At 32.5% G+C, this 57,671-nt stretch carries 62 protein-coding genes and 2 tRNA genes (1 of these 64 running past the window's edge); 13 read left to right on the forward strand and 51 right to left on the reverse strand.

Annotation, left to right across the window (positions count from 1 at the left end; all coding sequences use genetic code 11):
• Positions 1-151: 151 nt before the first annotated feature.
• From IJ258_RS10600 to IJ258_RS10615, 4 genes are read right to left on the reverse strand one after another with little or no spacing between them, the layout of a single operon-like run.
• Positions 152-1,933, reverse strand: a complete 1,782-nt coding sequence (locus IJ258_RS10600; protein WP_292806696.1) for a DNA-directed DNA polymerase — start codon at positions 1,931-1,933, stop codon at positions 152-154.
• Positions 1,934-2,956: an AI-2E family transporter gene (locus IJ258_RS10605; protein ID WP_292806698.1), complete on the reverse strand. Its 1,023-nt coding sequence runs from the start codon at positions 2,954-2,956 to the stop codon at positions 1,934-1,936.
• 15 nt (positions 2,957-2,971) lie between these two features.
• A complete protein-coding gene (locus IJ258_RS10610; RefSeq protein WP_292806700.1) occupies positions 2,972-3,769 on the reverse strand; it encodes a dihydroorotate dehydrogenase electron transfer subunit in 798 nt (265 codons plus the stop codon).
• Complete coding sequence (locus IJ258_RS10615) at positions 3,762-4,667, reverse strand: dihydroorotate dehydrogenase (RefSeq protein WP_292806702.1); 906 nt, start codon at positions 4,665-4,667, stop codon at positions 3,762-3,764. The genes IJ258_RS10610 and IJ258_RS10615 overlap by 8 nt, the downstream gene beginning before the upstream one ends.
• Before the next feature lie 250 nt (positions 4,668-4,917).
• On the opposite strand from IJ258_RS10615, the gene pgsA reads away from it, so the two are divergent.
• Positions 4,918-5,553 carry a CDP-diacylglycerol--glycerol-3-phosphate 3-phosphatidyltransferase gene (gene pgsA, locus IJ258_RS10620; protein ID WP_292806704.1) on the forward strand — a complete coding sequence of 212 codons (636 nt, stop codon included), beginning with the start codon at positions 4,918-4,920 and terminating at the stop codon, positions 5,551-5,553.
• A gap of 3 nt (positions 5,554-5,556) precedes the next feature.
• Here the strand turns inward: pgsA and IJ258_RS10625 are convergent, their stop codons facing one another.
• Entirely contained in the window at positions 5,557-6,219 is a 663-nt protein-coding gene (locus tag IJ258_RS10625) for a PHP domain-containing protein (RefSeq protein ID WP_292806706.1), read from the reverse strand.
• A 16-nt stretch (positions 6,220-6,235) separates the two neighbouring features.
• Positions 6,236-6,769 carry a glycosyl transferase gene (locus IJ258_RS10630; protein WP_292806708.1) on the reverse strand — a complete coding sequence of 178 codons (534 nt, stop codon included), beginning with the start codon at positions 6,767-6,769 and terminating at the stop codon, positions 6,236-6,238.
• A gap of 74 nt (positions 6,770-6,843) precedes the next feature.
• On the opposite strand from IJ258_RS10630, the gene IJ258_RS10635 reads away from it, so the two are divergent.
• Positions 6,844-7,995 carry an NOP5/NOP56 family protein gene (locus IJ258_RS10635; protein WP_292806709.1) on the forward strand — a complete coding sequence of 384 codons (1,152 nt, stop codon included), beginning with the start codon at positions 6,844-6,846 and terminating at the stop codon, positions 7,993-7,995.
• Positions 7,996-7,998: 3 nt separating this feature from the next.
• Positions 7,999-8,640 carry a fibrillarin-like rRNA/tRNA 2'-O-methyltransferase gene (locus IJ258_RS10640; protein WP_292806711.1) on the forward strand — a complete coding sequence of 214 codons (642 nt, stop codon included), beginning with the start codon at positions 7,999-8,001 and terminating at the stop codon, positions 8,638-8,640.
• A 641-nt stretch (positions 8,641-9,281) separates the two neighbouring features.
• On the opposite strand, the gene IJ258_RS10645 is transcribed toward IJ258_RS10640, so the two are convergent.
• The 10 genes from IJ258_RS10645 to IJ258_RS10690 form a co-directional block, all read right to left on the reverse strand.
• Positions 9,282-9,905, reverse strand: coding sequence for a phosphopantothenoylcysteine decarboxylase (locus IJ258_RS10645; protein ID WP_366514582.1), 624 nt, complete (start codon positions 9,903-9,905; stop codon positions 9,282-9,284).
• Positions 9,906-9,930: 25 nt separating this feature from the next.
• Positions 9,931-10,443: a flavoprotein gene (locus IJ258_RS10650; RefSeq protein ID WP_292806713.1), complete on the reverse strand. Its 513-nt coding sequence runs from the start codon at positions 10,441-10,443 to the stop codon at positions 9,931-9,933.
• Between the two features lie 9 nt (positions 10,444-10,452).
• A complete protein-coding gene (locus IJ258_RS10655; protein WP_292806715.1) occupies positions 10,453-10,995 on the reverse strand; it encodes a PsbP-related protein in 543 nt (180 codons plus the stop codon).
• Between the two features lie 21 nt (positions 10,996-11,016).
• Positions 11,017-11,817, reverse strand: coding sequence for an endoglucanase (locus IJ258_RS10660; protein ID WP_292806716.1), 801 nt, complete (start codon positions 11,815-11,817; stop codon positions 11,017-11,019).
• Between the two features lie 61 nt (positions 11,818-11,878).
• Positions 11,879-12,676 (reverse strand): prephenate dehydratase, encoded by a 798-nt coding sequence (gene pheA, locus IJ258_RS10665; RefSeq protein WP_394355659.1) that lies wholly within the window; start codon positions 12,674-12,676, stop codon positions 11,879-11,881.
• Between the two features lie 43 nt (positions 12,677-12,719).
• The gene (locus tag IJ258_RS10670; protein WP_292806717.1) at positions 12,720-13,520 is read right to left on the reverse strand and encodes a CBS domain-containing protein; all 801 of its coding nucleotides are present in this window, start codon (positions 13,518-13,520) and stop codon (positions 12,720-12,722) included.
• Positions 13,521-13,542: 22 nt separating this feature from the next.
• Positions 13,543-14,478 (reverse strand): CBS domain-containing protein, encoded by a 936-nt coding sequence (locus IJ258_RS10675; RefSeq protein ID WP_292806719.1) that lies wholly within the window; start codon positions 14,476-14,478, stop codon positions 13,543-13,545.
• A 65-nt stretch (positions 14,479-14,543) separates the two neighbouring features.
• Positions 14,544-15,242, reverse strand: a complete 699-nt coding sequence (locus tag IJ258_RS10680) for a 7-carboxy-7-deazaguanine synthase QueE (protein WP_366514583.1) — start codon at positions 15,240-15,242, stop codon at positions 14,544-14,546.
• Positions 15,242-15,757, reverse strand: coding sequence for a 6-pyruvoyl tetrahydropterin synthase family protein (locus IJ258_RS10685; protein ID WP_292806723.1), 516 nt, complete (start codon positions 15,755-15,757; stop codon positions 15,242-15,244). Before IJ258_RS10685 ends, IJ258_RS10680 begins: the two co-directional genes overlap by 1 nt.
• Positions 15,754-16,347: a DUF366 family protein gene (locus IJ258_RS10690; RefSeq protein WP_292806725.1), complete on the reverse strand. Its 594-nt coding sequence runs from the start codon at positions 16,345-16,347 to the stop codon at positions 15,754-15,756. The genes IJ258_RS10685 and IJ258_RS10690 overlap by 4 nt, the downstream gene beginning before the upstream one ends.
• Before the next feature lie 70 nt (positions 16,348-16,417).
• On the opposite strand from IJ258_RS10690, the gene IJ258_RS10695 reads away from it, so the two are divergent.
• The 3 genes from IJ258_RS10695 to cas4 all read left to right on the forward strand — a co-directional run bounded on the left by IJ258_RS10695 (position 16,418) and on the right by cas4 (position 20,145).
• Positions 16,418-17,491: a DNA polymerase subunit beta gene (locus IJ258_RS10695; protein WP_292806726.1), complete on the forward strand. Its 1,074-nt coding sequence runs from the start codon at positions 16,418-16,420 to the stop codon at positions 17,489-17,491.
• A gap of 241 nt (positions 17,492-17,732) precedes the next feature.
• Positions 17,733-19,211 carry a sodium-dependent transporter gene (locus IJ258_RS10700; RefSeq protein ID WP_292806728.1) on the forward strand — a complete coding sequence of 493 codons (1,479 nt, stop codon included), beginning with the start codon at positions 17,733-17,735 and terminating at the stop codon, positions 19,209-19,211.
• Positions 19,212-19,347: 136 nt separating this feature from the next.
• On the forward strand, positions 19,348-20,145 hold the full coding sequence (gene cas4 / locus IJ258_RS10705; RefSeq protein ID WP_292806731.1) for a CRISPR-associated protein Cas4: 798 nt from the start codon (positions 19,348-19,350) through the stop codon (positions 20,143-20,145).
• Positions 20,146-20,190: 45 nt separating this feature from the next.
• On the opposite strand, the gene IJ258_RS10710 is transcribed toward cas4, so the two are convergent.
• The 17 genes from IJ258_RS10710 to IJ258_RS10790 are packed head-to-tail and all read right to left on the reverse strand — an operon-like array spanning position 20,191 to position 30,044.
• Entirely contained in the window at positions 20,191-20,850 is a 660-nt protein-coding gene (locus IJ258_RS10710; protein ID WP_292806733.1) for a DUF5612 domain-containing protein, read from the reverse strand.
• Positions 20,843-21,106 carry an energy-converting hydrogenase B subunit P gene (locus IJ258_RS10715; RefSeq protein ID WP_292806735.1) on the reverse strand — a complete coding sequence of 88 codons (264 nt, stop codon included), beginning with the start codon at positions 21,104-21,106 and terminating at the stop codon, positions 20,843-20,845. The genes IJ258_RS10710 and IJ258_RS10715 overlap by 8 nt, the downstream gene beginning before the upstream one ends.
• A gap of 12 nt (positions 21,107-21,118) precedes the next feature.
• A complete protein-coding gene (locus tag IJ258_RS10720) occupies positions 21,119-22,117 on the reverse strand; it encodes a respiratory chain complex I subunit 1 family protein (RefSeq protein WP_292806737.1) in 999 nt (332 codons plus the stop codon).
• A gap of 4 nt (positions 22,118-22,121) precedes the next feature.
• Positions 22,122-23,249 (reverse strand): nickel-dependent hydrogenase large subunit, encoded by a 1,128-nt coding sequence (locus IJ258_RS10725; protein WP_292806739.1) that lies wholly within the window; start codon positions 23,247-23,249, stop codon positions 22,122-22,124.
• A gap of 11 nt (positions 23,250-23,260) precedes the next feature.
• Entirely contained in the window at positions 23,261-23,707 is a 447-nt protein-coding gene (locus IJ258_RS10730; protein ID WP_292806741.1) for an NADH-quinone oxidoreductase subunit B family protein, read from the reverse strand.
• Complete coding sequence (locus IJ258_RS10735) at positions 23,708-24,199, reverse strand: 4Fe-4S binding protein (protein WP_292806742.1); 492 nt, start codon at positions 24,197-24,199, stop codon at positions 23,708-23,710.
• Positions 24,200-25,609 carry a 4Fe-4S binding protein gene (locus IJ258_RS10740; protein WP_292806744.1) on the reverse strand — a complete coding sequence of 470 codons (1,410 nt, stop codon included), beginning with the start codon at positions 25,607-25,609 and terminating at the stop codon, positions 24,200-24,202.
• Between the two features lie 12 nt (positions 25,610-25,621).
• Positions 25,622-25,870: an energy-converting hydrogenase B subunit J gene (locus IJ258_RS10745; RefSeq protein ID WP_292806746.1), complete on the reverse strand. Its 249-nt coding sequence runs from the start codon at positions 25,868-25,870 to the stop codon at positions 25,622-25,624.
• Positions 25,870-26,346, reverse strand: a complete 477-nt coding sequence (locus IJ258_RS10750; protein WP_292806748.1) for an MnhB domain-containing protein — start codon at positions 26,344-26,346, stop codon at positions 25,870-25,872. Before IJ258_RS10750 ends, IJ258_RS10745 begins: the two co-directional genes overlap by 1 nt.
• Complete coding sequence (locus IJ258_RS10755) at positions 26,343-26,621, reverse strand: hydrogen gas-evolving membrane-bound hydrogenase subunit E (RefSeq protein ID WP_292806750.1); 279 nt, start codon at positions 26,619-26,621, stop codon at positions 26,343-26,345. The genes IJ258_RS10750 and IJ258_RS10755 overlap by 4 nt, the downstream gene beginning before the upstream one ends.
• Positions 26,614-26,949 (reverse strand): hydrogenase, encoded by a 336-nt coding sequence (locus IJ258_RS10760; protein WP_292806752.1) that lies wholly within the window; start codon positions 26,947-26,949, stop codon positions 26,614-26,616. The genes IJ258_RS10755 and IJ258_RS10760 overlap by 8 nt, the downstream gene beginning before the upstream one ends.
• On the reverse strand, positions 26,946-28,400 hold the full coding sequence (gene ehbF / locus IJ258_RS10765; RefSeq protein WP_292806754.1) for an energy conserving hydrogenase EhbF: 1,455 nt from the start codon (positions 28,398-28,400) through the stop codon (positions 26,946-26,948). Before ehbF ends, IJ258_RS10760 begins: the two co-directional genes overlap by 4 nt.
• Positions 28,393-28,779 (reverse strand): cation:proton antiporter subunit C, encoded by a 387-nt coding sequence (locus tag IJ258_RS10770; RefSeq protein ID WP_292806756.1) that lies wholly within the window; start codon positions 28,777-28,779, stop codon positions 28,393-28,395. Before IJ258_RS10770 ends, ehbF begins: the two co-directional genes overlap by 8 nt.
• On the reverse strand, positions 28,779-29,021 hold the full coding sequence (locus IJ258_RS10775; RefSeq protein WP_292806758.1) for a DUF4040 domain-containing protein: 243 nt from the start codon (positions 29,019-29,021) through the stop codon (positions 28,779-28,781). Before IJ258_RS10775 ends, IJ258_RS10770 begins: the two co-directional genes overlap by 1 nt.
• Complete coding sequence (locus IJ258_RS10780; RefSeq protein ID WP_292806760.1) at positions 29,014-29,436, reverse strand: cation:proton antiporter; 423 nt, start codon at positions 29,434-29,436, stop codon at positions 29,014-29,016. Before IJ258_RS10780 ends, IJ258_RS10775 begins: the two co-directional genes overlap by 8 nt.
• On the reverse strand, positions 29,433-29,699 hold the full coding sequence (locus IJ258_RS10785; RefSeq protein ID WP_292806762.1) for a monovalent cation/H+ antiporter complex subunit F: 267 nt from the start codon (positions 29,697-29,699) through the stop codon (positions 29,433-29,435). Before IJ258_RS10785 ends, IJ258_RS10780 begins: the two co-directional genes overlap by 4 nt.
• Positions 29,700-29,729: 30 nt before the next feature.
• On the reverse strand, positions 29,730-30,044 hold the full coding sequence (locus tag IJ258_RS10790) for a Na+/H+ antiporter subunit E (RefSeq protein ID WP_292806764.1): 315 nt from the start codon (positions 30,042-30,044) through the stop codon (positions 29,730-29,732).
• Between the two features lie 293 nt (positions 30,045-30,337).
• On the opposite strand from IJ258_RS10790, the gene IJ258_RS10795 reads away from it, so the two are divergent.
• Positions 30,338-31,300, forward strand: coding sequence for an arsenic resistance protein (locus IJ258_RS10795; RefSeq protein WP_292806766.1), 963 nt, complete (start codon positions 30,338-30,340; stop codon positions 31,298-31,300).
• Here the strand turns inward: IJ258_RS10795 and IJ258_RS10800 are convergent.
• Both IJ258_RS10800 and IJ258_RS10805 read right to left on the reverse strand, forming a co-directional pair.
• A complete protein-coding gene (locus IJ258_RS10800; RefSeq protein WP_292806768.1) occupies positions 31,297-32,004 on the reverse strand; it encodes a metal-dependent hydrolase in 708 nt (235 codons plus the stop codon). The genes IJ258_RS10795 and IJ258_RS10800 overlap by 4 nt on opposite strands.
• A 70-nt stretch (positions 32,005-32,074) precedes the next feature.
• Positions 32,075-32,815 carry a succinylglutamate desuccinylase/aspartoacylase family protein gene (locus tag IJ258_RS10805; protein WP_292806770.1) on the reverse strand — a complete coding sequence of 247 codons (741 nt, stop codon included), beginning with the start codon at positions 32,813-32,815 and terminating at the stop codon, positions 32,075-32,077.
• Positions 32,816-32,859: 44 nt separating this feature from the next.
• Between IJ258_RS10805 and IJ258_RS10810 the strand changes: the two genes are divergently transcribed.
• Positions 32,860-34,782: an IGHMBP2 family helicase gene (locus IJ258_RS10810; protein WP_366514584.1), complete on the forward strand. Its 1,923-nt coding sequence runs from the start codon at positions 32,860-32,862 to the stop codon at positions 34,780-34,782.
• Between the two features lie 240 nt (positions 34,783-35,022).
• A complete protein-coding gene (locus tag IJ258_RS10815; protein WP_292806774.1) occupies positions 35,023-36,201 on the forward strand; it encodes an argininosuccinate synthase in 1,179 nt (392 codons plus the stop codon).
• Positions 36,202-36,216: 15 nt separating this feature from the next.
• Here IJ258_RS10815 and IJ258_RS10820 read toward each other — a convergent pair whose 3' ends face one another.
• Together IJ258_RS10820 and IJ258_RS10825 are read right to left on the reverse strand one after the other, a co-directional pair.
• Positions 36,217-37,860 (reverse strand): helicase C-terminal domain-containing protein, encoded by a 1,644-nt coding sequence (locus tag IJ258_RS10820; RefSeq protein ID WP_292806776.1) that lies wholly within the window; start codon positions 37,858-37,860, stop codon positions 36,217-36,219.
• A 47-nt stretch (positions 37,861-37,907) separates the two neighbouring features.
• Positions 37,908-38,702 (reverse strand): hypothetical protein, encoded by a 795-nt coding sequence (locus tag IJ258_RS10825; RefSeq protein ID WP_292806778.1) that lies wholly within the window; start codon positions 38,700-38,702, stop codon positions 37,908-37,910.
• Positions 38,703-38,899: 197 nt separating this feature from the next.
• On the opposite strand from IJ258_RS10825, the gene IJ258_RS10830 reads away from it, so the two are divergent.
• Positions 38,900-39,628, forward strand: a complete 729-nt coding sequence (locus IJ258_RS10830; protein WP_292806780.1) for an NAD-dependent protein deacylase — start codon at positions 38,900-38,902, stop codon at positions 39,626-39,628.
• Here IJ258_RS10830 and sfsA read toward each other — a convergent pair.
• Positions 39,575-40,288 carry a DNA/RNA nuclease SfsA gene (gene sfsA / locus IJ258_RS10835; protein WP_292806782.1) on the reverse strand — a complete coding sequence of 238 codons (714 nt, stop codon included), beginning with the start codon at positions 40,286-40,288 and terminating at the stop codon, positions 39,575-39,577. The two genes, IJ258_RS10830 and sfsA, sit on opposite strands and share 54 nt — an antisense overlap.
• The gene (locus IJ258_RS10840) at positions 40,275-41,816 is read right to left on the reverse strand and encodes an NAD(P)H-hydrate dehydratase (RefSeq protein WP_366514581.1); all 1,542 of its coding nucleotides are present in this window, start codon (positions 41,814-41,816) and stop codon (positions 40,275-40,277) included. The genes sfsA and IJ258_RS10840 overlap by 14 nt, the downstream gene beginning before the upstream one ends.
• Before the next feature lie 71 nt (positions 41,817-41,887).
• Between IJ258_RS10840 and IJ258_RS10845 the strand changes: the two genes are divergently transcribed.
• Complete coding sequence (locus tag IJ258_RS10845) at positions 41,888-43,018, forward strand: NAD-binding protein (RefSeq protein ID WP_292806784.1); 1,131 nt, start codon at positions 41,888-41,890, stop codon at positions 43,016-43,018.
• A 31-nt stretch (positions 43,019-43,049) separates the two neighbouring features.
• Here IJ258_RS10845 and IJ258_RS10850 read toward each other — a convergent pair whose 3' ends face one another.
• The 8 genes from IJ258_RS10850 to IJ258_RS10885 all read right to left on the reverse strand — a co-directional run bounded on the left by IJ258_RS10850 (position 43,050) and on the right by IJ258_RS10885 (position 54,097).
• Positions 43,050-44,471, reverse strand: a complete 1,422-nt coding sequence (locus IJ258_RS10850) for a hypothetical protein (protein ID WP_292806786.1) — start codon at positions 44,469-44,471, stop codon at positions 43,050-43,052.
• A 60-nt stretch (positions 44,472-44,531) separates the two neighbouring features.
• Positions 44,532-46,316 carry an Ig-like domain-containing protein gene (locus tag IJ258_RS10855; RefSeq protein ID WP_292806788.1) on the reverse strand — a complete coding sequence of 595 codons (1,785 nt, stop codon included), beginning with the start codon at positions 46,314-46,316 and terminating at the stop codon, positions 44,532-44,534.
• A 54-nt stretch (positions 46,317-46,370) separates the two neighbouring features.
• On the reverse strand, positions 46,371-48,299 hold the full coding sequence (locus IJ258_RS10860) for a right-handed parallel beta-helix repeat-containing protein (RefSeq protein WP_292806790.1): 1,929 nt from the start codon (positions 48,297-48,299) through the stop codon (positions 46,371-46,373).
• Between the two features lie 156 nt (positions 48,300-48,455).
• The gene (locus tag IJ258_RS10865) at positions 48,456-50,285 is read right to left on the reverse strand and encodes an Ig-like domain-containing protein (RefSeq protein WP_292806792.1); all 1,830 of its coding nucleotides are present in this window, start codon (positions 50,283-50,285) and stop codon (positions 48,456-48,458) included.
• A 117-nt stretch (positions 50,286-50,402) separates the two neighbouring features.
• Positions 50,403-50,819, reverse strand: coding sequence for a PadR family transcriptional regulator (locus tag IJ258_RS10870; protein WP_292806794.1), 417 nt, complete (start codon positions 50,817-50,819; stop codon positions 50,403-50,405).
• 161 nt (positions 50,820-50,980) lie between these two features.
• Positions 50,981-51,865 (reverse strand): formylmethanofuran--tetrahydromethanopterin N-formyltransferase, encoded by an 885-nt coding sequence (gene fhcD, locus IJ258_RS10875; protein ID WP_292806796.1) that lies wholly within the window; start codon positions 51,863-51,865, stop codon positions 50,981-50,983.
• 109 nt (positions 51,866-51,974) lie between these two features.
• A complete protein-coding gene (locus tag IJ258_RS10880; protein ID WP_292806798.1) occupies positions 51,975-53,042 on the reverse strand; it encodes an acyltransferase in 1,068 nt (355 codons plus the stop codon).
• 11 nt (positions 53,043-53,053) lie between these two features.
• Positions 53,054-54,097, reverse strand: coding sequence for a UPF0104 family protein (locus tag IJ258_RS10885; RefSeq protein ID WP_292806800.1), 1,044 nt, complete (start codon positions 54,095-54,097; stop codon positions 53,054-53,056).
• Positions 54,098-54,163: 66 nt separating this feature from the next.
• Here IJ258_RS10885 and IJ258_RS10890 point away from each other — a divergent pair, with 66 nt between their 5' ends.
• Together IJ258_RS10890 and IJ258_RS10895 are read left to right on the forward strand one after the other, a co-directional pair.
• Positions 54,164-55,597, forward strand: a complete 1,434-nt coding sequence (locus tag IJ258_RS10890) for a TrkH family potassium uptake protein (RefSeq protein ID WP_292806802.1) — start codon at positions 54,164-54,166, stop codon at positions 55,595-55,597.
• Positions 55,598-55,654: 57 nt separating this feature from the next.
• On the forward strand, positions 55,655-56,305 hold the full coding sequence (locus tag IJ258_RS10895) for a TrkA family potassium uptake protein (protein WP_292806804.1): 651 nt from the start codon (positions 55,655-55,657) through the stop codon (positions 56,303-56,305).
• Here the strand turns inward: IJ258_RS10895 and IJ258_RS10900 are convergent.
• The 4 genes from IJ258_RS10900 to IJ258_RS10915 form a co-directional block, all read right to left on the reverse strand.
• On the reverse strand, positions 56,294-56,899 hold the full coding sequence (locus tag IJ258_RS10900; protein ID WP_292806806.1) for an MBL fold metallo-hydrolase: 606 nt from the start codon (positions 56,897-56,899) through the stop codon (positions 56,294-56,296). The two genes, IJ258_RS10895 and IJ258_RS10900, sit on opposite strands and share 12 nt — an antisense overlap.
• A 59-nt stretch (positions 56,900-56,958) precedes the next feature.
• Positions 56,959-57,107, reverse strand: a tRNA-Trp gene (locus IJ258_RS10905).
• Between the two features lie 51 nt (positions 57,108-57,158).
• Positions 57,159-57,569 carry a Holliday junction resolvase Hjc gene (gene hjc / locus IJ258_RS10910; protein WP_292806808.1) on the reverse strand — a complete coding sequence of 137 codons (411 nt, stop codon included), beginning with the start codon at positions 57,567-57,569 and terminating at the stop codon, positions 57,159-57,161.
• 94 nt (positions 57,570-57,663) lie between these two features.
• Positions 57,664-57,671, reverse strand: a tRNA-His gene (locus IJ258_RS10915) (it continues 68 nt past the right edge of the window).

Raw genomic sequence — 57,671 nt, forward strand, 5'->3', positions numbered from 1 at the left:
AAATAAAACATCATTATCTAAAATCAAAAGAATTTTTACATGAATTAACTATAAATACTTACTTTGAATCGATTTTAGATACAAAAGTATATGACAAATGGTTTGAAACATATATACCAAAAGTTTGGTAATTAACTATAAAAAAAATTAATTATTTTTCATATTTCGCATAAAAACCATCAGTATCCGCATAAATTGCGTAAAACCCATATTCTTCTGCTTTTTTTATTGATGATTTAATATACTGCCTTCCCCAGGAAGTAATCGCCTTTGCACAATCAAATGAATACCATCTGAAACGTGGAAAACCATAAATTCCATACATTGTATTTGCCAATCTTTTAATAGCTTGCTGTTGTACATCCAAAGCTATTTTTTGCTGAGGATCATTTGAGGCTTTCATTTCACGTTTGATTCTAAATCTCTCCTGCAGAATCTTATCAATAACAGATGGAATAAAACCCTGCGGTGATTTTTTAAACTTGACGCCGTGTTCAGGAGAAATATTATAATCCTCCTCGTTTTCAACTTCCCCTAATGTCATAACATCAGGAGATATGTTTTTAGATATAATTATACTAGGATACAGGCTTCTGAAATCGAACTGCACAAGATTTTCATGAAGGCCCTTTTCAGGTTCCCTTACATACCCACCTTCATTATCCTCAGCAGATGCACGGTCTGCAAAGTTGGAACCCTGTTTGTTCGGCACTACTTCTTCATCAAAATAAGCTTGTTTTACTAAAAACCATTCGGCCTGCTGGCCTGTTGCCATACGGGATACATCAAATAATGGTTGACCTATAATACGAGTAAGTTCCAAATTAAGAGGCAAAGTCTGCTCTGCAATTTTTAAAGTGGAAACTACATCATCAAGTGAATAATCAAATAAATTATCCAGTTCTTCACCTTCATTGTCCCAGAACTCCCATATGCGGTCTCCCGGAACGTCAATTTTTTCTTCACCGAATAATTCATAATAAACCCGTTCCAACGTGTATCTGTCAAGAGTCATGTATCTTCTCATAACAAGATACAAATCAACATGAATCAATCCTTTAAATGAAGCTGCATTGGCATAACCTCTTCTGATAAATTTCACTTCAGATCCGTCCATTCCAATATCCAAATCTACATCCAATATTTTGGCCCGGTCTTTTAGATAAGGGAAATCAAAATTATCTGAGTTATATCCGACAATAATGTCCACATTATTATCTTTGATAATTTTTACAAACTCTTCAATCATTTCCTTTTCACTGGATACCTGATTTACAAAATCATCCTTGTCTTTAGAATTTGTTTTTGTTGAAATTACCTGATTTATACCAAAATTGCTTGAAACTCCAATCATGATTATTTCATCTTCTGCAGAATCAGGCATTCCATGAGGATTTCTGACTTCTAAATCGAAACTCAATATTCTGAAATTTTGAGGATATTCCTTAACACGTTTAAGAGGTTCTGTTAATTTGATTATTTCAACATCAAGCTTTGCAGAATCCAAATCTAGAAATGTATCAAGTTCATCTCCAGTGGCAATGACTTCAGTCATTGGAATAATGTCCCTATCCATCAGATATCTTCTGTAAAATGGAATATCAAATTCCCTAATTTGAATTACATGTTCCAAATCCCTTAAAGCATCCCTATTTTTAGCCAATACCTGAGGATGAATGAATGTAACCTTTATAAATTCAGATTCTATTTGGAAATCCTTTTTGATAACTTTTTCAACTTTAACTACATCAATATTCTCTTTAATTTCAGATATGCACTCTTCAATATTATCAGATACCACATACAAGTATGGTTCAAAAGTATCATCAATTAAAATTATGTTTTTATCGCCTTCTTTTGAAAATAATCTTATTACTGGCTTATTTTCATAAGTTACATAATCTATATCCAGAATTACAACATTTCTCTGCATCTATTCATCTCCCATGAGAAATTCTTTTCTGTAATTATCTAAAACTGCATAGGTGATTCCTAAAATTAAAGGTCCCACTATAAATCCCACAATTCCATAAACAAGAGGCCCTGATAAAAAACCTATAAGTAATATTAACGGATGAATATCAGCATAATGGCTTGATAGGGCAGGTCTTATATACATATCCACAGTACTTAAGAAAAATCCGAATAGTAGAACTATTATTGCCCTCGGATAATTTCCAGAGAGGACGTCTATGAAAAATAATGCCCAATAAATTGGCCATGGTCCGAATACTGGAATTAACTGTAAAATTCCTGTTATTACACCTAAAAATATTCCGTAAGGATAACCCAATAATGAATACCCAATCGCACCAAATATTCCTATAATCAGTGAGGTTAGGAAGTGTCCATAAAATATGCTTCTTAAAACATCTTTTATTGATACAATTGTCTTTTCAAAAAATTCCTTAGAATCATCAGGAACAAATGATTTGATAAAATTTAAACAGTCATCCCCATCACGGGCAAAGTAAAACACTGAACAAACAAGTATAAACAAATCTAAAGTAATATTCACCAAGCTACTTACAAATTTTACAAGATAATTTAAGATATAACTGCCTATTTCCTGAATTGATGAGTTTATTGATGTGGATATTGAACTGCTATCAAATTCACCGGGAAGATAAGTAGTTAACATTGAAATTGAGTTTCCAACATCTGTGTATGAATTAGAAGCTAAAATTCCTGAAACCAAACCTGTAAGCTCAAATATAATATATCCAATCAACAATATCAAGGGTATTAAAATAATCACCATTGCAATTAAAATTGAAAGGGATTTGAATTTTAATTTTGATTGAATTTTAAAGGCTACTGGTCTTACTCCATAAGCTAAAATAGCTCCCAAGATAACCATACTTAGAACCGGAAAAACAAACATCAAAGAAACTATCAATAAAAATATTATCATAAGTATTGGCGGAGTCAAGTATTCTTTAATGTTAATTTCCATATTATCAATTCCTCATTAATATTTTACACCGGAAGCATCTTTTCTGTATTTTGCAAATTCAGTAATCTTATAAATTTTATTTTCTTCAAAAACAGGCCCTTCAACACAGATTCTCCAACCTTCACTATCAACACAACACTGACCACACACACCTAGTGCGCATTTCATATATCTTTCAAGAGAATATTGGCCAAGTATGTTAGAAGCTTCAAGTATATCAAATATTCCTTTCATCATTATCTCAGGACCGCAGACAAATGCATAATCATAAGTCACATCTTCAAGTAAATGCTCGAGACAATTTGTTGCGAAACCTTCAAATCCGAAACTTCCATCATCAGTACATGGATGAACATTGACACCAAGATTTTCCAATGAATCAATGAATAATAATTCATCTTTAGTTTGAGCAGCAGAAATCACATCAACATCATTATTTTTAGCTAAATGAGAGGCGATAGCATTAATAGGAGCCATTCCTACTCCACCACCAATAGCGATGATTCTTTTACCTTCAAAGGAGGCGTCAAAGCCATTTCCATAACTTCCCCTGACACCAATGACATCCCCCACTTCAAGATCATGTAACTGTGAAGTGAATTTTCCGATGTTTTTTACAGTAATGGCCAATTCATTGTCATTAATTTGTGAAATTGACATTGGCTTTTCATCATTAAAATTCCAAATCATTAAAAATTCACCAGGATTCGGTTTGCCCAATGTTTCAAAATCCCAATCAAATTTAAAAGTCTTAATTGTAGGAGTTTCCACAGCAATTTCTTTAATTTCAACAATTTTTGGTTCCCTAATCATGTGCAATACCCACCATTTCATCAATAGAAGAATAACCTTTTTTTGACATGAATCTTTCTAAATCCTGATTGATTTTGCCAAACACTTCAACGCCCTCATCCATTATTGCAGTACCAATTTGAACTGCACGAGCGCCAGCAAATATAAACTCCACAACATCCTCAAAAGTATATATTCCACCAACACCAATCAAGGGAATCTCTACAGATTCGTATACTGAATAGACATTACTGATTGCAATCGGTTTAATGGCCTTACCACTCATTCCACCAAACTTATTTGCCAATACCGGCTTTGCAACATCAATGTTAATCTTCATACCTGGTCCTACAGTATTAATTAATGATAAAGCATCGGCTCCCGCATCTTCACAGGTCTTTGCAATTTCGGTAATATCAGTTACATTAGGAGTTAATTTAGCAATAATTGGTACATTCGCCTCATCAGCAGCTGCTGAAACAATAGTATGGGACAAATCACAACTTTGACCTATGGATGCACCATATCCATCCATTGCATGAGGGCATGAAATATTTAACTCAATCATGTCAACAATCCCCTGAACTTCGTTAACCAACTGCGAAAATTCATCAGGTGTTGCACCATAAATTGAAGCGATTAAAACATTATCTTCACGGTCAATTTTCTTTAATTCTTCTTTAAAATTCTCAACACCAGGATTTGACAATCCAATTGCATTGATAATTCCTCCATCAACTCCAACAGTTGTAGGGTTAACATAACCTGGATGAGGATTTAGGGAAAAAGATTTAGATACAACTCCTCCTGCACCAGATTTTAAAATCCAATTCATTGATGAAGCACTGCTTCCCATTATTCCGGCAGCCAACATCAATGGATTTTGAAATTCCACTCCGCAAACATTTGTTTTTAACATAATATCACAAAAAATATCTAATACTTACAAATTTTAAAATAATCTATAATTTAAATTTTAAACTTAGTCATTAATTAAAATTATGGAAAAAAAACAATCAAATAGTAATAATCTAAAAATGTTTATTAAGATATAAAAATATATTAAAATATGAAAATAATTTTAAGTAAAATGTGAAAATGCATTAAGCTTTACATAATTTAGACAGGAAAAACTATCATTATAAATTTATTAAACAAGGAGGAACATCTTGGCAAAAAATGATAAGAAAAAGGGAATGAATCTGCCCAATAAACTTACAATTCTTAGACTAGTCATTTCTGCAGTCGTATTGGTAATTTTATGCATACCTTGGAGCTCATTAGGAATTGAATGGCCTATTTATTCAGTGAAAACTCTCTCCTTAGATTTCAATTTAGAATACATAGTGGTAGGCATTTTATTTGCTATTGGATCTCTTACTGATGTTTTAGACGGATATCTTGCTAGAAAATACAATTCAGTGACTGATTTCGGTAAAGTTATGGATGCAATTGCCGATAAAGTGTTGGTTAATGGAGTGTTAATAATATTAGCAAGCTCCAATTTCATTCCAGTAATAGTGCCAGTGATTGTTATTTCAAGAGACATTGCAGTGGATTCTTTAAAAATGGTTGTTGGAAAAACAGAAGGTGCAGTTCAAGCATCATGGCATGGAAAAATCAAAACTGTTTGCATGATGATTGGAATAATACTGTTATTTATCATTGGAATTCCTTTATCATCCTTTGAAAATAGCCTTTATAGGATAGACCTGTTATTCATTTATGTTGCCACAATACTTAGTATTATCTCAGGATACATATACTTCGATTCATATAAAGATTACATCTTCTCAGACATATAACGATTATTTAACTTGAGGATATTGTTTTAAAACTTTTTTAACATAATATTCCTTAGCTACTAAAATATTGCTTGTTGCATGACCCATAGATTTACATTGTCTCTTTTTAATTGCTTTTAATATACCGTCGACTGAATCGTCTCCCCCAGTATCGACTTCTGTATATGCATCACCAATGGATTCGATGAAATGAGAATCACTAGCTCCCAAAGTGGCAAGATTTCTTTTTTTGGCTAATTTCTTACCCTGATTATTTGAATATCCAACAAAATATCTTGCATTTTTAGTTTCTACACCCTCGATATCCAAGCCAGTATTCTCCTTACAGAACAATCCTTTACGATAATATGAAAAAGGATGAGGCACAATAGCCAATCCTCCTGCATCATGAATTAAATCCACTGTTTCAGCTGCAGACAAACCTTTAGGAATGATTTCATCAACACCCAACCCAAGTATATGTCCTTTTTCGGAAGATATTTCAATTGACGGCACAACAATTATGTCTTCTGCAAGACTTCTTGTTACCCTTGAGCCTTTTATCTCATCATGGTCACTTATAGCAATTGCATCCAAACCTATTCTTTTAGCTTGTTTGAGAATATCTTTAGGGTATGAACGCGCATCTGGAGAATAAACACTGTGGATATGGGGATCAAATTTCATATTATCACATTCCTAATTATTTTGAAAATTTATCAATGATTTCCTGATATTTTTCATTTTGTAATTTTAAACTTAAAACATTTGTCTTATTGGATTTAACAATTTCATCATTAGCTTTAGTTAGTTTTTCAATAATTTCATCCTGTTTTTCGATAATTAAATCTTTTTGAGAGAGTAAATCATCATAGCTTCTAGAGATTTTTCTAATTTGTATTTCCAACTCTTCTGAATTAGATTTGACCTGGGTTTTATAATCATCGATTAAAGACCTGAGATATCTTACCTGATCATGCTTGTCCTCGATGATTTTATCTTTTTCAATCAATTTTTCTTGTAAATCATCAAGTTCCTTAATTCTTGCCTTGTCATAATCTATTTTTGTATCCAATTTATCCTCCAAATTCTTTTTTTCATATTTTAACTTAGTGGAGTATAATTTTAACTTGTTAATTTCTTCGTTTTTTGCATCCAACTCCATTGACATTTCGTCAATTTCAGCATTTTTTAATTCAATTTCATTTTTTAAATCTCTGAAACTTTGCTTTGACATAAATATAACCTATTAAAATAATTTAGTTTAGAATATAATAAATCTTATTAAAAATAAAATGAATAATTTATTTTATGGAATGCTATATTACTTATTGTGTTAAGGGATTTTTTGCTTTTAATGGTGAAAATGAATTAATATCTGAAAGATTATTTCCTGAAAATGAAATTATCGATCGGTTAATAGAAATAGATGATAAAAAGATAGTCAAAGAAGAAATAGAACTTATCGGTGAATTATCAAAAGATTATGATGAAATAATCATTGAATCAAACAAAAGGTTGTCAGATTATAACAATGATAAAATTACCATCAAAACTCCAAATCAAGCTGGAGAATTCTTAAGAACAAATTATGACAAGTTTGATTTGGACAGTGATGAATTGAATAATATTTATCAAAATTTTGCAATTTATAAAATTAAAAAAGAATCTGCAAGCGAAGATAAACACCTGATTCAGGCTGTAAATTCAATCGATGAAATTGATGAAACCATTTCAAAGTTAATTGAAAGAATACGTGAATGGTATGCATTATACTTCCCTGAAATGGACGTCATTAAAAACAATGAAACCTATATACGATTAATTTCTCAAAACAAAACAAAACAAGAAATTCTTAAAGCAAAACCTGAAGCATTCCCTAAAGACATAATCGATTTGGAAGAAGACATTAATCCAATTGATTTAGAAATAATGAACAACTATGCAAAATCCATTTTTGAACTTCAAAAATCAAGAAAAAACATTGAAGAATATATTGATCAGAAAATGGAAAGTATCGCGCCTAATCTCAGATTGCTTGTCGGTTCAACATTAGGTGCAAAGTTAATTTCACACTCCGGAGGAATTAAACGTCTTGCAATGTATCCTTCAAGCACTGTTCAAATCATGGGTGCTGAAAAGGCATTGTTTAGACATTTGAAAAGTGGAGACCGTCCCCCAAAATATGGTTTAATCTACCAACACCCCCAAGTTCGCGGAGCAAAATGGTGGAATAGAGGTAAAATTGCAAGAATGCTTGCAGGAAAAATATCTTTAGCAGTAAGACGCGATGTTTTTACAAAAACCATTGATGAAAATGTTGCAGAAGAATTTAAACAAAAAGTTGAAGAAATAGAAAAAAATAATCCTTTTCCAACTAAAACAACTAAAAAAAGAAAAGAAGAAAAGTCAAAATCAAAAAATAAAAAGAGAAAAGGTAAAAAGAAAAGGAAAAGGAGATAAAGCATGAAAGTTTATTTTAAAGATGGGAATGTAGCAACACGAAATTTAATCCCCGGAACATCTGTATATGGTGAAGAATTAATTCAAGAAAATGAGGAATACAGAATTTGGAACCCTAGACGTTCCAAATTAGCAGCAGCGCTTTTAAATGGATTGAAAAATTTAGAGCTTACAGACACTTCAAAAGTCCTATACCTTGGTGCTTCAACTGGAACTACCGTATCACATATTTCAGATATAGTAATCAATGGAAGAATTTATGCCATTGAATTTTCACCTACTACCGCAAAGAAATTAGTTCAACTTTCACGTCAAAGACATAATATTGCTCCGATTTTAGGTGATGCAACCAAACCCAAATCATATCTGAACATAGTCGGAAAAACAGACTTGGTGTATTGCGATGTTGCCCAACCAACACAAACAGAATTGTTCATAAGAAATATGAATTTATTTTCAAATGATAATGGTGTTGGTCTTTTAATGATTAAAGCCAGAAGTATTGATGTTGTTCAAAAGCCTAAAAAAGTTTTCAAAGAACAAGAGAAGAAATTGAAGGAAAAAGGTTTTAAGATTATTGAAAAAGTAAAACTGGAACCTTACGAAAAAGACCATATTGCATTATTAGTTGAGAAAAATTTTTAAAAAAAAATAGATAATATGCATATGATTTTTTGAAAAAAAATAGCTGTGAGAATTATAAAAAATTACTACAAAAAACACAAAAAAGTATTACTTAGATAGATATTTATACTATGAAATTAAAAATAATAAATGCTAATGCAAATAAAATAAAAGTTCATTGAAATGTCCTTTAGGTTAATTCACTCTATTAATCACTCCATTTAACTGACACCTAAAGGCATGAACTTATTTTTGTAAAATACTTATTTTTAAATGACTTTTTTTAAAAGATTGATTTAGTGTTTTTAATCAAAAAAGTATTACTCAATTAAGCCCATATTTTGCTATAAATTCAAACAAACTACTCCCAAATAAAATCATTTAAACTTATTCAAGATAATTAATTTTTCATATTTTTTGAAATTACAATCAAAAATTAAAATTGATTTAGAGAAAATATAAGCAAATGAAACATTACACACAATTTTTCAAAAATAATCAAATCAAAAAAATCCTCCGAAAATTAAGTAACAAAATATTAATTTAATGGATAATTAAATCAATAGTTTTATTAAAAAACTACCAAATACACGTATAAACTATCAAAATATTTGATTTAAAAAAGTAAACTAATAAGTTAATAATAAGACATATAGATGAACTTATATCTTTTTGGAAATAACATCAAAAATGCTTTTTGCAATATCATTTTTTGATGCTAAAGGTATTGTTAAAACATCATTATCCACAATCAATACCTCATTATTATCAGATCCAAACTGACAATTATCTTTTGAAATATCATTAGCAACAACCAAGTCAGTTCCTGCATCTTCAATTTGTTTACGAGCACAGTGAATAATTTCCTCCCTTGAAATATTAAATTCAGCTTTAAACCCAACAAGAAAAATATCTGGATTAATCTTTTTAATTTGACGTATGATTTTAGTTGTAGGCTTTAGATTTAAAAATAATGAACTAGATGAATCAATCTTTTTATCAGATTTTTGTCTGAATTCAAAATCAGATACTGCAGCTGCAGAAATGAAAATATCATAAAAAGGGATTAACTTCAAGACTTCTTCATTCATTTCACTACTGGTTTCAACCCTAATAACATCATCAAAAACAGCAGGAATTTCTACACTGACATTAGCAACAATTAATGTCAAATCTGCTCCACGAATATATGCTTCACGGGCAAGAGCCAAACCCATTTTTCCAGAGGATTTATTAGTAATTCCCCTAACAGAATCAATAGGTTCATATGTTCCGCCAAAACTAATTAAAATTTTTTTACCTTTAATAATATCAATCCTTTTTATGTAAATTAATAGTTCTTAAAGATTCGAGAACAATATCCTCTTTAGATGGAAATTTAGCTTTTCCTTCATCCATCCTAGGTTTAATGAAATATGCAGATCCCTCTTGCTTGATTTTATCAATATTTTCTTTAATTGCATGATACATTGAATCATGCATTGAAGGTACAAAAATAATTGGAGTGTTATGACCTTGAGCAGTTATTAAAAGAGTTGAAATAGGATTATCTGCAATTTTATGAGCAAATTTGGAAATAGTATTTGCAGTAGCCGGCGCAACAAGAATCAGATCTTCTTGTGAATATTTCACATGTTCAATTTTTCCAGTTAACTTTGTAACCACTTCCTGACCTGTTGCAAATTCCATAGCATTAGGATGAATAATTTCACAAGCAGAATCACTCATGAAACATTTCACTTCAACATCATTCCTTCTAAGCTCACGAGCCAATTTGATTGATTCAGTAGCAGCAATACTGCCAGTTACACATAAAATTATCATTAAAACACCTTAAGTTATTTGTATGTCAGACAAGATATAATCAAATACATATAGATTAGATTCAAATTGATCTAATGGTGCACTGTATAATAAAACATAAGCCTGACCACCTTTTTCAAACCAAACCGCCTTATGTTCTCTTTCTATACCATTATTATTAGAAGTATAAACATATTCTAAAGCTTGTCTGTCACCGATAACAGAATTACCTGAAGAAACTAAATTAAATGATGAATCATACTCCATAGACTTATAAGTAGTATTTACAAATGAATTAAATTCTCCTTCAATTGGTTTTTTCTCAAAATTAATGTTGACCTGCCCAATTCCCGCTGAATCAATTGAATCCAATTTAGAAATGGACATGATAGAATAATTTGAAGTAGCTTGTGAATAACCCCAATTTGATGGATAATTAATTGTTAATCCACCTTTTGATAATGTTTGAACAGTAGTGTCGTCATTAGTCTTAGTATCTGCACTAACACTTGAAATTAAAAATACAATAAGAATAATTGCAATTAAACTACCAATTAAAAGCTTATTTTTCATAAAATCACCTTCACATCAAAATTATTCACTTTCACTGCCCCCACTATCAGATCCTCCTTCACTGGAAGAACCTGAATCGGAAGATCCTCCACTATCCCCAGATTGTGATGAACCACCATCACTGGAAGAACCTGAGCTAGGAGAACTTGAACTTGATGAACTGGAACTTGAACTTGAACTGGAACTATAACTAGAACTTGAACTTGATGAACTTGACGGAGTATCAGTTGTGGTTTCTGTTGTAGTTTGAGTAGTTGTTTCAACCTCATCACTATCATCATTATCCGTCGTATCTTCAACCTGAGTGTTATTTGAGGTGTCTGTAACGTTTGTAGTGGTTGTATTTACCACAGCAACAATTTCAGGGAATGCTGTATCTTCAACTGTAGCAACTACTTCACTACTGGCAACAGTTTCAGTATCCAAATTAAAAATACCATAAGCCACACCTGCTGTAAACGCTATAATTAAAACCAATACTGCAATTAGCTTAAAAGTACCGCCATTCATTGATGATTTTTTCTTTTTATTATATGCCGCATCATCTTTTTTAGGATTTATAATGTATTTTTGAACTAAATCTTGTTGTTCTCTTTTCTTATTCATGGCAGGATTATTACTTCTTTTTTTAGTCTTTGGAGAAGTTGATTTACCTTGCATAGACCTTATACGTCTAGTTGCTTCCATTGCATCAATAGAATTTAATTTATCTTCATATTTAGAACGAAAATACCTATATTTTCCAGTAGAAATTTTACCAGATTTATAATCAGCTTCCAAACTGTTCATTACCTGAAGAAGTTTATCTCTTTCATCTGTCATTCCTACCCTCCCTGAAATTATTATAATGTAAATTATATATAAACATCAATTTAAATGTTACCTAATATTCAGGATAAGAACCTAAAACTTTTAAAAAATAAGTATTTTCGTCAATTTCACTTATAATATTTTGAATTATTTCATCATCCTTATGACCATTAAAGTCAACAAAAAACAAATATTTGCCCAAACCTCTTCTAGATGGTCTAGATTCAATTTTAGTTAAGTTAATGTTATTTTTTTGGAAAATACCTAAAATATTATATAATCCTCCTGGTCGGTCTTCATATATTGAAAAAATTATAGAAGTTTTGTCATTACCAGTGATTTTATGATCATCTTTAGATAAAACAACGAATCTAGTCGCATTATTATCAGTATCTTGAATATTGGCTTCAAGAATTTCCAAATCATATAATTCAACAGTTTTGGCATTTCCAATAGCTGCTTTAGATTTATCTCCAACAATACTTTTAGCAGCGTTCGCAGTACTGACCGCATAGTGAGGTTGAAGATTATTTTTATGAATAAATTCCCTACATTGAGCTATTGCCTGTTCATGAGAATAAACATCCTCAATATCTTCCATTTTACAACCAGGATTAACAATAAAATTTTGATTTATAGGAATAATTATCTCTTTAAATATTTTTAAATCAAATTTATGAGCTAAAGAATCTAAAGTTATTCCAACAGGCCCTTCAATTGAATTTTCTATAGGAACAACACCAAAATCAGTTTCATCATTTGCAACACTTTCCATTACCGCAGGGATTGTGCAATATGGAATTAACTCATCCCCAAGTATATTGGCCGCTTGATGAGTGAAAGTACCTTTAGGACCTAGAAATGATATCAAAGTAATACTTAGACCCCCTTAAAAAAAAATAAAAAAAAGATATTTAAGATTCTAATTTTTCAATTAGTCTTAAAATATCAGTTTGTGTTATTATACCAACGACTTTTTCATCGTCAACGACAGGCAAACCATTAAATCCTGTTTCCATCATGATTTTTGATACTTCAGAAATAGTAGTATCTTTTGAAGTGAAAGTTGGATTAAAAGACATGATATCTTCAACTAGCACTTCTTTAATTTGAGATTTCTGATATTTTTCAGGAACTTTTTTCCTGAAGTCAATGAATGCTCTCATCAAATCTTTAGAAGTGACCATACCCACCAATTTTTCATCTTCTACAACAGGCAATCTGCCTACATGAGATTCTTTCATTAGTCTTCTAGCATGAACAAGCCTTTCAGTTGGTGAAACTACTGTTAAATCTTTGGACATGATTTCTTTAACAGTAATCTTATCAAAAGCAATTCCTATAGCAAGAGTGACAAAGTCTGCTTTAGAAACTATTCCGACCATTTTATCTTCATCCATAACCGGAACAGAACCTATGCCATTTTCTAACATTAATTTTGCCACTTCATCCAATTGCATTGTTTGAGGAACTGTAAATACATCTTTAACCATTACAGATGAAATATGAAGTCTTGATGCAGGCATGCTTTCATATTTTGAAGAACCAAGTTTATCGGCAATGTCTCTTTCAGAAATAATACCGACTAATTGTTTATTGTTGGTTACAGGCAAACGTGAAACATTATGTTTACGTAATAATTTCAAAGCATCAGAAAGATTTTGATCTTTGTCTATGGTAATAATATCCTCAGACATCAAATTCTTAATTTGCATATTATCATCTCCTAATATATGTTTAATATCTTTTAACAGCGTTTAAAATATCTCTTTCAGTAATAATACCAATTACTTCATCATCTTTAACAACAGGAACTCCACCTATATTTTTTTCAGCAAAGAGTTCGCACAATTCTCCAATTCCCATAGTTGGCTCAACAGTTACTGGATCTTTAGCCATTATTTCAGAAATTTGAGTTGCTAATACATCAGTTGCTAAATTAGAGTTCAAGTTATCAAATAATTCTTTAGCATTTAAGAATCTGATTACATCAGTAGAAGTTAAAATACCTAATAATTTTTTAGCTGCTTTGGATATGTCCGCTTCACCACCAATAATTGGAATTCTTCTCAAACCATTTCTTACCATGATTTTACATGCACCTTCCAATGGTGTTCCAGGAGTAGTATTAAACACTTTTGTACTCATATAATCTTGGACAATATCTTTACCTGCAACACCTGCTAAAGATAAAGCAATATCCCTTTCAGTAACAATACCTGCAAGTTTTTCATTAGCATCTACAATAGGAATAGCCCCTAATTGATTAGATAACATTGCTTCAAGAGTATCTCCAATTGAAGCTTTGTTAGATACTGTAATTAATTCACGAGACATGATTTCTTTTACTGGCTCATTAATAGCTGCTAAGAAATTATCTTCATATTTTTTCTCAATGATATTGAATTTTTTTCCTCCACCAAAGAAATCTAATATATCCATTACAGTTACAATACCTAATAATTTACCAGAACCAGGGTCAGTAATTGGCAATCTTCTAAATTCATGTTCCATCATTACTTTAGCAGTGTCTTTGATACTTTTTGAAGGAGGAATTGAAACTACATCTCTGGTTGCAATAGCCATAATGTCTCCTTCTCTGTCATGAACTTTAGTTTCACGTTCAACTGCACCTGTGTTTGATTTTCTGTTAATAGATGTTTTGTCTTTCATTTTCACACCTCTATTTACAATTGCTATCTTAAAAAATAAAATCAATAATATTCAAAAACAAAAATTCACTCAATATCCAATATTTTATGGATTTGAGGAATGGTGGAAACTTCAAAATATTGCCCAACAACTTCGGAAAACTCAAATAATCTAAAATTAATGTCTTTCCATTCTCCTAATGGACTAGAAGGTTGGATAATTATTTTAAGGTCGCTTTTGTTTGAAATATTTTCTGATAATTTTTCAACTACCTCTTTAAATGACTTTATTTTTGTTGACGGCAATATAACTACTTTACAATATACATTTATGGATTTTGATATTAATAAATTTAGTGATTTAATTTCATTTAAAAAAATTGAATTATCAAAATCACCATCAAAATGCTCAGGCAACTTAATATCCAAAGAAACCATATCCAATTTTTTAATTAAATCAATTTTCTCCGGTAAAGTTCCATTAGTCTCGAGCATAATATTCAAATCAAAATTATCACTAACTTCTGAAATAAAGTCAGGATAAAGACTAGGCTCACCTCCAGTAAATGAGATGGTTTTGCAATCAGGAGTGATTAATTTATTAATTTCTGCAGTGACTTCATCAGGAGTCATTAGCTTTCCTGATTTTTCTGATTTACTGTCATTGGTGTCGCAATAATTGCAGTTCAAATTACAACCTGCAAATCTCACAAAAATTTGTCTTTCGCCTATTAAAAGACCTTCACCTTGAAATGAAGAAAATATTTCAATAATTGGAGCCTTCATCATAAATCTTTCCTAAATTCAGCACCTTGTCCTATGCCTTCATTTACACATACTGCAACATATTCAAGATTATCATAAGTTTCAGACAATTTTTTAGCAAGAGTTTCAGCAAAAAACTTAGATAATTCTTCAGCGGATGTATAAGGAAGAGGCAGGAATACGCAATCGACACCAGGCAAGGAATATCCCTTACCGTCAATTTTAAAATGAACTGTGTGCTGTTTTTTTAAATTGAAAATTGAATCTTTTTTCTTGTCAAAGTCTTTAAATTCAATTAAATCATTATAAACAGGAATCAATAATCTGTGATCCAGCTCATCACAAATTGCCTTAGTGAAAGCTTTTACATCTTTAAAGTCTACAACAAATTCAAAATCCCCTGCTCTTTCGCCTTCAATTTCAACATCGACAAAGTAAGAATGTCCGTGAATATACCCGCAGGATTCGTGGCCTGGAATAACATGTGCTGAAGAGAATCTTAAATTTGATTGAATGCCGTTTACTAAAATTTTCATCCTAACACCTTTGTTTTACTTATATCATTTTCAATTGTTTCTAACTCATCAATAAAACGAGATACAGTTTTATTGATTAATTCCAATAAATTATTTTCTGTGAAAACTTGTTGATTATTTATTTTAATATCATATAAACCTATTGTTTCTATATCATCCGGAGTTCCCTTGTCCTCCAAATTAAGAGCGAAATGTATTTTTGCTGAACTTAATGAGACACTAGCAATTGAAATGGACAGTTTTCTTCCATCGACAAATAGGTCATCGCCCTCACGAGTAGTTGCCACACCATATTCTGTAAGTATCTCTCTAAAAATCATTACCAATAACCTTTGGCGAAGATAAGCGATTCGCATGTTTGTTGGCTGCTGGTCAAAAAATTCACATATGAAATTAACCATATAATTTGATTTGATTTCAAGCCCAACATCAGCAAAATCCTTTAAATTATCCGGAGTAATGTTGACTGGACCAATCCATGTAATAATTGAAGAACCATAAATTCCAAACTCTTGAAAAGCCCAAGAAGGATTTATCTGACTTCCATCATATTCAAATATTTCATCAACATGTTTATGAATTATAGACATACAATAATTTAAGATTAAATATTTATATAAATATTAAGATTGAAATTAACATATAAAGGGAGATAATATTATGGAACAAGTAAGAACTAGAGACTTTATTTACACTACTGATGATTTATATTTCGCATCAACCAATTACATACATCCAGAAAACAGAGTGATTTCATTTCTAAGATATATTCCAGATCCTGAAGGGGACCGTGAAAAGGACGGCAAACGATACAGAAAAGTAGGGTCTGAAGAGGCTTACAGCTTTTTAAGAGAAAATTATCCGGATTACCTATATTTTTCTGATGTAACCAATGTTGAAATGATGGGCGTACCATTGGATAAAGTTGAAAGAGTTATAAAGCCGGAAATGAGATTATTAGGTCTTAAAGAAACTTTTGAAAACGGCGGCGAAGTCAAAAACCCTGAATTGATTGCAAAATTAATGGATGTTGCTGACTTTTTCCATTTTATGGCTGACATTCCATATGACCATCTGGGAATTTCAGGTTCAATCCTTCCGGGCCTTCAAAAGAGCGACGTTTCAGACTTGGACTTTGTGGTGTATGGCCTCGACAATCACAGAAGGGCAATTGCCGCATTTAAAGAGCATCGCGGAAAAGAAGTTTACATTGAAGAAGTGGACAAACACATAACAGTTGAAGGAATCACTGACGATTACTGGGATTTTGTTTATGATAAAAGAATGTTCGATTCCAGCTTAACAAAAGAGGAATTCAGATGGTATGAAAACCGTAAGGCAAATAGAGGAACCATCAACGGAACCTTATTCGACATTTTAGCAACCAAAGATTATGATGAAATTGAAGGAGAATGGGGAGATACAGTATATGAACCTCAAGGAATCTCACAAATCGAATGCGACATTGTAAGTGCGCTTGGAGCATTTGACAACCCTTCATTATACACAATAGAAAACGTTGAAGTCATTGATGGCGTGGATGTTCCATTAACCGAAGTGGTTTCATTTACACATACCTATGCAGGGGAAGTTGTTGATGGGGAACATGTGGTGGCTAAAGGAAAAGTTGAAAAGGTTATTGTTAACGGTGAGTTCAGCCATTACCGCATAGTTGTCGGAACCACCCGTGAAGCAATAGACGAATATTTAAAACTTAAAGAAAGTCCTGCATAAAACATGAGAGTGAAAACTCTCATAATTTACTATTTTTTTAAATAAACTATCTAAATTTTAATCAACGATTATTAATTTTCAATAATTTTTAAAAAACGAATAATATTCAAATAAAAAAATAACCGTTATAAATTTCATTCAACTATTTTTAATAAAAAATAACACGGGTTAAGCAAAATTAATACAATAATATATAAACTTCAAACAACTAAAATAATAATATTCAAATTAATGTGATAATATGACAGAGACAAAAAAATCAGAATGGAATAGTAATCTTGCATTTATGATGGCAATGATTGGTTCTGCTGTAGGTCTTGGAAACATTTGGCGTTTCCCAAATGTATTATACTCAAACGGTGGAGGATCATTCATGATTCCATACATCGTTTCATTATTCTTACTTGGTATTTCATTTGTTCTAGTAGAATACGCAGTAGGATTTAAGTTCAAAAAGTCAATTGCAAGAATTCTATTTTCAGTTAGTAAAAAATTAGAGCCAGTAGCATGGTTCATATTGTTAATCGTATTTTTAATCACAACATATTATGTTTGTGTTGTTGGATGGGATTTTATATACATTATACTAAGTTTAACAAAAGCATGGGGAGCTAATCCTGACTTATACTTTGCAAACAACGTATTGCATGCAACTGATTCAATGTCTGGACTGTTCACCATTGTTCCGAATGTTCTTGTATCCGTATTTATAATTTGGTTTTTAGCATGGTTCATTATCAAAAGAGACTTGAATGACGGAATCGGTAATGTAAGTAAAATATTACTTCCATTATTATGCGCAATCGTTGTAATTATCGTTGCATTCTCTTTGACTTTGCCGGGAGCTTCAGTTGGTTATACTCAAATTTTCACACCGGATTGGTCTGCATTAACTAATCTTGATGTATGGCTGGCCGCATTTGGACAAATTGTATTCTCATTAAGTTTAGGTATGGCAATTGCAATGACATATGCAAGCTACCTGCCTGAAGGTTCAAAACTGGTGGACAATGCAATAATCGTTGCATTTTCAAACTCCGGATTTGAAGTATTTAACTCCATTGGAATATTCTCCATTTTAGGATTCATGACAGTGACCAGCGGAATTCCTTTTAATGAGCTTGTAACTGAAGGAACAGGTTTAGCATTTGTTGTTTTCCCACAAGTATTCAATACAATGGGAGGAGCAGCATACATTATAGGACCGTTATTCTTCTTATGTATCCTATTTGCGGGAATCACATCAGTTATTGCACTTCTTGAAGGAGTATGTTACTCAATTTCAGAAAAATTCCTCATTGAACGTAAAAAGACAGCGACAGTAGTGTGTATTATTGGATTCTTAATTTCATGCATCTTTGCAACAGGTGCTGGAAGTACAATTTTAGGAATATTCGATGTATACTTGAATAATTTCGCATTGTTATTCGCAATACTTCTCGAATGTATAATCTTTGGTTGGGTTTACAAATTTGATGACTTGATTGAAACACTAAACAACAACTCATCAATTAAAGTTGGTAAAACCTGGAAAGCAGTAATCAAATACATATTGCCAATATGTATCTTCGGTCTTTGGGCTCAAGGAGTCTACTCCACAATTTTCACTGCAGACGGATTAAGCAGAACAGTAATGTTAATATTAACAATACTTCTAATTGTTATTCCGTTCATCTTTGCGAAATTGCCTGCTATCAACAAAGAGTACTACAACGTGTAAAATTGCTTTTAAATAGCTAAATTATTAGCTATTTACTTTTTTTATTTTATTTTAAAAAATTTACATCATTTATAACTTCTTATTTTAAATATTATTACGTTAATACTAATAATAAGAATTTTTAAGAGGTTAAAAAATGATAAAAGTTTCTTCTATTAAACAATATATGTACTGTCCCATGAAGCTATATCTCCAAACTCATGTGGACAAACATGAAAATAAAGATTACCAACTGGCAGTTGAAATAAAAAAGCTTAAAATTGACATTCAGGATTTGATTAAGAAAAACATGCGCAAAGTCAAAAAGGAAATGGTGCTTAGTGAAATTGAAAGCGTTTTATCAGATAACATTGATCCCTACATTAAAAGCACAACAAACGCAATAAAATCCATGAATTTAGGACTTGAAGCATCAAAAATTAATGAGATTATCGATAACGCCTACTTCAGCATAAAAATAACTGCATTAAAAATAAAACAATCCATGACCATACTTGACAAAAATGCATTTGAAATCATAGATATGTTCTTCCCAAATTGCATGTACTCCTACTTAATAAAGGATGATAGCTTAGATATAATCGGAACATGCGACAAGATTGAAATAATTGATGGAAAATACTACCCCGTACTTCTTAAAAATGGAAATCCTCCACTTAAAGGAGTGTGGAAAACCGATTCCATAGAATTAGTTTCAAATGCTATTCTAATCGAAGAAGAATTTGCTACCGATGTATATGTTGGCTTTGTTGATTATGAAAAGATAGGAGACAGAAGACCTGTAGTGATGGATGTTGATTTAAGAAAATCCTATTTTGACACCCTTCGTGAAGTAAAAGAAATTATTGAAAATAAAAAAATGCCTGATGTTAAAAAAAGTTCTAAAAAATGTGAAAAATGCGAGTATAATGAAATATGTTTTAAAAATGGTTAGGGAGTTAATTGACAACTCCCCTTCCTATACGTCCATAAACATGAATTAAAATTTGATGTTGTCTCCTAAACGTTCAATATTAAATACTGCAGTATCCGCTATTGACATTACCGCAAGGACACCCGCCTGAATTGGATCAGTTATGATTAAATCGGCGTACTGAGTTACACTGCCCGGCATATTAAGACAAATCACGATTAATTTACTTTCCTCTTTTACTTTTTTAACGGCTTCTGTGATTTCTCCACCCATAAGTGAACCCGCCAATACCAATACACTTACACGAGGAAGTCTAGAAATCGCTTCAACAGCTTCAGCAATTGGCTGTTCTCCAACTAATGGAATAGTATCAACACTAATGCGTTCACCACGTATATTATGCCTATCAGCTTCAGTAATAGCACCCATTGCCACTTGAGACACCTGTGCACCACCACCAACGATGATTATACGTTTTCCATAAATATCCAATTGTGAACCATGCAATTCTACGGATTTTACCTCACCGATATTTTCCAAGTCTGAAACCAACTCATCAATATCCTCTACATGCTCAAGCTCTAAGTTAATAGAACCCATATTGTTTTTTTCAACAAAAAGATGAACATAACTAATATTAGCACCATGAGATGTGATAACATCAGTAATGTCATCCAAAACTCCTTTTTTCTCGTAAGTTTTTATTGTTAAAGTATAATCACTCATTTTTTGGCCTTACTTTATCAAGTTCTGCATGCGCTCTTTTCCACATGCTTAAATAATTATCGTCCTTTGTAACTGGAATAACTTCAAGACCCAAGTTCCTATGTTCCTGAATCCATTCCTCATGAAATACAGGTATTTCAATTTTTATTGGTTCAGAGGTTTTATTTACAATAATAAGATCTCTGTATGGGAAATCCCATTCGACAATATATCCTCCAAGACTTACCATGTGATACGGCCTCATAACAAATTTCATAAATAATTCCTCCTATAATAATCCAAGTACAATAGATAAAATTCCAAGTAATGTAGCGCCTAAAATTGTCGGTAACAATTGCCTATTTGTAAATACTGGGCTGAATGCTGAGAAAATTCCCATCATAAAGACAAAAATTAATGCTACAATAATATTTACAATTATTCCCCATGACATGATTGTTGGCGGAACTCCAATGAATAACACTGAAAATATTGCACCAAGCACAAACATGAAAAATCCACGAGTTAAGAATACAACTGCTCTGTATTTAGCCGCATATTCCATGTATGGTCCTTCAATTACATCGCTTTTAGCTTTAATAATAGAAAATGGATATTCATTTAATATAATCATGTAACCAATGAAAAATACAATAGCGGCGATTCCACCGGACACTGTGAATAAGAATGGTCCGTTTGCTTGCTGAAATGCCACAATATCCTGTAGAAATATGCTTCTTGCAGCAGTTACTGGAGCAAATAACGCCAAGTATAATGGGAATGAACCGTAAGTAATCATTCTTAAAGATCTTTTTGCACTTATATCCTCAATGAATGAACGAGTTGCATTATTGTGGACCGCACCTTTAATTTGGTCAGGGAAAGGCATATTGACTGACATTACAGATTTAGACAATGCCCCCATAAGCACATAGCAGATTTCTTCAACTTTTAAAAATCCGACAATTGCAACTAAACTTGCAAGTGCGGGAATTTTATAAGCTTCAGGAGTGAGTGCAATCAATACACATAAAACCACAATGAAACATATAATTGGCAATGCTTTGTATAATCCTGAAACTGGAGATGAGACTTCAACATTTTCCTTAAACATGAATTTGATTGGAGCCATTATTCCCGGAGCAATAACTTTTGGCCCAATTCTCTGTTGAATTCTAGCGTGAATGTATTTTCTTTCAATTCCCGGAAGGAATGTTGATACTATGAAACAAACTAGCACTGTAAGGATTACTGCAAGAACTGAATTAATAATAGTATTTGAAAACATGATTCTATCTCCTTATAATCTCTATTGCCCTATCAGTACATGTGAAACATGGGTCACATTGTACAATACATAATTGAGCATCAGTTATTTGATCACCAATACATGCATATTGCATCGCACCGATATTTGCCATAGAAGGAGTTCTTATAATACAATGTCTTACCCTTCCACTTTCCAAGGAATATGAATGATATAAAGTTCCCCTTGGAACTTCAATATAACTTTCGCTAAGTTCTGTGTCAAACATTTCCCAGTCACGGTTTACTACCTTACCTTCTGGAATGTTTGCAATAGCTTGTCTTATGATTTTAATTGATTCGAATGACTCTAATGCCCTCATAATCAAGTTTGATTTAACGTCGCCATCAGGCTGTGTGATAATATTGAAATCAAAGTCATCATATTCAAACATTGTTGTTCTCAAATCTCTTGCAACACCAGTCGCCCTGAGAGTTGGTCCTGTAACAGCAAGTTCAATTGCTTGCTTTTGAGGTAGGACTCCTATTCCAGTGACCCTAGATAACAATATAGAATCTGCCATAAACCTATCAACAAAGCCTGTAAGTCCTTCTTCCAGTGCATTCATATCATTCTTAAGTCTTAATAGTTTAGCTTCATCCAAATCACATCTTGGCCTTACTCCACCTAAAACAGAGCAACCATACTGTACACGGTTTCCCCCAATCATTGCAAGCAATTCCATGACTATTTCTCTCATATAGAATACTCTCATTGAAAATGTTTCATGAGACAATACCTCACAACCGTGTGCCAAATACAAGAAATGAGAGTGCAAACGTTCAAGTTCACTCATGATTACACGAATATATTTAGCCCTTTCCGGAATTTCAATACCTAAACCTAATTCAGCAGTCCTGCATGAATTCCATATATGTGCATTTGAACATATTCCACAAATTTTTTCAGTTAAGGCATTTGCTTTTTCAACCGGAAGTCCTTCCATGATCCTTTCTATTCCCCTATGATTAACACCAATAGTTATTTCAGCTTCTTGAACTATCTCATCTTCAACAAAAAGCCTGACCCTATATGGTTCCAATGCAGCAGGGTGAACTGTACCCAATGGAATTTCAGTTTCAATTATTTCGCTTCTTGGTACTTTTTCATCCATCTAACTCCTCCTTAATCTGCATCCAATAATGTAGGTAAAAGTGATACAACTCCAGCTAAAACATCTTGTGGCCTTACAGCACAACCTGGAACTTTTGCATCAACAGGTATAATATTTTCGACTGGACCTTCAATTTCCTCTGAAGGAATGTCACCATAACAATTCTTATAAACACCACCCATCAGCGCACAACTTCCTGCAGCTACAACTAATTTCGGATTAGGAATAGCTTCATATATTGCTTCCAATGGTTTTCTATTTAAATGTGTAACCGGACCTGTGACAACAAGCACATCCGCTTCACGAGGATTCCAGGTTAAAAACACATTATACTGTTCAGCGTCAAAACGAGGAGACAATATTGAATTTACAATTTCAATGTCGCAACCATTACATCCACCGGTATACACCAACATGATATGTATTGCCCTTGCTCTTGAAAATGATTTAATTCCCATCTAATCACCATCCTCCCTATTTCTTAACACTGAATTATCAGATAAGTACTGTGCAATGAATTTGAGTTTATCGTCAGAAATTTTAAATGGCTTGTCCAACATTTCAGCAACGTCAACTTCCTGATCTCCAACATTGCTTGGATGAACTGTTCCCTTTTCACCATAAAGTGAAAATACCGGACAGAAATCATGACAATAATAACAGACTACACATTTTTCAAGATTAATTTCAGGTACTTCATCTTTAGTCCAATTATCAGTTAATTTAACTGGATTCGCTAATTTTTTCATCTCAATTGCACCTGTCGGACAGACATTAGCACAACCAGCACATCCAATGCATGCCTTTTCATCAACCCTATCATCGACTTTAACGGATAGTGTTGCTATCTGGTTACGCATGTCCATATCTGTAACCCTATCAGCTGCAAAAAAGATTCTTTTAAAGTTGGTAAAAGCTCCTTCCAAAGCTATTCTTAGTATACTGCTCATTTAAATACCCTCTATTGAATCTTTAAAATTTCTCTCGAATAAAAATGCCCTTGCAGGACATGCATTCTTACATGCTCCACAATAAGTACAATTTTCATCATTAACTACATAATTGCCGTCAACTTTTTCAATTGCATCATATGAACAAATTCCATAGCAAACTCCACAATGCATACATAATTTTTGTTCAATGAAGTTAAATCCGTCTTTAATTTCATTTTTATACATTGTTGATTTTGGAATTGCATCAACCGGACAATGCACAGCACAATTTTCACACAAAATACACTTGTCAAGTGCCACTGAGATTTTTCCTCTGTTCAATGTGATTGCATCCTCCTGACATACTTCAACACAAATTCCACAGGAGATACAATCCTTGCTGACATTTCCATCCCATGTTTGTGTCATGAATTGACGTGCATATGCTTCATCACAAACTTGCACACATTTACCACAACTTACACAGAATCCTGCAAGTGTTGGAAGCTCTGCATCATCATACTCGTCATAGATGAACATTTCTTCATCTTCACGCAATGTGTGAACTGGACAATGGCTAATTGCCACATCATGAGCAATATTTTCTGTATCACTTGTTGGATCATATCTTAATTTTCCACCATCCTTTTTAAGTGATCCATTTTCACATAAATCTGCACATAATCCACAGTTAAGACAAGATATGATTTTTCCAGTTGCCTTCTGATTTAATTTATTAATTATGATTTTGAAATCATCAACAGAAATCGCATTGTGCGGACATGCCTTTAAACAATTAAGACAAAGTGTACATGAGGAATGATTTACAATTTGATGCTTGTTCATAGATTCGTTTGGACAAACATCCGCACATAATCTGCATTCTCTACAAATTCCCTCATCCCTGTCTACTTTAACATGTATTGCACCTGTAGGACAATACTCTTCACACCTTCCACATAAAATACATTTTTCCGTATCAGTTCCAAAGTAGGACCTTGAAACCTCAGTGACCCTATTTTCACTTTTATGAGGCACTTTATCAAGTGGAGGATTCAAAATATTTAATGATTTGATTAAAGTAATCTGCTTGTCTTTTTCAAGTTCAAAACCATCAATACGAGAATCAGGATGTTCTTCTGCACATACTCCGCAACGTGAACAAATTCCATAAACGATTCCGTCTTCAATGGTTATATTGTTTGTTGGACAATTGTACATGCACATTCCACAGCCATTACATTTAGCTCTGTCTACAACATATCCACCATAGCTATTCTTGAATATTGCATGATTAGGACAGTTTTCATAACAGATTCCACAAGTAAGACAGCTGAATGGAATTCCATTAACCAATCTAATAGATTTTGTAGGACATGTTTTAATACAATCTCCTTTTTCTTCACCTGTATTAAGCGTTAAAAACATTATAAAAACTCCTTATTTACTCCTTGCAAATATTAGTTTGCCTACAAAAATTCCTATTAAAGCAGATAAAAATGCAGTGGAAATCGGTAAATCTGTATAAAACGGATAGTTACCAGATTGCCATGCCACAATAATTCCTGCAATAATTATTATTAAAAATGACCCAAGAGTGAAATGAGTATCATTAACATTAAGTTTAATCTGTGAACCTATAACCAAACCTAATATCAATCCAAATATTATTGGTCCAAGAGATAACATTATTCACCCTCCTCAACAAGTTTCTTAAAACCTGCAAATGCAATAACAATTGAAGACAATCCCACGAATACCTTTAAACCTACAAATATGTTAAGGTATGGAATTATTCCTGCATTTGTAACATCAGGATAGTGGAATGCAGCTTGAATTGCTTGAGGAACAACATTCAATAAATCAGTTCCCACATTGTATAGGAAAAATCCTCCAACAAACAAACCGATCAAACCGAATATGATGAAACCTAATGCTCCAACAGATTCTAAGACTTCAATATATAAATGTGACAATTCCAATGGAGAATTACCTAATCCATAAACAAGAATAGATAATATTATACCACTCGCTATCATTGCACCACCTTGGAAACCTCCACCCGGAGTGATGTGACCTCCAAGAATGGTCATTACACCTAAACAAATCAATATAATTGATATTGGCAAGGATATAAGTTTTAAAATCACACTACCTTGACTCATCTTTTATCCCCCAATAATCCTCTGCCGAATATTAATAAAACCACTAATCCAGCAGTTAACAATATAATTGATTCACCTAAAGTATCGTATGCTCTAAAATCAAAGATTACAACAGTAACCATGTTTGGAGCAATTTGAGTTCCTAAAGCATTATAAATATTACTTACACCAGGATTAATCATGCTACTTATATTAAATATCGCATCAAGCAAAGTAATAGAAAATACTGCTGTTAAAACTGCTGCAAGCAAATTGCGAATTGTAGTGTTAGACAAGGTTACCACCCCAGTACATGAATGTTACAATTAAAGCAAGAGTTACAACTGCATAAAATAACATTTTCTCTAAAGAATCTTCCTGTTCTATTTTGAATTTAGGAATAAGTGGAATATTTGAAATAAGAACAATTGCGAGTATCAATGTCACCAATCCTGCAAGCAAAACGCTCACATGTCTTAAAAGTATTGCAGCCAACACCAATGACACTATTAAAAATATTTCAGCTGTAATGCTTCCTGAAACATCTGCATTGGTTACAGGTCCCGGTGAGAATAATTTCTTGAATTGTTTTACAACATCAAATATTTGATCATACAATTTCATAATATCCCTCCAACAAAGTTAGAAATTCCGTTTGTAACTATATCTGGGAAGATACCTAATAATACAACAATTATTAACAATATTCCCATAGCAAAAATCATTGCTCTTGGAACATCTTTATTTTCCAATTCCAACTCATTTGGTTTTGGTTTTAAAAACATTGCATAATATGTTTTTACAAACACTACAAATGTAGCTATACTGACCATAATAGCTAAAATAGATATTTCTGGGAATCCACAATTAAGTGATGCTTGAACAAGCATTAATTTGGATTGGAAACCACTTAAAGGAGGAACTCCTGCCATTGCAAGACCTGCAATTAAAAGCATTATACCAACTTTTGGATGGTATGCTAAAAGTCCACCTAATTTTCTTGTATCTACCTCATTTGTTGCATTTACTATTGCACCAAATCCTATGAATAATAATGCGGTAATTACGATTTCATTCAATGCTTGGAAAAGTCCTGCTGTAATTGAAAAGTTTGTTCCAAGCCCAATACCTAATCCTATGAAACCTAATTCCCCTACTGCTAAAAATCCAATCATTCTTCTAAAGTCAGTTTGGGTTAATGCAAGAGAGACACCCAATATCATAGCCAAGATAGAGAAGAATATTATGAGAACTTCGAAGATTGGAAGTGAGGAGTAAATTCTAAACATTATTAATACGATTGAAATCATTGAAATAACTGTAAATGATTGCAAGAGTGCTGCTCCATGAGGTTCAGCTTTTGAGTAAACTCCAGATTTTATAGTATGGAATGGTGGTAAACCAGATGCATATAACCAACCAAAGAATATTAAACCGAGTGATAATAAAAATACTGGAGATGTAGCGTCAACTAAACCCATATGCACAGCTGTAGCTATATCTGTAACATTTACACTACCAGTTAATGCAAGTAGGAATCCGATTCCCAAAAGCATCATCGGAGAACCGATTGATCCTAAAATCATATATTTCAATGCCATTTCATAACTGTAATCTATTGAAGACGCTGCAACTATTCCCACTTGTGCTAGCGCTAGAATTTCAAAGAACACAAACATGTGGAATATATCATCAGTTAAAATCATTGCTGTTACAGCCGCAGTACCCAAGAACAACAGGAACAAATATGGTCCTGAGACTTTTTTGTATTTAGTTAGGTAAATGAATACAACTAGGAATGTTAAAAGTCCAATTGCCCCTATAAATATTTGTTGCAAGAATGTAAATGAGTAGGTAATTGCCGGATGATACATTATTCCTGTTACATTATCCAACATTGGCTCATAACCGCCGAAGTAGTGTAGACCATAATTAGACAATATTGGAATCAACGGCAGGCATATTGCTACAACAAAAGCAAATATTTTTGTAACCTTATTGAATTTTGAAAAGGCACTAATCAATAATGCTGCCATGAGAGGAACAATAACCATAAGTGGAATTAATTCATTCATTGTACTCCTCCTGTTTTGATGTATCGGCCAACATTACTTTTGTAGATAATGTGCCATAACGTCTGTATAAAACCATCACTAATGCAAGCATGACTGCCAATGTACTTGCCCCGATTACAATACTGGTAAGCACTAAACCGAAAGGTAAAGGATAAGCCGCATTTGATGCAAACCATGAAGTGTCCATTCCAGGCATTAGAATAGGTACAACTCCTCCAGCCTTATAACCAATAGCAACAATGAATAAATTGGCTCCCTCTTCAATAAAACTAATACCAATTATCTTTTTGATGATATTATCAATAAATATTGCTGAATAAAGTCCTATGATAATTAAAGCAGCAGATGTCAATAATATCGCAAGTTGAGTTTGCGCCATTAGCTATCACTCCTTTGAGTTTTTTTAACAGCCAGTGCAATAAATACCGGCACGATTGCAGCTCCCACAATTGCCTGTGTTAATGCCACATCAGGTGCAAGCAATATTTGGAACAGCACTGCCATTGCCCCGCCTGCAAAACCGGTTAAAATTGCTGCTTTTAGCAAGTCTTTTTGAATAAGAGCGAGAATTGCGCTTAAAATCATGATAATGCATAATATAAATTCCAACATCTTATTCACCCTCATCAATTTCTAATGTAGTTACTGAAAATCTTTCATCCACCTTAAGTTTTTCTGAGTTTTCACTTTCCAAAGCTTGCATTTTAGCTTTAGGATGTATGAACGGATGATTTTCATCTACTTCTTCTTCAACAGTCATTAAATCCATGTTATTTTCTCTATCTTCTTTTTTCCAATAAGCATTAGCTATTGCATGTGCTATAAATGGTGCTAGGATCAAGTAAATTCCAGCTAAGAGATATTGGCCAAGCCCAATCATTGCAATTATACAAGCAATATCAAATAATCCAACGATATGAATTCTTGCATAGACCAAATTTTTAGTATTTTTATTCACGGTTACAAGACCAACTGCTGCAATAATCATGAAAAATGCCGCTACGATAAGAAGGATTGATTGAATGTATTCTATCATTTATCATCCCCTCCCAAAACTACAGCGAAAGCAACAGTGCCTACAAAACCAAAGAATATTAAAGCTAATGATATATCTCTATAAAACTGAATATTGTACAATCCGCCAACAATAAGCAATGCTACCGCAAAAGCATTAACAATCACTGAACTTCCTAAAAGGCCCATTGATGTTGATTTATATGCGCTTGCTCTTAAGGCAGCTAGCATCATTATAATTAATGCAATAAGCACAATATATTTTGAAATAAATAATATATCCATACTATCTCACTCGATTTTTTTGAAAATGTATTACTCCAACATTTTCTTAATATAAGGTTCAAAAGGAATAATATCCTCTTTTTTTCTTGGAGAAATAGCAGCTACTTTGATAATGTTATTTTCACTGTCCAAATCGACAGACAAGGTACCTGGAGTTAATGAAATACTGTTTGCTAAAATTGTTTGTGAAACAGGTCTCTCTAATACTGTTTCAATGTCAACAATTATAGGATCAATATTTCTCCCCATAATTCCACTAAATGCAACACTAAATGTTGATTTAATGATTTCTATAATAAGGACGACGAAATAAGCAATTCCGTATCCAATTCTAGTCAAAAACATTAAACAAGCTCCATTTCAAATTAATATAAAAATGTCGATAAAGTTGACATTTAATAATAATATTATTTATCATGATTATTCATTATAAAGTTATGCTTTTAAAAAAAAATTATTTAAAAATTAGATTAACATTGTTAAAATTAATTAAAAAATTGTACATGAACAAAAATAACAGTTAAATTAATTAAATAATATCAAATTAATAGTTAAAATCAAAATTAAAGTAATTTTTACATATAATAAAATTTTATATATTTGGACAGACAAATTTAGTCATGCCTAAAAGTGATAATATGGAATTAATAGAGAAACTTGAACCAATAATAATATTTTCAGCAGTCCTAATAGGATTAATCTTTTCAAATATAGACATTATAGTTCAAAATACAGATTATTTAATAAATATTTTCTTATGCCTAATGCTTTTTGGATTATTCCTTGAAGTGCCACTTGGAGACTTGAAAGACAGCTTCAAAAATGTTAAATTTACTTCCACAAGTTTAATAATAAATTTCATATGGACACCACTGTTCGGTTATTTTTTAGGATCACTATTTTTAAAAGGCAATATTGATGTATTAATTGGATTTTTCATGTTAATATTAACTCCATGTACTGACTGGTATTTAGTATTTACCAAAATGGCAAAAGGAGATTTAACATTAAGCTTATCCATACTTCCAATTAATCTAATCCTGCAAATAATATTGCTGCCAATTTATTTGGTTATTTTCTTTTCAAGCGGAAACACAATGGACTACACACAACTCGCATATTCACTTTTAATCGTCATAGTAATACCATTTATTGCGGCCCAAATTGTCAAATTTATTTTGAATAACAGTTTACAGGAAAAAGCAAGCGAATTATTCAGTTCCCTTCAAATATGGTTTTTGTCCCTTGCAGTATTTTGCATATTCGCAAGCCAAGGAGAACTGCTATTCAATAATCTAAACTCCGTTGCCACCATATTTATTCCATTGATTATATTTTTCATCGTTAATGTGATAATTGACTTATTGATATCAGAAAAGATTAATTTCACATACCAAGAATATGCCAGTCTAACCATGACAACACTAGCCAGGAATTCACCATTGGCATTAGCGATAGCAATAAATTCATTTCCGGGACATGAATTAATCTCAATAGCTCTTGTAATCGGACCATTGATAGAATTGCCAGTGCTTTATATTGTTTCAAAATTCTGCCTATGGATTAAAAACTCAGGATTGTTCTTTACTTGCAAACTTTAGTTATTCATCACATAATGGCCAAATAAAGGAAATAGAATTGGAATATTATATAATATAGCGAAAAATATTAACAAGAATGTCATGCTTAAGCCAAAGTTTCTGTAAACCTTCTTAGAGGATACGGGTGCAAAAATCTTGATTCCTGCCGGTGTGAACGAATCAAGAACAACATGCGAAAACAATCCTATAAACAGACTCAGAACTATTTCAATGCAGGATATTTCAACTGCCGGAAGAACAAATAAACTGATGAAAAACAATGGCAGGAATATCATCATCAATTTCTTATTTAAGAATAAAAAGCTTAAAAGAGCTATTAAAATAGCCATCAACAAATACTGATTATCCAGAACAGTTACTGCACCAACTAGCTGAGAACCCCATATTAAAATTAAACTAACTGCCGAAGTTAAGGTTAAAACGCCAAAAATAGAATGGGTGAAACTCCTGTGCTCTGAAAAGTAAAAAGTGACACCTAAAAAAACAATGATTAAACCTATATAATAAGGCAATTTAAGGATATAAAGTGAAATGAACACTATTAATCCCAAAATTATCATCTTATAGACATTTTCCTTTTTAAATTTATGGTCAAAATCAGGAATATTTGCACCAATGAATGTTAAAGCAATTGTTAGAGGATTGTGAAAAAACATCAATGCGAGAATGAATGCAAATATCGAATGCCCCTTGTATGAAGACAATTAAATCACCTTAGTTAAAAATTTGATTTATATATTTAAAAGATTAATCAGAGAGCATTTGAAAAGTAATCTAAACACCAAAATAACTTAAAAAGCTTTCCATTTGAGCAAATGATCTTTCAACAGCCCTGCCTTCAATGGTTGTGAATGGACATAATACTTCGCCAGTTATTGCAGGAACTCCTTTTAAGTTGCACACGTCTTCAACTGCTCCTTTATAGGAGGAACCTGCAAAGTCAAATGACAATACTTCAGAACCTACATCCTTTGATATGTAATTTGCAATCAAATAGCTTTCAGGAGAGGGAGATTTTGATGAAAAAATAGATTCAATGCCTGGATTTGCATTATATGCGGTGGAGTGAAAATCCCCTACAAAGTTAATCCCCAAATTTAAAATAGTGCGAACTATAAGATTGCTTAATGAATTTTTAATATGTGCAGACCTGTTTAAATCAAGCCCGTTAAATGTCCTCTCATTATACATTGTTGATTTTGGTGATGCGAATGGAATAAAATATAACGTATTATTCAAATCGGCATTCAATAATTTATTTAATAATCTGACATTCGCAACCTGTGAAGGAAGCTCATTGCCATGAATTCCAGATAAAATTAGAATTTTATTCCCCTTATTTCCCAATTTGAAAATAGGAGTACCATAAACACATTTTTCAAGGATAAATTGAGTGAACTTGTTTAACTGCAAGTTTTTCAGGACATGCCTATTTCGTGAAATAAAACCCCCTGAAAAATCAGAAATATACCTCATTTCAAGATTTCCAAATTCATCAATTTTTTTAAAATGCATAATTAAATATACAGTGAAACTCTTATTTAAAAATAAGCATGAAAATGAACAAATATATTAAAAACTTAATTAGGCTCATTAATTATGAAAGAGATGCTGAAATTGACCTAATGACACGTGAAATCAGTACAATGTCTGGTCAAAAAAGAGAGGAACTTGGAAGAGCCATTAATAAAGTTAAAGGAAAAAGTTTAGGAAAGGAATTGGGCCTTCAGATTGTTCAGTTCGGAAGGTCAGAGGTGATTGATACTGAAATCAGCGTTGGAGACATGGTTTTAGTCAGTACTGACAACCCACTCAGAAGCGATTTGACCGGCACAGTTACCGAAAAAGGTGCCCGATTCATAAAGGTTGCCTTTGACAAGCGTGTTCCAAAATGGGCAATAAAAAAGAAGGTCAGACTCGACTTATATGCCAATGACATAACATTTAGAAGGATGGAAGACAATCTAAAACATTTAAGCTTAAAAGGTAAAAATGCTTTGGAATACATTTTAAATGAGAGGGACCCTAAAAAGAACCGACCCACACCTTACATTAACTATATAGATGAAAATCTCAATGACTCTCAAAAATTGGCAATTGAAAATTCACTGTCTTGTGAAAATTTCTATCTGATTCATGGACCATTCGGAACAGGAAAAACCAGAACTTTAGTTGAGTTAATCTCACAGGAAACACGTCAAAACCATAAGGTTTTAGCTACAGCCGAGAGTAATGCAGCAGTCGATAACATTTTAGAGAGATTGATGGACAACAAAAAATTAAACCTGACAAGACTTGGACATCCCCAAAGAGTATCAAAACATAACATTACACAAACTCTTGCATATAAGGTTGAAAATCATAAGCTAAATAAGAAAATTAAAAAAATCCACAAAAAGATCAACAATCTAATTGAAAAACGCAAAGTGCACACAAAGCCAACACCACAGTACCGCCGTGGCCTTGGAGATTATGACATTCTGCATTTTGCATCCAAAGGCAAAGGCACACGTGGAGTAAGCTCGGAAAAGATTAAATCCATGGCAAAATGGATTGAGATTAACCAAGAGATTGATGAGGCTCATGATGAAATTAAAAGAATAGAAAATAGAATGATTAAAGACATTATCGATACAAGCGATGTGATTCTTGCAACAAATTCATCTGCGGCATTGGAGTCAATATCAAGAGTGAAATTTGATGTTGCAATAATCGATGAAGCTTCACAGGCCACAATCCCTAGCGTTTTGATACCTATCGCCAAAGCCCACAGGTTCATTCTTGCAGGAGATCATAAACAGCTGCCTCCAACAATCATCAGTGAAAGAGCTGGAGAATTATCTAAAACTTTATTTGAAGAACTGATTAGAATGTATTCTAACAAATCACAATTGTTGAATGTTCAGTATCGTATGAATAGCCTGCTTATGAAGTTTCCAAATGAAGAGTTTTACAACAACGGACTAAAAAGCGATTCCAGTGTTGACGACATAACAATAAATGACATTCTTGATGGGGAACATGACGAAGAGGCATTGCTTTTTGTTGACACTTCAGATGTTGATTTGGAAGGCGAAACTCATCTTAAAGATTCAAAATCCATTGTCAATAATTTGGAAGCGGAAATTAGTGCAAAACTTGTTCAGGATTACCTGAATGATGGTATTGAAGTGGACGATATCGGAATCATCAGCCCTTATGCTGACCAGGTGAAAATCATACAGGAAATGACTCCAGTTGAAGTCAAAACCGTTGATGGTTTTCAGGGAAGGGAAAAGGAAATTATTATCATATCTACTGTCAGAAGCAATGAAAATGAAAATATTGGTTTTTTAAGAGATTTAAGAAGGTTAAACGTAGCAATTACTCGTGCAAAACGTAAACTAATCATTGTTGGCAATATCAATACCCTAAAAACCAATCCCACTTATGCCCGGCTGATAAAATTCTGTGAAGATGAAAACCTCCTAGTTAAAATTTAGGCAAACCTAAACTTTTATATACTATGAAAATCTAAGTAGTAAATAGAGATGAAAAGTATAAAAAATACTTTTAACTCATTACTCTTAATTGAGGTTTTTGATTTTTCAAAACCCATATAACTTTTCAACCTCAATTATGCCCTCAATTAAGAGTTTTCTTCTGTCCAATTTTTTATAAATTATAAATACTATTAAAAACATAACTACTTTTTGATAATTCATTTTTATTTAGGTGATTTTATGACTGATAAAGTACTTTTAGCATTCAGCGGAGGGCTTGACACCTCTGTTTGTGTTAAATTATTAGAAGAAAAATACGATGTAGAAGTTATTACCGCATGTGTAGATGTGGGACAAGGCGAAGAGGAAATGGAAAAAGCAAAAAATAGTGCAGCTAACATTGGAGGATTAAAACACTACAATATTGATGCTAAAGAAGAATTCGCAAATGAATACATCGCACGCGGAATTAAAGCAAATGCAGAATACGAAGGATACCCATTAAGCACCGCTTTTGCAAGACCATTAATTGCCCAAAAACTTATAGAAGTAGCTGAAAAAGAAGGGGCAACTGCAATTGCACACGGTTGTACCGGAAAAGGAAACGACCAATTCAGATTTGAAGCAGTTATTCGCGCAATGTCCGATTTGGACATCATTGCACCAATCAGAGAAATGAACTTGACAAGAACTGAAGAAAAAGCATATGCAGAATCCAAAGGAATTAAGTTAAGCTACGATAAAATTTACAGTATCGATGAAAACCTCTGGGGAAGAGCAATTGAAGGAGATGTCCTAGAAGACCCTGCTAACGAACCACCAGAAGACATATACGAATGGACTGCATCCTGGGAAGATGCTAAAGATGAACCTGAAAAAGTATCTATCGAATTTGAAGAAGGTATTCCAGTAGCCATTAACGGCGAAATGATGCCATTAATCGACATTATCATAAAAGCAAATGAAATTGCAGGAGCACACGGTATCGGTAGAGTAGACACCATTGAAAACAGAATGATCGGTATTAAAAGTAGGGAAATCTACGAAACCCCTGGTGCTAAATTATTGATTGCTGCTCACGAAGCTCTTGAAGAATTAGTTTTAACCACTGACGAGTTAAGATTTGCGGAATACATGTCCGGACTCTATGCAGACCTCGTCTACAGAGCACTCTGGCAAGAACCTTTAAGAGAAGACCTCGACCAAGCAATCGACAATATGCAAGAAAGAGTAAGTGGAGAAGTTGTAATGAAACTGTTCAAAGGTTCAATCCAACCAATATCAAGAAAATCTCCATTCAGCTTACACAGCATCGAGCAAATTACATTTGAAGACAAAGAAACTGACCAAAGAGAAGTTGAAGGTATGATTAAGCACCACGGTCTTCAAGCTGCAAATTACCAAAAATTAAACAGATAGCTTTAAGCTATCATTTTACTTCTTTTTTTGTACTGCCTCAAGGAAGTACTCATTGAAAAATCCTCGATTATAATCAACCAATTGCTTAAAACTGGAATCAATTATATACATTACACACCAATCATCCATATCCCTTATTCCACGACCATATGCCTGCATCAGCGCCATTACCGTTTGATAGTAAAACCATTTCGGATCCAAATCCTTTCTGTATTTTACCTGTTCGTTAAGTTGAGGATACGGAATTTTAAATATGATTTGGAACCTGCACAAATCCCCTTTAAAATCAACACCATCCTTGATTGACGCACCAATAAGAATTAAATTTTCTTTAGATTCAGTGAATTCCTTTAAAACAATGTTTCTATCCTCTCCACCAACAAACATGAAAGGATATCCCTTAAGCTGATCCATTATCCAGAATGCCTGTTCATTGCTCGAAGTGTGAATAACACCTTTTTCATTTTTATGTCTGTCAAGCAGTTCCTTAATTTTTGTAATTGCCCTTTTGTTTTTCCATTTCGGCTTTTTGCCTTTAAAACCACTCATATTACCAACAAACTCTGTATAGATTGGCCGATTTGAAACATCAAACGGAGATTTTTCATAGATATAATAAGTATCATCCGGATTGATATTATTCCATTCACAGAACTTGTCCTTGCTTCCCAAGGTACCTGTCAGAAATATGCGAATATTCCCCATATTCAATAGGCTTTCAGTATCATCTGCTACGGAAAATGGTTTGAATTCCGCTGAAATATCCATATTGTTGTTCAAAATACTCTCCGCATCAGGCAAATCAATAATCAATTCATCATGAGACAATCCCATATCGATTTCAGCAAATATTTTGATATCCTGCTCCAAGTTCTGTTTTTCAACATAATCAAAATTGGAATATTTGGAAGGGTCATTTTCAAATTCATCCAGAGTAACTTGAACCGACTTATTTGCATCCCCCTCAATCTTTTTAATTCTTTTTTTACATTCCTTAATCAAATCATTACATAACTCGGACCAGTATTTAGGATTTCTTTTTAAATCATTGATTGATTTGACCCTATGCATAACCGGTTCGAAAATGTCAATTCCAAATTTTGTTGAGATATATTCACGATTTAATTCACATGAAGACAGCATCAGCATCTTGCGTTCCAGATTATGAGCCTCATCCAAAATCAGCAGTTCACGAGGATCAAGCATCGGGCTTGCCACACCTGCATAGTAAAGGTAATCATAATTGGTGATGACATTTTCGGCATCCACTACCTTTTTAAAAGCGATCTGATACTCACAATCGCTGCACCTTCTTAAATTGTATTCCGCCTTAATGCAAAAGTCACAGTTACCTTTATAATTGCATTTATAGTTTCCACGACCCTTTATTTCAACTAACATATCACCAAAATCGTCCAAGTATTGCTCTTGGAGCTGCTTTGTCATTGTTAGAATATATGAGTCATCATACATATTGGCAAGAGTGGTTGCGATTGCTGACTTGCCGGTACCAGTTCCTGCCTCGAGAATAATATTTTTATAGCCTTCATTAATGGCCCAATTGATTTCATTTATGAGTCTAACCTGGCTGCTTCTTGGAACATGTGGCTGAAATGACCAGTAAACCATCCAATCAAGATTTGAACTATTGTTATCCATGACATTTCACCAAGTTGAAAAAAAATAAATGGGATAACAATCCCAAATTAAAGTTTTATTCCAGTACATTTAAATATAAACTCTGCAGTAGCTCCCAATTCTTTCATTTTTTGAGCAATTTTTAAGTTATTTTCACGGATTAAATTTTTTTCATAATTAGCAATATATGAACTTCCCATTTTAATCACCCCAAGAATTTCTTCTTGTTTATCGCCAACACATAATGCACTAGCAGATAATATCTGAATCAACTTAATTATATATTTAAGCTCTTCAGAAATTTTTATCTTATTAATGAACTGACACATGTCATCCAACATTTCTGCACGATTTTTTTCATTGCGAAAAAAAGGAATTAACGCAAGATAATATGCATCCATTTCATCCAATTCCACTTGCTTATTCAATTTCTCTTTTATAGTATTTATAACTTTTTCACCGCAAATATCGGCAAAGTAAGTAACTTCCGGTTTTGTAAACACCCCTGGAAAGAGTTCAACTTTTGGAACTGGTGTTTTATTTGCATCTAAAGATACAAAATGTGGTTTGACAGGAACCCCTACATCCCCCCTTAAGTCAATAGCATACTGATAATTTCGAATAACTATATCCTCCTCAATAGGGCCAGAGTGAAATTCAAACTCAATGCATAAACCATCTGATGTTTTAACCGGCAAATCCAAAATTCCCCTTTTCAAACGTGACGTCAACACATCCTGATTGAGAACTTCAACAATACCAGGTTTTTCACCTGTTATCCTCATCAATGCATTACCAAATGCTCTAGCAGACAACTTAAGGAGTGAATCATATTCCTGATTATTAGCTGGAATAATTACCACCTCTTAAATTAGTATCAATAGATATCGTCGACGAGTACATTGACCCAATTATAGTTTGTTTTAATCAAATATAAAGTAGTTAGTTATTAATTAAGGCAATTTAATGAATTAAAATTAATTTTACAAGAAAAAAACAATTTTAAGGCAAGATACAATTTTAAAAAAATTAATTAAAAATAATCAATAAAAATTAAAATATGTCTAAAATTAACCAATTACAAGAAATTATCGACACCTCAGACAATATCATATTTTTTGGAGGTGCAGGCGTTTCAACAGAAAGTGGAATACCTGATTTCAGGTCTGAAAGTGGCATTTTTAAGAGTTTAGAAAAATATGGAGATACTCCCGAAAATCTAATATCTCACAGTTATTATCTTGACCACACTGAAGAATTCTTTGAATACTATAAGGACACACTTGTCTTTAGCGATGCCCAACCTAATCCCGCTCATTTAAAGCTTGCAGAATTAGAAAAGGAAGGAAAATTAAAAGTAGTCATTACACAGAATATTGATGGATTGCATCAAAAAGCAGGAAGCAAGGAAGTTTTGGAGCTTCATGGAAGCATCCACAGAAACTATTGTCAAATCTGCAATAGAGAATATGGGCTAGATTACATTTTAGAAAGTGATGGCATTCCTAGGTGTGAATGCGGAGGCATTGTGAAACCTGATGTCGTATTATATGAAGAACCATTGAACAATGCGGTCTTGAGCTTCGCAATTGATTACATTTCCCATGCAGATACCTTAATAATTGGAGGAACTTCACTTGTAGTTTATCCGGCAGCAGGATTAATAAACTACTTTAACGGTAAAAACTTAGTGTTGATTAACAAAAGTGAAACCCCTTATGATGATATTGCCAGTTTAGTCATCAACGATGCCATCGGAGAGGTTTTCAGTCAAATCAAAGTCGAGTGATTCAGGAACCAGTTCAATTCCAGACAACTGGTTATCGCATCTGTAAACCAGTATTTCAACTCCCGCTTCATATGCCTCATTCAATGTTTGGCTGAATTTAGGATCATTTTCCCAGTTTGGCCTGAAGAATTTGCCTGCAGGATGTTGTATTAAGAAAAACACGACACAACGATTTCCCTCTTGTTTAAGCTTTATCAATTCTTTTAGGTGTTTTGCTCCACGTTCAGTCGGTGCATCGGGAAATCTTGCCTCACCATCAACTATCAAAGTCACACCCTTGACTTCAACATAACATTGTTGGTTTTCACTTTCCAAGTATATATCTATTCGTGAGCTGTCAACTGTCTTTTCCCTTTGATGTATAGAATAGCCTACAAGTTCCTTTATTTTGCCATTTAGAATTGCATCATATACAATACTGTTGGCTTGCTGCGAGTAAAGTGATACCAAAACATTTTTGTTTTCTACAAAATGAAGTGAAAACTTGGTTTTGCGATTAGGATTGTCAGAGGGTTTAAGCCATACAACTGCACCTTCCACCAATAGCTCCTTGCAACGTCCAGTATTCGGTACATGGGCGATTTCCAAATTGCCATCAACTTCCACTTCTGCAATGAACCTGTTAGGCCTTGCCTTAAAAATTCCCTTAACATAATCCATTTTTAATCACATTACCAATATATGATACCAAATCTGTTGCTGAAAATCCATTTCCTTTAGTTTTATAAGCCCCATCGCCTGCAAGACCATTGATGAATACTCCAAGGCATGCTGAGTCGAATGAATTCAATCCTTGAGTGAGAAGAGCTGCACAAATTCCTGAAAGCGCATCACCAGTTCCGCCTACAGTCATTCCAGGATTTCCAGATTTGTTAATTCTAAAACGAGTTCCAGACAATACCAAATCATATTGGCCTTTAACAATCACACTGCCCTTGATTTGGCGAGTTATTTTTTGAAACTCAGTGATGTTTTCATCGACTTTGGCAAAATCATAGGAATCAATGTCCAATTTCAAATCATTGCCAATATTGAAAAATGACTTGAACTCGAAAATATGAGGTGTCAATATTATATCCTCACGATTTTTGATTAATTTTAACTCAACTTGTTTTAATGCGTCTGCATCCAAAACAATCGGTTTTTTGATTTTTGTAACTAAAACATTGAATAATTTTGAAGTTTCTTCATCAATTCCAGAGCCAGGACCAATCAATACCGCATCAACTTTGTCAGCCATTTCCAATATCTCACCGGAATGTTTTAAAGACAATTTATTGCCTTCAAGAGATTTTACGATTAAATCTGGTGAAGTGGACTTAATGGCTTCAGCGGATTTTTCAGGTGTTGCGACATATACCAGGTCACACCCTGCACCTATTGCAGCCATACCTGCAATTGCAGGAGCTCCAGAATAATCACTGCTCCCGCCAATAATCAGTAATCTGCCGTTATTGCCCTTATGTGATTTTAAATCCCTATTTTTCAATCTTAAAAAGTCACCGAAATTGACGAAATATTCAGCTTCGAATGGAATTCCAATATCTGCTGTAATCAGACCGCCAACAATCTCCTCTTCAGCATTTCTAACTCCGGTTTTGATTTTATGAAAGCTGATGGTGTAATCCGGAACCACAGCCAAGTCATAAACATCCCCTGTCAACGGATCCATTCCTGAAGGAACATCAACACTGATTGTGATTCCTTTTGATTCATTGATTATCTCAATTGCCCTTTTAACATTTGTTTGAAGTTTTCCTTTAATTCCGGTTCCCAAAAGGCCATCAATAATGATAAACTCAGAATCATTGCTTTTTGCAACTTCACAACTGTTGATATCCTCCAATGTCTTCAAATTATAAATTTTTAATCGTGACAGCCTTGGCTTCATATTTTTTAGTATCTCAAAATTGGTTTTGGCCTCAGCAGAGTGAATATTATCCTTCAGCATGTAAATATCCACATCATACCCACGATTCAACAAGTATCTTGCAGCCACAAATCCGTCACCACCATTTCCCCCTGAACCGGTAAAAATAACAACTTTAACTGGCTTTGAGAAAGTGTAAACAGCAATCTTGCCTGCTTCTTCTGCCAATGATTTTCCGGCAGATTCCATTAAACATAATCTAGATAAACCTAAGTATTCACAATTATAATCAGTAACCATCATATCCATGGGATGCAAATTATCACCTTATAAATTAAAATATAAGTACCCGATATAAATATAATTATCTTAACTTTAGGAAAAATTTTATGCGAAAAATAACATTTAGAATTTTAACAACAATGCCTGCAAAATACATCAGCAGCGGTTTGATCTTAATAATAGCCCTTTTAATTTATGGAATTGTAGGTTCTATTTTTATAATGGATTTGAATTTAGTTGATTCCATTTACTATTCCGTAATTACCATGACAACTGTAGGTTATGGAGATTATATGCCGACTACCGGAATTCAAAAGATATTTGCAACAACACTTGCCCTGGGCGGAGTTGCACTGCTTGCTTATGTATTTAATATCATATTAACAAATGTCCAGGAAAAAATGACCGAATATTCAAAAGGAGCGAGAAAATTGAAAGCTATTGAAGTAATGGAAGATTATTATATCATTTGTGGCTATGGAAGAGTGGGAAAAGTAGTTTTTAATGAGCTAACACAGAGAAACCAGAATGTAATTGTTATTGATAAAGATAAGGATGCCTGCGATTCAATTGAAGAAAGTGAAAATGTAGTAGTGATAAATGATGATGCAATAGAAGATGACCTTGTTGCAAAATTAGCGGGAGACAAATGCAGAAGCGTCATCATATGTACAGGAGATGACGTTAACAACCTATTTATTGTAATGACCATACGTGAAACAAATCCTGAGGCATGGATTGTGACAAGAGCAAGCAAGCTTGAAAACGTCAAAAGACTTAGAAAAGCTGGTGCCGACAAGATTGTATCTCCCGAAATTATTGGAGGGGAAGGCCTTTATTATGAATCTGCAAGACCTCATCTTTTAAAAATAACCGTGAAACATGCTGCCGATGAAATATATGATGAATTTAAAATCATAGCCAAACACCAATGCACTTTAGAAAACATCGAGTACCACCTGCCAGGAATTGAAACCCCACTTACTCGTGAAGTAAAAAGCATGAACATATCCGACGGACAGAAATTTGTGAATTACCTGAGCACACATGACGATCAAAGAGAAGCTTTGGAAAACCTTTACAAGAATGTCAATAATGTCCATTCCCACTTGATTTCAGGACCTGACAAATCATCATTTGATAAAGTATTAAAAGAATTAGAACAGATAGAAGAAATTATTGGCATAAATTTAACCAATAAAGAAATAGCAGAGATTACAAAAAAAGAAATTGAATAAGTGCAATTTTATTCAATTGCACGTTATATGTTTAATTTTGCAAATACCAAACTTGAACTTTAAAAGGAGTATATCCTTTTATTGAATTGAGTTTAATTAAATAATCTTTTTTAACAATTTTTGTAGTTATTAGATTATTGTTTTTATTGCTTTTAAAGAAGATTTTAGCCTTAATGACAAAATGACTATGTGCTTTCAAATCATTTCCATAATCATCTGTCCTCAAACTGGAAATCTTAATTTTATTTTTGCCCCCACTAGATTTTATAAATGAAACTCTAATAAAATCATCATTCTTAAATTCTAAGGATTCATCATTTTCCAAATACTTAAACTTTTTTAATTTACCTATAAAAATCTTGCTTTTATGATAAATATCATAGTTTTTATTCTTAGATGAAACACTGATTTTATGATAACCCAATTTCAAATTTTTAGTATTAAATTTTATAAAACCTTTTTTATCAGTTTTTAAAATATAATTCTTATATTTGCCCCCATTTTCAACTTTAAAATTGACCTTCACATTCTTGACGGGTTTTCCCTTTAATAAAATTTGAAGTTTATATGTTGATTTGTATTGAACAAGTTTGGATTTTTCTTTAACATCTGTTCTCATCGGAGATTCCAAATACCAAATTTTAGCTTTAACAGGAGAATACCCTTTTATTGGTTTAACATAATTATTAGAAGTTTTTGTAATAATTTTACCATTTTTATTATTTTTAAAGTAAAACTTTACTTTATATATGTCAATTATATGTTTATTGTACTCATCACCTAAGACATGAAACCCCTTATGAAACATTCCGTCATATTTTTTGACATAAAATGTAGACAATCTGTCCCCATTTTTTAATTTAATATTGGAATTAACCTTAACAGTTACAGGTTTTTTCAATTTACCAACACTAACCCCAGAAAATCCTTCAACTAAATATTTCGGATCTTTTGATGTGATATCAAAAGCATTATACCCCATCTTTAAATTCTTAATATTGAACTCAGCAATTCCATTATTGTTTGTTTTTAAAGTGTAAGTTTTGTATTTATGGAAATTGTTCCTAATTTCAAGGGATATTTTAAGATTTTTAATCGGTTTATTGGTTTTTTTATTGGTGATTTTGACTTTAAATATTTTACTTTTCTTATATATATTAGAATCAATATCATAAGTTTTTACTTTAGTTTTAATGATTTTTGGTTCAGAAGAGGGCTCGCTACTTTGAGAAGATGATTTTGAATAAACAGCATCAGTTTGAGCCTTTTCCAATATGTTCTCCGGAGTGTTTTGAGCTTCTAAAATTTCATCAAAACTATTTTCATAGGACAATGCATCTTGACTTTTAAGGCCATCATCTATTGAAACAACACCCGTTAGATTTTCTGTAGCCGAAACGACACCAATAGTCAAAATTAAAATTAAAAAAGCAAATAATATCTTTTTATACATTTGCACCACACCTTAAAAATACGCTTTTCAAAAATTCCCATAATAAAATAAATAGTACAATTATTTAATCATAATTGTACTTTTAGCTGAAACCAAATATTTAATATTGTCTGTATAGATTGCCACTTTATAACTTCCAGCATTTAATGATTTAGGATTGAAATGCGCAATACCCTTGGAATTTGTTTTTACAGTGAAAACTTTTTTACCAATTTTTAATTTGAGCACAAGGGCTTTAACCGGTTTTTTAGTTTTCTTATCCTTAACAGTAATGTCAAATGTTTTTGATTCATTAAGGTTTTTAGTTAATTTTGGAGCCTTGACAGTAGTTTGCGATTTAATCAACTTGTCAATATTTCCCATTTTGACTGTTCCAAGGAATTTTGAGGAAGGAGTTTTTGGCAAACTGTTTTTGGATATGAATTTGCCTCTGAATCTGACATCATCCTTTAAATGTCCAGTACCTCTTCCAGCCAAACGCCCGTTGTCATTTGCAGCATAAACTTTTACTGTTGAAGTTGTCTTACCCTCATCAGTTGTAGCTTTCCAATGGAATGCTGTTGCATCTCTTCTGTTGACACCAAAGGAATCAGATGCTGCTATTTTAATTGCTGCTTTTGCAGGATTTTTACTGAAATGATCATATGTGCCCTGATGGAATAATGATCTTGCATTAGGGGCTTTAAAATATTCACCCGGTTTTAATTTACCATATTTTATTCCACTACCCCACACAACAGCATATTTGCCATTTGGAGCCTTGATTGAAAAGTGACCTATCCTTAATTGTCTTTCATAACCTTGAATCTTTTTTAAATATGCCTTTTTGATTTTGCCGGATTTAGCCATTTTACCTGCAAGATTTTCGATAGCATGATTGATAGTTGGATTGTCCCAACCTCCAGTTCCGGCCATCCATCCGTCAGAAGTTGTCAAGGAATGGAAGAAATAGCTGTTTTTCTTATATTGCTTTACAGCCCATTTGCCATTCAACTTATACTTGACAATATGTAATGTTTTGGCATTAGTTGCATCCCTTCTAAATCCTGCAACAGCTTCAGTATTGCTTACCTGAACATATAAAGATGTACAACCCATTTCTGCAGTTTCTTTAATAGTCAAAGTAGCCTTGGCTTTTTTAGCTTTTAAATACTTGCTCTTTTTAATGGAAGTGATAACCTTATATTTTCCAACGTTAAGATTCTTTTTTAGCTTTGCAATACCGTTAGCATCAGTAGTTGCCCAATAGGTTTTGTATTTGTTGTTTTTAAAAACTTTAAACGCCACTTTAACGCCTTGAACCGGATTTTTAGTAATTTTATTTATGACCTTTGCTTTAAAATAGAATCCAGATTCAAAATAGGTTTTAAAGTCTTTAGTGGTGACTTTCAAGGAAGCCTTATTTACCTTAACGATTGTGTTTATGCTGCTGGCAGTGTAGTTTTCATCACCTGCAAACTTAACTGAAGCAGTATATGTTCCAGGTTTTAAGTTAAGTTTCAAAACAACCTTGCCTGAATTATCAGTAATTTTATCATAGACCTTGTTATTTATTGAAATGGAAACCTTTTTGCCGGAAATTGGCTGATTATTGGTATCTTTCAGATAACCTACCAATTCAGATTTCTCCTTATAATAAGTTGTTACATCCTTAGCTTCCATTTTTGTATTCACTTGACTTGGAGCATCTTCACTAATCTGTGAAGATTCGCTAGCATTACTTTCAATTTCAGAAGATATTGGAGTTTCAATGCTTTGAGCGGATGCATCATCTAAAGAAACTTCATCAGTCAAATTATCTGATGCAGAAACCATCCCAATAGTTAGGAAAATTAAAAGCAACATTGGAATAAAAAAACTTTTCTTATTTAACATGATTTTAACCTTAATTTAATTTTATTATTTTATTATTATTTTACTTTTTGCTGAAATCTTATAATTCTTGTTTCCAGAAGAAATTACAACCTTGTGGTTTCCTTTGGATAATTTTTTGGTATTTAACTTAGCAACACCTTTTTTGTTTGTTTTAATTTTATATATTTTTGATTTTTTGCCTGTAAATACTTTAACCTTAACTTTAACATTTTTTAAAGGTTTATTATATGCTTTAACAGTTACCTTGAAGTACTTGGATTTTTTATACTTATTGGTGACTTTAGGTGCTTTGACTTTGGTTGGTGCCTTATTGATTTTGATTGAAGCAGATTTTTCAGACAAACTCATAACTGCAGATATTTCATCAGAAGATATTGTAATTTTATAGTTGCCAACATCTAAGTCAGATACTTTAACATTAGCAACTCCATTTAAATCCGTGCCAATACGATAATTTTTCAAATACCATCCATTCTTGAATACTGTTACATACAAATCAACATTTCCAGCAGGAGAATTATCCTCATTAAGTAATTTTAAGGAGTATATTTTACCTGATTTATATGTTGTGGAAAAACCGTTCAATACCAACTTTGCAGATAATTTTTTAACATTCAAATCATTGCTTGAAACGACAAGTTTGCTATTTCCTGAATCGGCAACAAATTGGATGTCCCACACCCCCACATCCACTAAAGTATTGTGGGATGCCAATGCGAATTTAGCTATTCCATTCGAATCAGTGACAACATCAAATGTTAAAATATCCGATGAATCAACATTAAATGCATCTACATGAATTTTTTTGTTTGAAAGAATTTTATTATCTTTTGTGAATTTTACTTGGACAATATCCCCATAAAATGAAGGATTTTTTAAAAATTCAAGTTTTAAGTTTTCATTAATTAGTTCGCTTGATTTAACAATATTATTATCCATTCTTATTTTCGGAGACACATAACCTATGCCTGCAATGTCATCATTTGCCTTATTATTTACAAAAATGTTATTTATAAGATCGCCCCCATTACAGATTAAGTATAATGAAGAGCCCTCATGAGCATTGTTAAGACCAAATGTGGAATCTGAAATATTGATTGTTGCATTATTTGAGTAAAATGAAATCGCACCTGCGTCATGATTAACCTTATTATTTTCAAATTTGCAGGAATCTACAATACAATACCCATCATAAATTTTAAAATATAAAGCTCCATCACCATCTTCATCAAAATTATTTGAAAATCTTGAATTTTTTATGGAAACAGAATAAGATAGATAGGCAGTTGGTTCCATATTAATTGCACTATTCTTGTTATTGGTGAAATTTGAATTTGTTAAAGTCATTTTTTTAAATTCGTTTGAAATTCCCCCACCATTACTATTAAATATTGAATTTTTAACTGTCAGACTACTTGAATCAGATCCCCAACAGGTAATCCCATATCCTCCGTTATTTTCAAAAATACAATTTTGAAACGAAGAAGTGGCGCCGCAATGAACCGCATAATTTATTGCATTTTTAAAAATGATGTTTTTAAAGGTCACTTTGGCATCAGACCAGATTATACCGGATAATCCTTTTGCATCAAGAGTTGCCTTATTGGTTGATGAGGAACCCTGAATAGTGACACTTTTTGTAATATAAATATAAGTACCTTCTCCAGCATATAACCCTGTTAATTTGATTGTATCACCTTTATTTGCTCCGTCAATTGCATTTTCAATATCATCAAAAGTATTTCCCGAAACGGTTACAGTACTTTGAAGAGCATCATCATCCACAATGCCCATAGTTTCATCTATTGAATCATCGTTATTGCTTTTTAAATCAATGTTTTGATTTTCAACTGTTAAATTATCATCACAAACATCTTCAGATGCACTGACAACACAGGTAGTGCATAATATAATCAATAACAATGATATTAAAAAAATCTTAGTATATTTCATTTAAATCACTTAACTATTATAAAACATTCAATAATTAACGCATTAACATTTGTTAAAATTGAAAATTATTTATTACATTATTATCTTTATAAAAAACTAATTATAAAGAAATATTATTAAAAAAAGAATAAAGGAGTAAAAAAACTCCCCAAAAATTTATTTTTTCACTTTAACTGTCTTTTTAACAGTTATTTTGCCATAACTTGCTTGGTATTTGACTTTTTTTCCAACTTTAAGTTTTTTCAATACTGGCTTTTTAATTGTAACTTTAGCAACACCTTTTTTGTTGGTTTTAGCCTTATAGGTTTTTTTATTGAACTTAAAGGTGATTTTTTTGCCTTTAGCCACTTTACCATTGATTTTTAAAGTCGCTTTTAAAACAAGTTTTTTAGCGGATTTTTTAACTGTAACCTTAGCGAGTTTTAAGGATATTTTATCTGCCTTTTTGGTTGGTGTTTGTTTGCTAGTCTTTGTAAATGTGATTGTTTTTGAAACACCAGAATATTTATAATCCCCAGTGTAAGTTACAGTAGCAGTGTATGTTCCATCGGCAAGTCCTGGAATTGACAATGACCCACTTCCAGTAAAGTAAGAACTGGAATATTCTTTTCCATTGATTGTGATGAATATTGCTCCTCCAGCATCTCCTGCAACATTCACTTTAAATACGGGATCCTGGCCAACTTTTGACTCAACTGTTGCAATCATGTTTGGATTGTTGCCCATGAAAACAGGCCTATAATTATCATAAGAATATTCATTATCTTCATACACTACTTGAATATCTTCATACCCATTACCTTTAGCCAAAAATTTTACAGAAGCCTTACCATTAACCACACGAGCATTAATACCACTATCATAACCTGGAGCATATACCTTCAAATCTCCAGAATATGTATTTGGAAGAGTGAAAGTTAATGTATATTCCTGATTACGAATCATTTCATAATCAACTTCAATTTGTGGAGCAATACTGAAAGAAGTAACCCTGGAATCTACATAATAATCACTTCCAGTGTATTTCGCTTCAAGCAGATATTCACGACCCAATTCATTGAATTTATTTAATGAAACACTAGCATAACCATTAACTAATGCAACATCTGCTACAATTTCATCATCAACCATAACAAATAAATTTCCTTTAGCATTAGAAGGCAACATGAGAGAAACTTCATTATTTTCATTTAATCCAATTTCCCAATCAGATATTGATATATCCGGATATACATCAAAATTTCCATCAAAAGATCTTGAAACTAACTTTCCAGAATAATCAATGTGAATCGGATACACACCAACATTTAAATTTTCTAATTCAATGACAGCAGCACTCCTTACAACAGGAGCAGTATAATGTTTTCCATTAACAATTGCAACCACGTCCCCCGCAGGTTCATCCGCTTCAATGAAAATAGTTAAAAGGTTACTTCCATAAATAACTGAACCACAGTCTATATAACAGGATACAATTTCAAATGTGGATGATGTAGAACATGGATTATAATTATCATCTCCAGAATAGCGAACCTCTGCAGTATGCTTACCAATTTCTTTAACATTAAAATTGAAATAATGAGTTTTTGCGGTTATTTTCTTATCACTTACAAATTTACCATCCATATATAATGATAGAGTCCCATTAACTTTTTGTGATAAGGACACCTTTATATACAAATCATCATAAACGTCACGTGGAGTTAATTCTGTATAATAATCCTGAATTTCATTGTCCCATACACCAACTTTCATATCAATTGTTTGCTTATCTGAGACAAGGTCTTCAGAATCTTGAGATTCCGCCAAATCATTTTCTTCATTTTCACTTAATTCAACTTCATCATTTATCTCTTCAATTGAATCAAGTGTGCTTTCCTCAACTGTTAAATCAGCACCAGAAATATCTTCCGTTGCACTAACAGCACCTAACATAAAAATAGTTAGTATAGCTAAACTAACTAAAAATAATTTTTTATTGTTCATTTTATTCCCTTAAATTATGTTAATTGTAACATTATTGTTACAATCAGATTTTTGTTAATGGAATATTATAAAGAAATATTATTAAAATAAGAATACTTTTAAAATTATTTGCTTAAATCAGTCCATATCATCAAACAATGACCTCCATTGATGATTAGCATGAATTAAGTCAAATCTTGAGTAAATATAATTAAGCACATATTCTCCATCTTCTGTGATTTTGAAATATTTCATTTTCCTATTATTCTTGACCTTTAACTCACTAGTTATTAATCCCAAATCTTCCATCTTATTTAGAATAGGATATATGTTACTTGGATTTGATTTCTTTAAGGATTTTTCATCAATAAAAATTATAAAAAATTTATCCAATTCTTTTAAAATACCATAACCATGAATCAAACCATTATATTTGATTATCCACAATATTAAAAAGCGTGACATCCCATTTACATAAGATTTAATCACAAAATTATTGTTTATGATTTTAGAGTAATCTTTTTGAATATCTATTCGTGAATTTTCGAGTGACATCTTACATTTTCCAATTTTTATTAAAAATAAATAATATCAAGATGATACGAGTAATTATACAAATAAATTTTAATTGAAAAATGTATATAAAACAATATTATTAAATTAGTAATATATTAATTATTAAAAAAAGTAAAAAAAGTAGAGAATATTGAAATTCTCTAGAATAAGTCTTGTAAGTGGATTTGGTAAGGTCCTAAGTTTCCACCGTAGTTACCCGCACCGATTTCAATAACACCAGGCACTTGACAAGCAGCTTCAATACCTGCTTTCATAGCAGCTTTAACTGATTCTTCGTCAACACCGTCAATAACGATTTCCATGTTTCCGAATACGTTTTCTGGCAATTCAGTTTCTACTTGGTCTTTTAATGTAACACATTCTTTTTCGTTGGTAGATGCACTCATAAATGAGTATTTGGAACCAGTTTTGGAACCGGAAGCAACCATACCACCGGAGAAAGGAGTGATTACACCAGCAACAGCGTGAATAGCATCAACAGCAGCTTCAGCTGCAACAATGGAAGCCATTTGACTGTCAGCCATGATGAAGAAGTTTCCACCAGCTACTCCGTCTTTCCATCCCATTTCATCTTCCACTAAGAATTCACCGGACATGATAGGAATTACGTGCATTTTTTTGCCGTTTACGTCTTTTTCAGTTTCGTATCCGTCACCGAAGAACTTGAGTTGTTTTCCGGTTGGGAATGCTTCTTCGCTTTCTAAAGCGTTGAATGCTGCTGCAGTAGGAGCAGTTAAAACACATTGTCCGATTCTGTCCATGATTTGTCCGCCTAAAGCTTTTTTAGACATGTGACAGATCATGATTGCATAACCTGGTCTTCCATCTGGAGATTCAGTTGGAGGAACATATTGGTCAATACCTGCTTCTGCAGGACATCCAATAACTGAAGTAGCAAATCCAGTAGCTTCAGTAGCAGCAATTTTAGCTAAATGTTTAGTAGCTGCAGTAATAATAATTCTAGATACTTTAATTCCAAAACCTTCAGCAAAGGTATCTTGTATTTCTACACCATTAATTTCCATATTTTCACCAAAATTTTTTTAAAATAAATTTTTTTGTGATAATTAAATTTATGATAATATATTAAAATAAAGTTTTCTATTTTAATTGAAATTAGATATTAAAATAAATCTATTTTACACCAATTAACTCATTGATAATTGGTATTTTAGCAAAAATAACCATTATTAACCATGATAAGAAAAATCCGACTAAAAACAGCAAAATATAATCGAAAATGAAATTTGATGATAAATGAAATATTTTTCGGGTAACCATTATTAACTGACTATGAATCAGATACATTCCATAACTGCACATTGCAATGGAAGATACAACATTAGTAGTCTTTCCAGAGGCATTATTAACAACATTACTTGATTTGACAAAGCAATATACTCCAATTGACAATACTACCATTAAAACAGAATATCTATGAAATACAAATAAGATTTCAGTGCCAACAATGCTATAAGAATACAACAGCATAATAACAGATGAAACAATAATTAAAATAGCTGAAATAACTGGATTATTAAATATTCTTCTTTCGCTATATCTTAAATAGTAACCTAGAACAACCAATGCGATAGGACTTATGAAATCAGAAAGCAGATTCAAATATTGATTGTTTAAAGGGTAGATTATTGAAATGAATATTAACCAAACAATTAATAGATACTCAACATGAATTAATTCTGAATTGTTTAACCATTTATTTACAAAAGGCATCATCATGTAAACATATATCATAATCCAGAAAAACCAATAAACAACCGATCCCGGTGCTTTAAAAAGTAATGTATCCAAAAACACGTTAATAAAACTTAAAATTCCAAAACTATCAACAAAATTAATTCCTGAAATAAAATAAGAAGACATAATAAGAACAATACTGAAAACTAATGACCAGAAAAGGAACGGTTTTGCTATACGAGGAATACGTTTTTCAAAAAAACTTTTAACATCCCAATTTTGTCCTAAAAGCAGTGCTCCTGATATCATTAAAAACAGGTCAACACCCATTCTAAAGAAATTATTAGCAAAGGTTTCATAAAATCCGCTAATAGAATAAATTGATTGGACATTATAATTCATTATTTCGCCGACATGTCCGGTCACATGCAGTAAAATAACCGATAGAATAGCAATAACCCTTAAAACATCATAATAAAATATGCGATTAGAACCAGCATTCATAAAAAATCAACTCATTCGTCAATATTTTCTTCGGATTCCACTGAAGATAATGATTTTTTATCTAAAATAGATGAACCATATTTTGGTATAAGTACTAGACCTATTATTGTAGCCATCCAGAAGGATATTAGTCTTTCAATAACTGTTGCGGCTGCACTGATTGATGAAGTTATACCTGCACTTGAATAAAATAGAATCATGACTCCATCAATTGCTCCAAGTCCTCCCGGAAGCAATGGAATCATACCAACAAGGGATGCAACAATAAATACTTCCCCAATGATTATTGGATTGACATTTGCACCGAATGCCAAAAAGACAAGATACACCCTGAAAATCTCAAAAATCCAAATAATAAATGACAAAGGAACAGTATAATACAATGCTTTCTTATTTGAAACAAGATTTTTCATTGTATCCTGAAAACCAAATACTGCTTCATGTATTTTATTTTCTAATTCAACAGAGTTTTTCTTATAAAACCTTCTAACAAGACCAACAATCCAGCCATCAACTTTATTTCCAAAGTTTGGATTTATACACATGTAAATAATAATCGCCAGAATAGCTATGATTGCGATTACTGCCACGATCATCACTGCAAGTAACCAAGTTGGCATGTCAAAATATAGCGTCATTAAGATAATTGTGATTGCTGCTAAAACAACAAAAGGAAAAGTATCCAAAGCCCTATCTGCAACGACAGTGGCGAAAGTTTCTTCAAATAAATAATCTTTTTGTTTGGATAGAATATAAGCCCTTACAGGTTCTCCCCCTCCACGACCAGAAGGAGTGATGTTATTAACGGCAAGTCCCACCAAGACCATAGGAAACAATTCACGAATACTTACATCCAAATCAGCTTGTTTATTTAATATCTGCCAACGCAAAGTATATAAAAAATAAGTTATTATCTGAACAGCTATAGCTAAAGCTATAATATACAAATTAGCTACTTTTAATGCTGAGATAACTTGGTCAATTCCAACAAACCACAACATTACAACAAGAATAACGATGCTTATTCCTAATAATAATATAGTTTTTCTATCCATCGTGATAATATATTATACAATTTAATACTTATAAATTTATATAGAAATTTATACTAATTTTAAGTAATGAGGTATATTACTAAAACAGATTTGGTTATTGTTGCAACAAATTCCGGATATTTGATGATAGGAATAGGATTAATGTGCTTAATCCCATTAATATTCGATTTAATATACTTCGAATTTGACATACTAAGTTTTGTAATTCCAGGATTAATATCAATATTATTAGGAATCTTTGCTTTAAAATATTTTGAACAAAAAAGCAATAAAAAAATACGGCTAAAACATGGAATGATGATTTCATCATTTGCATGGTTATGGGCCAGCCTCATTGGAGGATTTGTCTTTATGCTTGCAACAAACATTTCACCAATTGATGCCGTTTTTGAAAGCATGTCCGCTTTAACAGGAACCGGAATGACTATGTTTGTGGATGTTGAAGTTTTACCTCACAGTATCTTATTTTTCAGAGCATTGGAACAATGGATTGGTGGTTTGGGAGTAGTTGTTATGGTGATTGGTGTTTTAACAAAACCCGGATCAGTATCATCAAAATTATACCAATCAGAAGCACGTGAAGAACGTATAAAACCAAGTATAAAAACCACACTTGAAAAAACAATGGAAATTTATGTCATTTATACAATTGCAGGAATAATATTATACCTGCTTGCGGGAATGCCAGTATTTGACTCAATCTGCAATACATTCAGCATCATTTCAACCGGAGGAATGAGCATCAAAAATGCGAATATGGGATTCTACCAAGATGATGTAATCTACTTTATTTCAATTGTATTGATGATTCTTGGTGCTACAAGCTTCATGGTCCATTACAAGGTAATTAAAACAAAAGGAAAATCACTGATTAATGATTTGCAATTTAAAATCATCATAACAGTTATTGCACTTGTTACATTAATGCTTTATTTTGTATCAAATATTGTTCCAATAGATTTATTGTTCACAGTCGTATCAGCAATCACAACTACCGGAGCAAGTGTCACAAGCCCATTAGTGATGGGAAGTTGGCCAAGCTTTGTAATAATTTGTTTAATGTGTTTAATGCTAACTGGAGGATCAAACGGTTCAACAGTAGGTGCGATAAAACTGGTGAGAATGATTACTTATTTTAAGGGAATTTACCGACATGTACGGGAAATCTTATCTCCCGAGGGAAGAGTAGTGCCTGTAAAATTGCATGGACATAAAATTCCTGAAAAATCAATAGCCCAAGCCGGTAGTTTCATTACACTTTATATGATGTTTATAATGTTTACATGGGCATTATTCTGTTTATTTGGATATGATCCATTTAGAAGTTTATTTGCAGCAATGTCTCTGCAGGGTAATAACGGTTTAGAACTTGGTATAATCACCCCAACATTAAATCCGATACTTAAAATAGTCAGTATGTTTGATATGTGGACTGGAAGGTTAGAAATATATCCTGTACTCATCACATTAAGGGCAGCATTTGAAATTTTCAAAAGATAATATTTATATTATCATGAAATAAATATTGATAATTAATTATTATAAAGGGGAGATTTAATGTATGCAATAATAATGGGAGGAGGTCGTGTTGGACTTGCTCTTGCAAATTTGTTAATCGATAGTGGATTTGACATCACATTAATTGAAAGCGACGAATCATTATGCAATGAAGTTGCAGCAGAACTTGACGCACTTGTAATTTGTGGAAACGGAACCAGTTCAAAGTTACTTGAAGAAACAAATATCGAAGATGCCGATTTCTTTATAGCAACAACCGGTAATGATGAAGCAAACCTTCTTTCATGCATTTTAGTCAGAAAATACGATGTTGAAACAATTATTGCCCGTGTAAGTAATCCTGATCACGAAGAAGCATTTAAAGAAGTGGGAATCGACAGAGTAATCAGCCCAGAGATTAGTGCTGCAAGAGACCTGGCCCAATATGTTACAAATCCTAGAGTATCCAAGCTAACCACACTCGGTGAAGGTGATGCTGAAATCATTGAAATGACAATTACAAATGATAAAATTGTTGGAAAACGTTTTAAAGAGGTTTCACCATCAAAAGATTATATTATTATCGCTACTTATCAAAATGGTAAATTAATTATCCCACAACCGGACAATACAATCAGTCGTGGGGAAAAAGTTTCAATACTTGTTAAAAGAGGAACCCTAAAAAAAGTTTCAAAGAAATTAGAGAATTGAATAAGACATTTTAATATGTTCTTTTCCATTCCCTTCAACTATAGGGCCATGACCAGGATAGATGTTTTTAACATCCAACTCTGTTAATCTTTTAACACTATTTTTCATATCCTGGTAATCCCCGCCAATATCCATTCTGCCAACGCCGCCGCCAGCAAATATGGTATCACCAGAGATTAAATTTTCACCATCCCAAAGACAAATCCCACCTTTAGTGTGACCCGGAGTGTGAATAACTTTAAAATCAGCAATTTCATCACCGTCTTCAAGTTCAATATCCACTCTGCAATTGCCCGGATTGTCAAAAACAGACATGGAAGTTCCCAAAGTATCCTTATTTTTAATTGAAATTGCATCCAGTTTATGAATAGCTACTTTAGCATCAGGAAAGAAATGATTACCACCAATATGATCAAAATGACAATGAGTATTTACTATCAATTCTATATCAGTTGGTTCAACATTATTTTCACGAAGTTTAGAGAATAAATAATCCTTGTTTAAACCCGCACCAGTATCAACCAATATATTATTATCAATCAAAAAATAATTTGAATCATAATTATAACCTAAAATAAAAACAACTGAACTCATGAATGATAATATAATCAAGAAAGTAATTAAAAGTTTTGAAAAAAAGTTTTGTATAAAAATGGGGTCATAGGGATTTGAACCCCAATCCGGGGATGTCTCTTGCCTCAGTACTCCAATTGTTCATCACAACAAGTACTGTTCAGTTACGCGTATATTTTCTTCAAAGACAACTGGAGTCCCCGATGCTGCCAGGTTACACCATAACCCCACATAACATACAATAATAATTTTAATTTTAATAATATATAAATATTTGCAATTATTCAAATTTCATTTGCTTATCAATACCAGCTATTTCATCAATTTCAAAACCTTTCTCCAAAGCATAATCCTTTTCAACACGATAATTACCAGATTTTGTTCTTGGAGTGTTTTGAGGTTCTAAAAATAGCCATTTAGTATATTTAAATCTAACTCCAATATATGGTTTGGCACCAAAAATTTTTGAAAATTCACAGAGTGCAGTAATTTGCTCCTCTTCAATGTAAATTTTTTCTTTTGTTGTTGTTTTAACCTCAATAGCCAAATATAATTTACCATTTCCAGCTAAAACATCAGGTAAAGGCCTTTTAGTGGCTCCTCCAGATGCAGGAGCTCTCATAGCCGCAAAATTTCTCTCCCATAATTTATGTACCAAATCCCTTTCTTCAGCAGATCCTTTCTTTGCCATAGTAACACTCAATTAAAAATTTGTTTAAAACCATATATAAATAAAATGAGAGAGCATTTGAAAAGTAATATGAAATTAAAAATAGATTTATAAATGGGGCCG

The organism is Methanobrevibacter sp., from assembly GCF_017468685.1.
Classification (GTDB): domain Archaea; phylum Methanobacteriota; class Methanobacteria; order Methanobacteriales; family Methanobacteriaceae; genus Methanocatella.

What these genes read in the sequence shown, in the direction of transcription:
- IJ258_RS10690 (WP_292806725.1), bottom strand. Translation starts at nt 16,347, where the DNA reads ATGTCTATAATTCATAAACATGTTGATGAAATATTTGAATATGATGGA.
- IJ258_RS10790 (WP_292806764.1), bottom strand. Translation starts at nt 30,044, where the DNA reads ATGTTTTTGACTAGAATTGGATACGGAATTGCTTATTTCGTCGTCCTT.
- IJ258_RS10715 (WP_292806735.1), bottom strand. Translation starts at nt 21,106, where the DNA reads ATGAAATTTGTTATGAGGCCGTATCACATGGTAAGTCTTGGAGGATAT.
- IJ258_RS10750 (WP_292806748.1), bottom strand. Translation starts at nt 26,346, where the DNA reads ATGAGTCAAGGTAGTGTGATTTTAAAACTTATATCCTTGCCAATATCA.
- IJ258_RS10680 (WP_366514583.1), bottom strand. Translation starts at nt 15,242, where the DNA reads ATGAAGGCTCCAATTATTGAAATATTTTCTTCATTTCAAGGTGAAGGT.
- IJ258_RS10710 (WP_292806733.1), bottom strand. Translation starts at nt 20,850, where the DNA reads ATGAGTGATTATACTTTAACAATAAAAACTTACGAGAAAAAAGGAGTT.
- IJ258_RS10610 (WP_292806700.1), bottom strand. Translation starts at nt 3,769, where the DNA reads ATGATTAGGGAACCAAAAATTGTTGAAATTAAAGAAATTGCTGTGGAA.
- IJ258_RS10730 (WP_292806741.1), bottom strand. Translation starts at nt 23,707, where the DNA reads ATGGGAATTAAATCATTTTCAAGAGCAAGGGCAATACATATCATGTTG.
- IJ258_RS10630 (WP_292806708.1), bottom strand. Translation starts at nt 6,769, where the DNA reads ATGTCAAAGCAAAGTTTCAGAGATTTAAAAAATGAAATTGAATTAAAA.
- IJ258_RS10605 (WP_292806698.1), bottom strand. Translation starts at nt 2,956, where the DNA reads ATGGAAATTAACATTAAAGAATACTTGACTCCGCCAATACTTATGATA.
- IJ258_RS10740 (WP_292806744.1), bottom strand. Translation starts at nt 25,609, where the DNA reads ATGTTTTTAACGCTTAATACAGGTGAAGAAAAAGGAGATTGTATTAAA.
- hjc (WP_292806808.1), bottom strand. Translation starts at nt 57,569, where the DNA reads ATGGCAAAGAAAGGATCTGCTGAAGAAAGGGATTTGGTACATAAATTA.
- IJ258_RS10805 (WP_292806770.1), bottom strand. Translation starts at nt 32,815, where the DNA reads ATGCATTTTAAAAAAATTGATGAATTTGGAAATCTTGAAATGAGGTAT.
- IJ258_RS10845 (WP_292806784.1), top strand. Translation starts at nt 41,888, where the DNA reads ATGCGAAAAATAACATTTAGAATTTTAACAACAATGCCTGCAAAATAC.
- IJ258_RS10900 (WP_292806806.1), bottom strand. Translation starts at nt 56,899, where the DNA reads ATGAGTTCAGTTGTTTTTATTTTAGGTTATAATTATGATTCAAATTAT.
- IJ258_RS10760 (WP_292806752.1), bottom strand. Translation starts at nt 26,949, where the DNA reads ATGAAATTGTATGATCAAATATTTGATGTTGTAAAACAATTCAAGAAA.
- IJ258_RS10695 (WP_292806726.1), top strand. Translation starts at nt 16,418, where the DNA reads ATGGAACAAGTAAGAACTAGAGACTTTATTTACACTACTGATGATTTA.
- IJ258_RS10635 (WP_292806709.1), top strand. Translation starts at nt 6,844, where the DNA reads ATGGAATGCTATATTACTTATTGTGTTAAGGGATTTTTTGCTTTTAAT.
- IJ258_RS10700 (WP_292806728.1), top strand. Translation starts at nt 17,733, where the DNA reads ATGACAGAGACAAAAAAATCAGAATGGAATAGTAATCTTGCATTTATG.
- IJ258_RS10895 (WP_292806804.1), top strand. Translation starts at nt 55,655, where the DNA reads ATGTATGCAATAATAATGGGAGGAGGTCGTGTTGGACTTGCTCTTGCA.
- IJ258_RS10810 (WP_366514584.1), top strand. Translation starts at nt 32,860, where the DNA reads ATGAACAAATATATTAAAAACTTAATTAGGCTCATTAATTATGAAAGA.
- IJ258_RS10870 (WP_292806794.1), bottom strand. Translation starts at nt 50,819, where the DNA reads ATGTCACTCGAAAATTCACGAATAGATATTCAAAAAGATTACTCTAAA.
- IJ258_RS10615 (WP_292806702.1), bottom strand. Translation starts at nt 4,667, where the DNA reads ATGTTAAAAACAAATGTTTGCGGAGTGGAATTTCAAAATCCATTGATG.
- IJ258_RS10725 (WP_292806739.1), bottom strand. Translation starts at nt 23,249, where the DNA reads ATGGATGAAAAAGTACCAAGAAGCGAAATAATTGAAACTGAAATTCCA.
- IJ258_RS10785 (WP_292806762.1), bottom strand. Translation starts at nt 29,699, where the DNA reads ATGGATATATTATTTATTTCAAAATATATTGTGCTTATTGCATTAATT.
- sfsA (WP_292806782.1), bottom strand. Translation starts at nt 40,288, where the DNA reads ATGGATTATGTTAAGGGAATTTTTAAGGCAAGGCCTAACAGGTTCATT.
- IJ258_RS10675 (WP_292806719.1), bottom strand. Translation starts at nt 14,478, where the DNA reads ATGAAAGACAAAACATCTATTAACAGAAAATCAAACACAGGTGCAGTT.
- IJ258_RS10795 (WP_292806766.1), top strand. Translation starts at nt 30,338, where the DNA reads ATGGAATTAATAGAGAAACTTGAACCAATAATAATATTTTCAGCAGTC.
- IJ258_RS10860 (WP_292806790.1), bottom strand. Translation starts at nt 48,299, where the DNA reads ATGAAATATACTAAGATTTTTTTAATATCATTGTTATTGATTATATTA.
- IJ258_RS10820 (WP_292806776.1), bottom strand. Translation starts at nt 37,860, where the DNA reads ATGGATAACAATAGTTCAAATCTTGATTGGATGGTTTACTGGTCATTT.
- IJ258_RS10885 (WP_292806800.1), bottom strand. Translation starts at nt 54,097, where the DNA reads ATGGATAGAAAAACTATATTATTATTAGGAATAAGCATCGTTATTCTT.
- IJ258_RS10745 (WP_292806746.1), bottom strand. Translation starts at nt 25,870, where the DNA reads ATGTTATCTCTTGGACCAATAATATTTGGATTGATATTAGGTTTGGTT.
- IJ258_RS10720 (WP_292806737.1), bottom strand. Translation starts at nt 22,117, where the DNA reads ATGTTTTCAAATACTATTATTAATTCAGTTCTTGCAGTAATCCTTACA.
- IJ258_RS10890 (WP_292806802.1), top strand. Translation starts at nt 54,164, where the DNA reads ATGAGGTATATTACTAAAACAGATTTGGTTATTGTTGCAACAAATTCC.
- IJ258_RS10640 (WP_292806711.1), top strand. Translation starts at nt 7,999, where the DNA reads ATGAAAGTTTATTTTAAAGATGGGAATGTAGCAACACGAAATTTAATC.
- IJ258_RS10660 (WP_292806716.1), bottom strand. Translation starts at nt 11,817, where the DNA reads ATGACAGATGAAAGAGATAAACTTCTTCAGGTAATGAACAGTTTGGAA.
- IJ258_RS10770 (WP_292806756.1), bottom strand. Translation starts at nt 28,779, where the DNA reads ATGGCGCAAACTCAACTTGCGATATTATTGACATCTGCTGCTTTAATT.
- IJ258_RS10865 (WP_292806792.1), bottom strand. Translation starts at nt 50,285, where the DNA reads ATGAACAATAAAAAATTATTTTTAGTTAGTTTAGCTATACTAACTATT.
- IJ258_RS10830 (WP_292806780.1), top strand. Translation starts at nt 38,900, where the DNA reads ATGTCTAAAATTAACCAATTACAAGAAATTATCGACACCTCAGACAAT.
- IJ258_RS10815 (WP_292806774.1), top strand. Translation starts at nt 35,023, where the DNA reads ATGACTGATAAAGTACTTTTAGCATTCAGCGGAGGGCTTGACACCTCT.
- IJ258_RS10880 (WP_292806798.1), bottom strand. Translation starts at nt 53,042, where the DNA reads ATGAATGCTGGTTCTAATCGCATATTTTATTATGATGTTTTAAGGGTT.
- IJ258_RS10850 (WP_292806786.1), bottom strand. Translation starts at nt 44,471, where the DNA reads ATGTATAAAAAGATATTATTTGCTTTTTTAATTTTAATTTTGACTATT.
- IJ258_RS10685 (WP_292806723.1), bottom strand. Translation starts at nt 15,757, where the DNA reads ATGAAAATTTTAGTAAACGGCATTCAATCAAATTTAAGATTCTCTTCA.
- IJ258_RS10670 (WP_292806717.1), bottom strand. Translation starts at nt 13,520, where the DNA reads ATGCAAATTAAGAATTTGATGTCTGAGGATATTATTACCATAGACAAA.
- IJ258_RS10735 (WP_292806742.1), bottom strand. Translation starts at nt 24,199, where the DNA reads ATGAGCAGTATACTAAGAATAGCTTTGGAAGGAGCTTTTACCAACTTT.
- ehbF (WP_292806754.1), bottom strand. Translation starts at nt 28,400, where the DNA reads ATGAATGAATTAATTCCACTTATGGTTATTGTTCCTCTCATGGCAGCA.
- IJ258_RS10780 (WP_292806760.1), bottom strand. Translation starts at nt 29,436, where the DNA reads ATGATAGAATACATTCAATCAATCCTTCTTATCGTAGCGGCATTTTTC.
- IJ258_RS10655 (WP_292806715.1), bottom strand. Translation starts at nt 10,995, where the DNA reads ATGAAAAATAAGCTTTTAATTGGTAGTTTAATTGCAATTATTCTTATT.
- IJ258_RS10650 (WP_292806713.1), bottom strand. Translation starts at nt 10,443, where the DNA reads ATGATAATTTTATGTGTAACTGGCAGTATTGCTGCTACTGAATCAATC.
- IJ258_RS10855 (WP_292806788.1), bottom strand. Translation starts at nt 46,316, where the DNA reads ATGTTGCTTTTAATTTTCCTAACTATTGGGATGGTTTCTGCATCAGAT.
- IJ258_RS10600 (WP_292806696.1), bottom strand. Translation starts at nt 1,933, where the DNA reads ATGCAGAGAAATGTTGTAATTCTGGATATAGATTATGTAACTTATGAA.
- fhcD (WP_292806796.1), bottom strand. Translation starts at nt 51,865, where the DNA reads ATGGAAATTAATGGTGTAGAAATACAAGATACCTTTGCTGAAGGTTTT.
- cas4 (WP_292806731.1), top strand. Translation starts at nt 19,348, where the DNA reads ATGATAAAAGTTTCTTCTATTAAACAATATATGTACTGTCCCATGAAG.
- IJ258_RS10625 (WP_292806706.1), bottom strand. Translation starts at nt 6,219, where the DNA reads ATGAAATTTGATCCCCATATCCACAGTGTTTATTCTCCAGATGCGCGT.